Origin of the sequence: Luteibacter sp. (assembly GCF_036499525.1) — a bacterium.
Taxonomy (GTDB): Bacteria; Pseudomonadota; Gammaproteobacteria; order Xanthomonadales; family Rhodanobacteraceae; genus Luteibacter.
The window spans coordinates 1-57671 of sequence record NZ_DASYDO010000027.1 but is presented as its reverse complement, the minus strand read 5'-3'; the positions used below and the strand labels follow the sequence as shown (position 1 = coordinate 57671).

At 62.7% G+C, this 57671-nt stretch carries 54 protein-coding genes and 2 tRNA genes (1 of these 56 running past the window's edge); 24 read left to right on the top strand and 32 right to left on the bottom strand.

The features are described from left to right. The 12 genes from glf to VGM71_RS05710 form a co-directional block, all read right to left on the bottom strand. Positions 1-824, bottom strand: the 5' portion of a protein-coding gene (glf, locus tag VGM71_RS05765) for a UDP-galactopyranose mutase (RefSeq protein WP_331542909.1). 280 nt of this gene lie to the left of the window's left edge; the window shows 824 of its 1104 coding nt (coding positions 1-824); the start codon lies at positions 822-824; its stop codon lies beyond the left edge, outside the window. Beyond that, a complete protein-coding gene (locus VGM71_RS05760; RefSeq protein ID WP_331542907.1) occupies positions 806-1741 on the bottom strand; it encodes a glycosyltransferase family 2 protein in 936 nt (311 codons plus the stop codon). Before VGM71_RS05760 ends, glf begins: the two co-directional genes overlap by 19 nt. Beyond that, positions 1731-2753 (bottom strand): glycosyltransferase, encoded by a 1023-nt coding sequence (locus VGM71_RS05755; RefSeq protein ID WP_331542905.1) that lies wholly within the window; start codon positions 2751-2753, stop codon positions 1731-1733. The genes VGM71_RS05760 and VGM71_RS05755 overlap by 11 nt, the downstream gene beginning before the upstream one ends. Next, positions 2750-4240, bottom strand: coding sequence for a lipopolysaccharide biosynthesis protein (locus VGM71_RS05750; RefSeq protein WP_331542903.1), 1491 nt, complete (start codon positions 4238-4240; stop codon positions 2750-2752). The genes VGM71_RS05755 and VGM71_RS05750 overlap by 4 nt, the downstream gene beginning before the upstream one ends. Positions 4241-4254: 14 nt before the next feature. Further along, a complete protein-coding gene (locus tag VGM71_RS05745) occupies positions 4255-5097 on the bottom strand; it encodes a hypothetical protein (RefSeq protein ID WP_331542901.1) in 843 nt (280 codons plus the stop codon). After that, positions 5090-6232: a hypothetical protein gene (locus tag VGM71_RS05740; protein ID WP_331542899.1), complete on the bottom strand. Its 1143-nt coding sequence runs from the start codon at positions 6230-6232 to the stop codon at positions 5090-5092. Before VGM71_RS05740 ends, VGM71_RS05745 begins: the two co-directional genes overlap by 8 nt. Next, on the bottom strand, positions 6229-7431 hold the full coding sequence (locus VGM71_RS05735) for a DegT/DnrJ/EryC1/StrS family aminotransferase (RefSeq protein WP_331542897.1): 1203 nt from the start codon (positions 7429-7431) through the stop codon (positions 6229-6231). The genes VGM71_RS05740 and VGM71_RS05735 overlap by 4 nt, the downstream gene beginning before the upstream one ends. Before the next feature lie 26 nt (positions 7432-7457). Continuing rightward, positions 7458-9410 carry a hypothetical protein gene (locus VGM71_RS05730; RefSeq protein WP_331542895.1) on the bottom strand — a complete coding sequence of 651 codons (1953 nt, stop codon included), beginning with the start codon at positions 9408-9410 and terminating at the stop codon, positions 7458-7460. Next, entirely contained in the window at positions 9407-11350 is a 1944-nt protein-coding gene (locus VGM71_RS05725) for a hypothetical protein (RefSeq protein ID WP_331542893.1), read from the bottom strand. The genes VGM71_RS05730 and VGM71_RS05725 overlap by 4 nt, the downstream gene beginning before the upstream one ends. A gap of 36 nt (positions 11351-11386) precedes the next feature. Next, positions 11387-11830 carry a pilin gene (locus VGM71_RS05720; protein ID WP_331542891.1) on the bottom strand — a complete coding sequence of 148 codons (444 nt, stop codon included), beginning with the start codon at positions 11828-11830 and terminating at the stop codon, positions 11387-11389. A 124-nt stretch (positions 11831-11954) separates the two neighbouring features. Beyond that, positions 11955-12401, bottom strand: a complete 447-nt coding sequence (locus VGM71_RS05715) for a pilin (RefSeq protein WP_331542889.1) — start codon at positions 12399-12401, stop codon at positions 11955-11957. Between the two features lie 322 nt (positions 12402-12723). Continuing rightward, positions 12724-14004: a hypothetical protein gene (locus tag VGM71_RS05710; protein WP_331542887.1), complete on the bottom strand. Its 1281-nt coding sequence runs from the start codon at positions 14002-14004 to the stop codon at positions 12724-12726. Between the two features lie 189 nt (positions 14005-14193). Here VGM71_RS05710 and VGM71_RS05705 point away from each other — a divergent pair, with 189 nt between their 5' ends. Continuing rightward, positions 14194-16284, top strand: coding sequence for a S9 family peptidase (locus VGM71_RS05705; protein ID WP_331542885.1), 2091 nt, complete (start codon positions 14194-14196; stop codon positions 16282-16284). Between the two features lie 80 nt (positions 16285-16364). Here the strand turns inward: VGM71_RS05705 and VGM71_RS05700 are convergent, their stop codons facing one another. From VGM71_RS05700 to miaB, 11 genes are all read right to left on the bottom strand, one after another. After that, complete coding sequence (locus VGM71_RS05700) at positions 16365-16982, bottom strand: FMN-dependent NADH-azoreductase (protein ID WP_331542883.1); 618 nt, start codon at positions 16980-16982, stop codon at positions 16365-16367. Between the two features lie 6 nt (positions 16983-16988). Continuing rightward, the gene (locus VGM71_RS05695) at positions 16989-17534 is read right to left on the bottom strand and encodes a carboxymuconolactone decarboxylase family protein (protein WP_331542881.1); all 546 of its coding nucleotides are present in this window, start codon (positions 17532-17534) and stop codon (positions 16989-16991) included. A 35-nt stretch (positions 17535-17569) separates the two neighbouring features. Further along, entirely contained in the window at positions 17570-18187 is a 618-nt protein-coding gene (locus VGM71_RS05690; protein ID WP_331542879.1) for a nitroreductase family protein, read from the bottom strand. A 236-nt stretch (positions 18188-18423) separates the two neighbouring features. Continuing rightward, positions 18424-19392 carry a helix-turn-helix transcriptional regulator gene (locus VGM71_RS05685; RefSeq protein WP_331542877.1) on the bottom strand — a complete coding sequence of 323 codons (969 nt, stop codon included), beginning with the start codon at positions 19390-19392 and terminating at the stop codon, positions 18424-18426. 72 nt (positions 19393-19464) lie between these two features. Next, complete coding sequence (locus VGM71_RS05680; RefSeq protein ID WP_331542875.1) at positions 19465-19965, bottom strand: OsmC family protein; 501 nt, start codon at positions 19963-19965, stop codon at positions 19465-19467. 77 nt (positions 19966-20042) lie between these two features. Next, a complete protein-coding gene (locus tag VGM71_RS05675) occupies positions 20043-21065 on the bottom strand; it encodes a magnesium and cobalt transport protein CorA (RefSeq protein ID WP_331542873.1) in 1023 nt (340 codons plus the stop codon). 62 nt (positions 21066-21127) lie between these two features. Then, positions 21128-22324, bottom strand: a complete 1197-nt coding sequence (locus VGM71_RS05670) for a DUF4105 domain-containing protein (RefSeq protein WP_331542871.1) — start codon at positions 22322-22324, stop codon at positions 21128-21130. A 26-nt stretch (positions 22325-22350) separates the two neighbouring features. Continuing rightward, the gene (locus tag VGM71_RS05665; RefSeq protein WP_331542869.1) at positions 22351-23202 is read right to left on the bottom strand and encodes an HlyC/CorC family transporter; all 852 of its coding nucleotides are present in this window, start codon (positions 23200-23202) and stop codon (positions 22351-22353) included. A 94-nt stretch (positions 23203-23296) separates the two neighbouring features. After that, entirely contained in the window at positions 23297-23758 is a 462-nt protein-coding gene (gene ybeY / locus VGM71_RS05660; RefSeq protein WP_331542867.1) for an rRNA maturation RNase YbeY, read from the bottom strand. Next, entirely contained in the window at positions 23755-24735 is a 981-nt protein-coding gene (locus VGM71_RS05655; RefSeq protein WP_331542865.1) for a PhoH family protein, read from the bottom strand. The genes ybeY and VGM71_RS05655 overlap by 4 nt, the downstream gene beginning before the upstream one ends. A 5-nt stretch (positions 24736-24740) precedes the next feature. Next, positions 24741-26090 carry a tRNA (N6-isopentenyl adenosine(37)-C2)-methylthiotransferase MiaB gene (gene miaB / locus VGM71_RS05650; protein ID WP_331542863.1) on the bottom strand — a complete coding sequence of 450 codons (1350 nt, stop codon included), beginning with the start codon at positions 26088-26090 and terminating at the stop codon, positions 24741-24743. 160 nt (positions 26091-26250) lie between these two features. Between miaB and VGM71_RS05645 the strand changes: the two genes are divergently transcribed. Next, entirely contained in the window at positions 26251-27420 is a 1170-nt protein-coding gene (locus tag VGM71_RS05645) for a lytic transglycosylase domain-containing protein (RefSeq protein ID WP_331542861.1), read from the top strand. An 88-nt stretch (positions 27421-27508) separates the two neighbouring features. On the opposite strand, the gene VGM71_RS05640 is transcribed toward VGM71_RS05645, so the two are convergent. Continuing rightward, complete coding sequence (locus tag VGM71_RS05640; RefSeq protein WP_331542859.1) at positions 27509-28693, bottom strand: S1C family serine protease; 1185 nt, start codon at positions 28691-28693, stop codon at positions 27509-27511. A gap of 238 nt (positions 28694-28931) precedes the next feature. Between VGM71_RS05640 and petA the strand changes: the two genes are divergently transcribed. From petA to VGM71_RS05615, 5 genes are all read left to right on the top strand, one after another. Next, the gene (gene petA, locus VGM71_RS05635; RefSeq protein WP_331542857.1) at positions 28932-29531 is read left to right on the top strand and encodes a ubiquinol-cytochrome c reductase iron-sulfur subunit; all 600 of its coding nucleotides are present in this window, start codon (positions 28932-28934) and stop codon (positions 29529-29531) included. After that, a complete protein-coding gene (locus VGM71_RS05630) occupies positions 29531-30832 on the top strand; it encodes a cytochrome bc complex cytochrome b subunit (protein ID WP_331542855.1) in 1302 nt (433 codons plus the stop codon). Before petA ends, VGM71_RS05630 begins: the two co-directional genes overlap by 1 nt. Next, complete coding sequence (locus tag VGM71_RS05625) at positions 30825-31577, top strand: cytochrome c1 (RefSeq protein WP_414675093.1); 753 nt, start codon at positions 30825-30827, stop codon at positions 31575-31577. Before VGM71_RS05630 ends, VGM71_RS05625 begins: the two co-directional genes overlap by 8 nt. Before the next feature lie 71 nt (positions 31578-31648). Further along, positions 31649-32293: a glutathione S-transferase N-terminal domain-containing protein gene (locus tag VGM71_RS05620; protein ID WP_331542853.1), complete on the top strand. Its 645-nt coding sequence runs from the start codon at positions 31649-31651 to the stop codon at positions 32291-32293. Positions 32294-32373: 80 nt separating this feature from the next. Then, entirely contained in the window at positions 32374-32814 is a 441-nt protein-coding gene (locus tag VGM71_RS05615; RefSeq protein ID WP_414675094.1) for a ClpXP protease specificity-enhancing factor, read from the top strand. Between the two features lie 102 nt (positions 32815-32916). On the opposite strand, the gene VGM71_RS05610 is transcribed toward VGM71_RS05615, so the two are convergent. The 4 genes from VGM71_RS05610 to VGM71_RS05595 all read right to left on the bottom strand — a co-directional run bounded on the left by VGM71_RS05610 (position 32917) and on the right by VGM71_RS05595 (position 37146). Next, positions 32917-33312: a DUF3301 domain-containing protein gene (locus VGM71_RS05610; protein ID WP_331542849.1), complete on the bottom strand. Its 396-nt coding sequence runs from the start codon at positions 33310-33312 to the stop codon at positions 32917-32919. Between the two features lie 185 nt (positions 33313-33497). Further along, positions 33498-34364: a carboxylating nicotinate-nucleotide diphosphorylase gene (gene nadC, locus VGM71_RS05605; protein WP_331542847.1), complete on the bottom strand. Its 867-nt coding sequence runs from the start codon at positions 34362-34364 to the stop codon at positions 33498-33500. 152 nt (positions 34365-34516) lie between these two features. Next, positions 34517-36778, bottom strand: a complete 2262-nt coding sequence (locus tag VGM71_RS05600; protein ID WP_331542845.1) for a DUF1631 domain-containing protein — start codon at positions 36776-36778, stop codon at positions 34517-34519. Between the two features lie 77 nt (positions 36779-36855). Then, positions 36856-37146 carry a Trm112 family protein gene (locus tag VGM71_RS05595; RefSeq protein WP_331542843.1) on the bottom strand — a complete coding sequence of 97 codons (291 nt, stop codon included), beginning with the start codon at positions 37144-37146 and terminating at the stop codon, positions 36856-36858. Between the two features lie 71 nt (positions 37147-37217). On the opposite strand from VGM71_RS05595, the gene purE reads away from it, so the two are divergent. Both purE and VGM71_RS05585 read left to right on the top strand, forming a co-directional pair. Then, a complete protein-coding gene (purE, locus tag VGM71_RS05590) occupies positions 37218-37733 on the top strand; it encodes a 5-(carboxyamino)imidazole ribonucleotide mutase (protein ID WP_331542841.1) in 516 nt (171 codons plus the stop codon). Next, positions 37730-38884 carry a 5-(carboxyamino)imidazole ribonucleotide synthase gene (locus tag VGM71_RS05585; RefSeq protein ID WP_331542839.1) on the top strand — a complete coding sequence of 385 codons (1155 nt, stop codon included), beginning with the start codon at positions 37730-37732 and terminating at the stop codon, positions 38882-38884. The genes purE and VGM71_RS05585 overlap by 4 nt, the downstream gene beginning before the upstream one ends. A 185-nt stretch (positions 38885-39069) precedes the next feature. Here the strand turns inward: VGM71_RS05585 and VGM71_RS05580 are convergent, their stop codons facing one another. Next, entirely contained in the window at positions 39070-39651 is a 582-nt protein-coding gene (locus VGM71_RS05580) for a superoxide dismutase (RefSeq protein ID WP_331542837.1), read from the bottom strand. An 82-nt stretch (positions 39652-39733) separates the two neighbouring features. On the opposite strand from VGM71_RS05580, the gene grxD reads away from it, so the two are divergent. From grxD to VGM71_RS05525, 11 genes are all read left to right on the top strand, one after another. Next, entirely contained in the window at positions 39734-40057 is a 324-nt protein-coding gene (grxD, locus tag VGM71_RS05575) for a Grx4 family monothiol glutaredoxin (protein WP_331542835.1), read from the top strand. Continuing rightward, entirely contained in the window at positions 40054-40821 is a 768-nt protein-coding gene (locus tag VGM71_RS05570; RefSeq protein WP_331542833.1) for an SDR family NAD(P)-dependent oxidoreductase, read from the top strand. Before grxD ends, VGM71_RS05570 begins: the two co-directional genes overlap by 4 nt. A gap of 12 nt (positions 40822-40833) precedes the next feature. Beyond that, the gene (locus VGM71_RS05565) at positions 40834-41442 is read left to right on the top strand and encodes a YhgN family NAAT transporter (RefSeq protein WP_331542831.1); all 609 of its coding nucleotides are present in this window, start codon (positions 40834-40836) and stop codon (positions 41440-41442) included. 97 nt (positions 41443-41539) lie between these two features. After that, complete coding sequence (locus VGM71_RS05560; protein WP_331542829.1) at positions 41540-43249, top strand: lysophospholipid acyltransferase family protein; 1710 nt, start codon at positions 41540-41542, stop codon at positions 43247-43249. Between the two features lie 419 nt (positions 43250-43668). Further along, positions 43669-47043: a TonB-dependent receptor gene (locus VGM71_RS05555; protein ID WP_331542828.1), complete on the top strand. Its 3375-nt coding sequence runs from the start codon at positions 43669-43671 to the stop codon at positions 47041-47043. Between the two features lie 176 nt (positions 47044-47219). After that, positions 47220-48617 (top strand): nucleotide 5'-monophosphate nucleosidase PpnN, encoded by a 1398-nt coding sequence (gene ppnN / locus VGM71_RS05550; RefSeq protein ID WP_331542827.1) that lies wholly within the window; start codon positions 47220-47222, stop codon positions 48615-48617. 140 nt (positions 48618-48757) lie between these two features. Further along, the gene (locus VGM71_RS05545) at positions 48758-48913 is read left to right on the top strand and encodes a DUF3309 family protein (RefSeq protein WP_331542826.1); all 156 of its coding nucleotides are present in this window, start codon (positions 48758-48760) and stop codon (positions 48911-48913) included. Between the two features lie 76 nt (positions 48914-48989). Further along, positions 48990-49124 carry a hypothetical protein gene (locus VGM71_RS05540; protein WP_331542825.1) on the top strand — a complete coding sequence of 45 codons (135 nt, stop codon included), beginning with the start codon at positions 48990-48992 and terminating at the stop codon, positions 49122-49124. Beyond that, the gene (locus tag VGM71_RS05535) at positions 49124-49729 is read left to right on the top strand and encodes a DNA-3-methyladenine glycosylase (RefSeq protein WP_331542824.1); all 606 of its coding nucleotides are present in this window, start codon (positions 49124-49126) and stop codon (positions 49727-49729) included. Before VGM71_RS05540 ends, VGM71_RS05535 begins: the two co-directional genes overlap by 1 nt. Positions 49730-49813: 84 nt before the next feature. After that, a complete protein-coding gene (locus VGM71_RS05530) occupies positions 49814-50083 on the top strand; it encodes a DUF2845 domain-containing protein (protein ID WP_331542823.1) in 270 nt (89 codons plus the stop codon). Between the two features lie 87 nt (positions 50084-50170). Continuing rightward, entirely contained in the window at positions 50171-51742 is a 1572-nt protein-coding gene (locus tag VGM71_RS05525) for a PAS domain-containing sensor histidine kinase (RefSeq protein ID WP_331542822.1), read from the top strand. A gap of 425 nt (positions 51743-52167) precedes the next feature. Here VGM71_RS05525 and VGM71_RS05520 read toward each other — a convergent pair whose 3' ends face one another. After that, positions 52168-52455, bottom strand: coding sequence for a hypothetical protein (locus VGM71_RS05520; RefSeq protein ID WP_331542821.1), 288 nt, complete (start codon positions 52453-52455; stop codon positions 52168-52170). 133 nt (positions 52456-52588) lie between these two features. On the opposite strand from VGM71_RS05520, the gene VGM71_RS05515 reads away from it, so the two are divergent. Together VGM71_RS05515 and VGM71_RS05510 are read left to right on the top strand one after the other, a co-directional pair. Then, complete coding sequence (locus tag VGM71_RS05515) at positions 52589-53785, top strand: ATP-binding protein (RefSeq protein WP_331542820.1); 1197 nt, start codon at positions 52589-52591, stop codon at positions 53783-53785. Between the two features lie 67 nt (positions 53786-53852). Continuing rightward, positions 53853-54305 (top strand): hypothetical protein, encoded by a 453-nt coding sequence (locus tag VGM71_RS05510; protein ID WP_331542819.1) that lies wholly within the window; start codon positions 53853-53855, stop codon positions 54303-54305. A gap of 216 nt (positions 54306-54521) precedes the next feature. Here VGM71_RS05510 and VGM71_RS05505 read toward each other — a convergent pair. Beyond that, positions 54522-54598 (bottom strand) — tRNA-Asn (locus VGM71_RS05505). A 47-nt stretch (positions 54599-54645) separates the two neighbouring features. Beyond that, the gene (locus VGM71_RS05500; RefSeq protein WP_331542818.1) at positions 54646-55179 is read right to left on the bottom strand and encodes a GspH/FimT family pseudopilin; all 534 of its coding nucleotides are present in this window, start codon (positions 55177-55179) and stop codon (positions 54646-54648) included. A 128-nt stretch (positions 55180-55307) separates the two neighbouring features. Between VGM71_RS05500 and uvrB the strand changes: the two genes are divergently transcribed. Then, the gene (gene uvrB / locus VGM71_RS05495; RefSeq protein ID WP_331542817.1) at positions 55308-57332 is read left to right on the top strand and encodes an excinuclease ABC subunit UvrB; all 2025 of its coding nucleotides are present in this window, start codon (positions 55308-55310) and stop codon (positions 57330-57332) included. Between the two features lie 69 nt (positions 57333-57401). Continuing rightward, positions 57402-57476 (top strand) — tRNA-Val (locus VGM71_RS05490). The last annotated feature ends 195 nt before the right edge of the window (positions 57477-57671 follow it).

Below are 57671 nucleotides of genomic sequence, written 5' to 3'. Positions count from 1 at the left end.
TAATTGATCGTCCCGGTTTCCTGGTATGCCTCTACGCCTGACAGATGTTCGTGCTCGAAGCGCAGGGAGCGATAGGGCAGTGGGCCGAAGCGGTAATCGAAGAACGCGTCGATAGGCCCGGTATAGACGATGTGATCGTAGCTATCCGCCATCTCGCGGCGGTCAAACTCCACTCCCAGTTGGACACTGATGGACGGATGGTCGAGCATGTGCTCAAACATACGGGTGTATCCGTCTGCAGGCATGGCCTGGAATGTGTCAGTGAAGTACCTGTCGTCGGAATTTGTCCGGACAGGGATGCGTGCCGCCACTCCGGCTTTCAGCGCGGAAGGGTCAAGTCCCCATTGTTTCCTCGTGTAGTTGAGGAAAAACTTTTCGTAGAGGTCGCGGCCGACGCTGTTGAGCACCACGTCCTCGCTGGTGATCACCGGCTCGCGTACCTCGCGTGCCCTTTCGAAGTAGTCCGCTGCACCCGCCTCGTCCAGGTCGAGCCCATACAGGCGATTGATGGTGTCCCGATTGATAGGAAACGGATAGGCCACCCCATCCACGACGCCGCGAACGCGATGTTCATAGGGGCGCCATTCGGTGAATCGGCTCAGGTAGGCTGCGATTCGCTCGCCGTTGGTGTGAAAGATATGCGGGCCGTAGCGGTGGATGAGTACGCCGTGCTCATCGAGTTCGTCATAGGCATTGCCCGCGATATGCGGGCGCTTATCGATGACGCGCACCTTCCAGCTAGCTTCTGCAAGTTCGCGCGATACGACCGATCCGGCGAAGCCGGCGCCGACGACAAGTAGGTGTTTCAAGGCAATAGTTCCCAAAAATCGTGCCGCCGCCCAGCTCGCCCCGTCAGTCCGTCGAAGATGCCCGCGACAGTGGCCTTCAGCTGTGCACGTCGACGAGGGCCGCGCGATATGGCTACCAGTCCCCGACCAAGCGCGCCAGGAAGAGTGCGTGTCCACAACCTGTACCCGTAGTGTCGCTTCGCGATGAAGAGACGGTTGCGCGTATCGTAATACCGCTTCCATGGTGGCAGGTCGAGATACGTCATGCTCAACGAACCTCGTCCTATCCGTAGAAGCTGCGAATTTGGATGCGAGATTCGGCTTGTGCCCACGGCAAAAATCCGCGCGCCATTCTTCCTAGCCCGTACGCAGAATTCGGTGTCGTCGGCAGCTATGAAAAACTCCGAGCAGGGCACCCCAAGGCGACGGATCAGGTCGCGATGCACAAGCAGTCCGAGGAACGGGACGTTCTCAACCTCCACGACGTCAGGTACCTCCGAGACTCCAAGAAGCATTTTTGCGGGGTGCTCATTCAGGGGTTTGAGAGGCCACGCAAGTCTTCCGTCGCTTCCCGCAATTGAGGCGTAGACATGAGCTGATGACGGTTGTACTGCCATCAATGATTCGAGGGCATCTGGCTCGGGAATGGCGTCGTCGTCCATTGCCCAGATCCAGTCAGCGCCTTGCTCAAGGGCATAGGCAATACCGTCCGCAAATCCGCCGGCACCTCCTCGGTTTTCTTCAAGGCGGCGATAGGTGGTATCCGTACGCCCCAGCAATCCCGCTGACTCCAACGCCTCGGCGCTGCCGTCCGAGGATGCATTGTCTACGATGAGGATGTGATCAGGGCTCAATGATTGGTCGTGCAAGGCCGAGATGCACCGGATTAACAGAGCCTTGCGGTTGAACGTGACCACAACCGCCCAAATTGTCGTTTGCTTATCAGAACCCATGAGCAGTCAATCGAAGGATCAAGTTTCTATACGCACGGGTGATAACAACGGGAAAGCGCAAATGAAGCCCCATCATTCTGACGGCGTCGAAAATAGGCCGCCGTGCTGTCGGAGAGCATCGACTCATCGCCGCCCGGTACGCTTCGACATCCCCAACGTTGAATGCGTCCCGCATGATAATCCGTTGAGCACGATCAAGGACGGACCGTCTGATCTGGTCGTCGACAGGGAATGCCGCCATGAACACCTGCTTGCATTCGACATCCGCGATCCGCAGACGAAGAATGGCAGGAAATCCGGCATTCGAAAGCGAGCCGCGGACCTTGCGCCATGTTCCTGTTGAGCGGGGAAGATAAGCAACCGTACCCTGCGTGCTCGCATAAAGCGCCTTAGGGTAGTCACCGAATGGCCAGTCGAGGCGATTGAACGGTGTTCTTAGGAAGTCCCGAATCAGCGATGCACGGTAGACACACGTCACGGTCATGACGGTCCATTCGTGGAGTAGCGGAATATAGGAAGCGCCCCTCGCAAGGAAGGGGGAGGGATAGCGAGCGTGCATCGAGCGCTTTATCCTCGTTCCGATTAGTCGATCATAATCGCTATGGCAGAGTACAACCTGCGGGTCCGCCGTCATGATGTCGATTTGCGATTGCAGCTTTCGCAAGTCATGCCAGTAGTCATCACCTTCGCAGTATGCGATGAAATCGCCGCGACAAAGGGCAAGGCACCGCGTGGAATTTCGAAGTCCACCGACGTTGCCATCGCCCGCGATGACACGTACCTTGTCCGGGTGCCTGCGCTGTAACTCAATGGCGACAGCAAGCGTGCCATCCGGCGAGTGGTCCTCTCCTATGACTATCTCGATAGGAAAGTCTAGCTTTTGAGCTACGATGCTTTCGACAGCTTGTGTCAGATATTTTTCATGCCTGTAGGTTGCGACATAGATCGAGACCAGGGGTTTGGTCTCCGCGATTTCTGGCGAGCTTATTTCACGATATGTGTCGGAGGTCATGAATCAGTGTCCGGCAACCTCTGTTGCCATTGCGATATAAATAGACGCCATGTGAGGACTCCAGCTTCCACACGAAAGAGCGTGATTCCCGCGACGTACCAGGTTGCCGCTGCGCCGATTTCCAATGCGAGAAGCCAGCCCTGCGATTGCACTGGTTGCCAGATATGTAATGCCAACACGAGAATCCCCATCGTCGTGGCCAACGCAACACTGCCGGCGACATCCATCAGCTGCCTGGTGGCGGAGTATCCTATAAAAGTGCGGGTTTGAGCCGCATTAACAATGAATGCCATTACAGAGGCGAATACGGTGGCCCAGGCGATCCAGATCATGCCGAACGGTGCCGCGCCAATGACTGAAAGGACGAGGATGGCTTTCTTCGCGATTTCCATCGCCGCGAGCCTGCCCGAGAGGCCTAGCGCCGACAATAGGTTGACGTTATTTAACTGCAAGGGCCATATGGCGCCAGCCAGGCAGAGTACAGAGAGGATGGGAGTAGAACGTTGCCATTGGGCACCGAATAGGAATGGAACGAGCTCTTCCGCGGACGATGCAATGCCAAGCATCAAGGGTAGATTGATCGTCATGGCGATCTTGTTCGCCGTGGCCACCCGACGACGCAAAGCTGCGGGGTCGTCAGCATGTTGTGACAGGATTGGGATCGACAGCCTCGTCAAGAGCGAAGCGAGAATATTCTGGCCAAAGTCACGGGTCGCGAGGCCGCGCGAGTATATGCCGAGTTCCGCTGGTGAATATATCTTTCCGATGATGAAAGCATGAAAGCGGTTGGCCATGAGGTCCAACACCGAGGATGCCATCATGAAAAAGCCGAACCCATACAACCGTCCGAAGCTTTCGCGGTTGAATGTGAGCATGGGGCGCCATGCATGAAGGCGCCACAGTACAAGAGAATTGACCGACGACGCGATCAGTACCTGAGCAACTAGCGCCCATGGTCCTGCGCTTTGAATAGCCAGGCCTATGGCTACCAAACCGCCGATGATATTCGATGCACCCGATGCCGCGGCCTGAATGCGAAAGTTCATTGCACGAGTCAGAAGGGCGGTGTGTACACCTGCAGAGGAGGCGATGACTATGTTGGCGCCCATTGCTATCGCCAGCCCGCTCAGTACGGGCGTACCATAGAAATTGGCAAGTGATCGACCGAGTAAAGCTAATCCGCTGCCGATGACGATTGCACAAAAAAAGTTGAACCAGAATGCCGTGCTCGCGTCTACATCATTGTGCGTAGGCTGGCGAATAAGTGCGATTGCAAATCCTGCATCGACAAGTACTGTTGCAATCGTCGCGAAGGCCGCGACCAGCGCCATCACGCCAAAGTCGTTTGGCGTAAGGAGATGCGCAAGAATCAGCGCGATGAAGAACTGCGATCCCTGGCGCGCCAAAATATCGATCGTTGCCCACAGCACGGCCGCCGAAGTCGCCTTCGGCAGTGCCTCAACCAACGCTCCGTCATGTTTCGGCATGTGCCAACCTTCAATCACTCGCCGCGACGGCAATGAAAGAGCGGCCGTCGGTAAAACTCTCCCGGGAACTTGTTCAGGTCAAGTTCCGCCAATTGGCCGGAGAGCAGCTCGAGATCGATAGACCGCGCATTAAGCTGTTGGGGGATGCGATGGTCGATCGCACTATATGCGACGCCCGCGTCCGTGCGCTCTGGATAAGCAACAGATTCGATTGCCCAGTCGGAATCCACGAGATAACCCGCCATCAGGGCCAGCTTTTCTACATCGGCCGTAACAGGGACCAACGGCATGGATTTGTCGCCACCCCAGTTGCTGCCCATCTGGAAGAACACTTCGGCCGCGCATCCACGCAAGGCTTTTAAATATTCGACTGCGTACGAGCCAAAATTGTCGAGAGTTGGAACCTCCTCCCTGTCGAAGTCGTGCCCAGCATGATGGATGACATTCAGATGCAGCATGACATCGACACGAGGTAGGGAAGGTATGCCGCGAAGGCCGACAGCATCTGCTAGGACCGATACGTTCTTCAGTTCGAAGGCCTCTGCGATACGCGTGATAAAGTTCGCGTGGTTGCGATTGGCCTCTATCGCCGTGAACTGCGTCTCGGGGTGGTCCCTCGCGAGGCTCAATGTGAAATATCCCGTGTTGGCCCCAAAGTCTGCCCAATGCTCTCCGGGCGCCGGTGCACGGCGTGAACGGATGTAATTGAACCGGGGGGTGTCTCCACGCCAGCCTTGGTCTATCGTCTCCTGGTAGCCAATGGCCTCGGCTACGAAGACTGGAAGACTCTGGTATTGCGAATGCTTTGAGGCATCTGCGTAAAGGTCATGGAGCTCGTGCGCCAGTGGTTTAATCATGAAAAGGTCTCGAGATTGCGGTCCAAAGTTCGTGCACGAAGCAGCGCCATGTGTCTCGACGCAGATAGATATCATTTTTGAGTGCCAGCCCGATGAGCTTGACATTTATCTTGGCTCCTCCGTGCGTCGCAAGGCGTCCCTTGGACAATACGGTATCTACCAGTCCGCCAAACCATGCGTAGTATGTTCTACCGGTCCGTGCTCGCGAAGTGGGCCGCGGCTTTCCGGTCCAGTCTGCTATGAATGCCTCCAGCATCGGTACGCCTAAGTCTTCGCAGAATTGAATAGGCCCCCACGGTCGGGGGTTCAATTCAATGAAGTACATCTGGCCGGACCGCGAGATGAACTCGATCATGCAGAGGCCATGGAAGCGGATGTCTCGCAGCGCGGCGAGACTGCTGGCAAGGACAGGGCTCTCATGGATAGATGCCTGGCGAGCGAAAAGCATGGACTTCCCGCCCGGTTGCTGGACCAGATTCTCCTGGGACGTCGATAGGGGTGGGGCCCCGCAAGGTGGGAGATAAAGCAGAAGGTAAAAGCTCGGCCCTCCTACCCATTCCTGAAAGAAAAATTCACTCGCGGATTCAGCCGCATGGAAGCGTTCCAGATCCGTCTTGTTGAAGATCAGGTGCGGATACAACGCGCGGCCGGATAGATCAATGTTGGCCCTAGGCTTTGCGACGACAGGTGGCTTCACGTCGCTGCTCGGGATCTCTCGAGGGCGGATAGCCCCGTGCCGTGCGAAGAGCGATCCCGACGTGGATTTGTTTGTGACGAGGCGATAGATATCTTCTTCCACCAGCGGGACCAGGCACCCAAGTCCCTCGATGGCAGCCCGGTTTCGGAGGAGAAACGTGTTGAGGTACTCGGACGATGGAAAAATGACTAATTCACAGCCCCCGACTATTTCCCTGACAGCGGTCACCCATCGCGTGAACAATTCAATCGTGAGGCTTTTGCTGTCGCGTGTCATGACCACTTGGTGAGCATAGGCACTCTTGTGCACGATATCGTCTGTCGACATCGCGACGACGGAAACCTTTGCACGACATCGATTCGCTGCTCGAAGGAACGCGATAACAGCCCGGTCGTTCGACCCGGAAAACACCAGGAATTGCCGACTTTCGTCGGTCACGGACGGAGCCTTGCGGCACTTCGAACCACCTCGCAAACCTTGGATGCGTGGCCTGGCGTTATGTTGGATCCTGTCGGGAGGACGACAACGCGTGATCCTACGGTCTCAGTATTCGGAAGTAGCAACGATGCGTGCGGATAGAGCTCCTTATAGGGCCTCATTCCGTGACATCCCGGCCAGAAATATTTCCTGGCGAGGATGTTTTCTGCGTGCAACACTTCGATAAGACGATCACGGCTTATCCCGAACGATGGGCCAACTTCTACTACGTTATAGTGATAGTTCGACTCTTCGTCCGTTGCATGGTGAACGAAAGACAGGCCTTCCAGGCCCGACAATTCTTTTAGGTAGGTTTCGTAGTTTCTCCGATTTTGGTCGAAGAAGTCATCGATCGAATCGAGATTCGTCAAGCCCATGGCTGCGCATATTTCGGTCATTTTTCCGTTTGTACCCGGATGTACGACGTTGTCATACCCCGCAAATCCGAAGTTTCGCATCAGCCGGGCTTTCTCGGCGAGCTCGTCGTCGTTCGTGACAATGGCGCCACCTTCCATGCTGTTGAACGCCTTCGTGGCATGAAAGCTTAATATCTCGCACTGGCCAAAGGCACCTATTCTGGTCCCTTCGTAACTGCAACCGAAGGCGTGGGCAGCGTCAAACATCAATCGGAGGCCGTGTTCTTCCGCGATAGCCTCGAGTTCTATGATGGGCGCGGCGCGACCCCATACGTGAACGCCAATGATGCCAGTTGTGCGTGGCGTGATCATGCGGCGGACTGCCGTTGGATCGAGGTTATGGGTCACATCGTCGATGTCGGCGAATACAGGTGTAATGTCCTGCCAAGAGAGCGCATGAGCGGTCGCGATGAATGTCCATGAAGGCACGATTACTTCGCCCTTCATATCGAGCGCCCTAATCGCGATCTCCATTGCAATAGTGCCGTTGCACATCGCGATGCAGTGTTTTACTCCGACATAGTCGGCTATTCGCTGTTCGAATTCCCGTACCACCGGGCCATTGTTCGATAGCCATCGCCTGTCGAGAATTTCGTTCACCCGATGCAGGAACGCCTCGCGACTTCCAACATTGGGATGTCCCACGTGCAGAGGTTCGGAGAACGCAGGAACTCCGCCGTGAATTGCGAAATCTCTTTTGCTTTCGTAACTCGATGGCATCATTTTTTCATCCGATGGAAACACTCCGGCTCTCGGTTGGCCGGATGGTGTCACTGCTTGTTGAGGGCGCGATCGATGGCGGCGATGTCAGCTGCCAATGACCCGCCTACATTGAGATTCGACAGAACCGAGCGCTGTTCCCGTGCTAGATCGAAATCTCCGTTATCAATCGCCATGCGCGCGAGGGTGAGGCGATAGGCCGGTTCCTCCGGCTTTGCTTTTACGGCGGCTTCGAGCATCCGCTGTGCAAGCGCACGATCGCGAAGCGAGGTCCACGCGAAATCGCCATAGGTGGCGAGGAGACGGGCACTCGGACTTGGATGGGACAGGGCTGCGGTGTATGCGTTCAGGAGCCGGTCGTTTGGCAGGTCACATAACGTAGTCTGTTTGCATTGCACCAGTGAGCTTAGGGCGCTCTCGTCCTGAACCTTTACCTCGTTCGCACGGAGTTTTGCGTCGATGCTTTCCCACCATTCCGTCTTGACCGGTCGATGTAGCCGAGCGTTCAGGAAGATCAGCGCCTGTTCCGGCAGGATGCCGGAGTTCGGCAAGCTGGCCGCATGCTCAAGGGGCGCATAGCTCAAGTCGGTAAACGGGGACTCGGTTCGATAACCCGAAGCAATAATGTATGCACGGCCGAGTTCGTACTGGGCTCGCGGCGAATCCGGCCCGCGTCGTGCCAGTTCCTGGGCCAGGCGAAGAGGAGATCCCCATGCATACGCCGTGTCTGCGGTGACAAACGTCCAGCAGACGAGGGCAACGGCAGCGGTAGCGGCGCGGATGCCCTTCCCAGCCACGCTCAGGCGTTCCCAATGCAGGCTCAGGGGGCAGGCCAGAGCGATCAGCAAACCCAGGCTTGCAAAGTAGTTTCGATGCTCGTAGACCAGTTCGAGGGGAAGAATGGTCGACGCCAATGTCTGGGCGCCGAAGAACAGCAGGATGCCAAGGGTGAAACCTGGCATCCGCTTGCGCAGCAAGATGGCCAAGCCGATCAATGCCGTGAGCACCAGGGCGCTGGCGGTCGTCGTCCAGGGTGAAAGCCAGCCTGACGAAATGACGAAGTCGTCATGATAGAAGGCAAGGCCGGACGAGGTGGGGACGAGAGTCCAAATGATGTAATCGCAGACGATCCGTGCCTCGCTGAGGAGCCGGGTGCCGAGGGTGAATTCGCGGCTGGCCCAGGCTTGGGGCTGCAACAACCCCGGCAGAAGCCACGCCAAGCCAGCCACCAGCGGCAATGCGAGGAGGATCGCGAAGGCTACCACCAGCCGCATGTCGACGTGTCCCGCCTTGCCATGCCCCGCCGACTTCCAGCGGAAGACCGTGCACTCGATGATGAATGCATAAAGCGGAAGCAGGGCAGCCGTTTCCTTCGCAAGCAAACCGACCGGCGTGGCGAGGGCAAGCGCCAGTACCGCCATCCACAGGTCGGCGCGGCTTGCGCGTTGCTGCATTCTGATTCGAGCGCCGACGTACCCGAACAGGCCGAGCAACACGAACAGATTGGCGAGGCTTTCCATGCGCTGGACGGTGTACAGCACGGCCGTCAGATTGATCGGCAAGAGCATCCAGCCGCTGGCGATCATTGCCGCGACGATCGGAGTTCGCTGTGGAGGGGACCCGAGCGCTGCCAACAACCGCCGCAACAACATGAAGACGAGCAAGCCGTTGATCAAGTGAACGACCAGGTTGGTAACCTTCATCCCCAGCGGGTCGCTGCCGCCGATCAGGTAGTTCATCGAGAAGCTGAGAGACGCGATCGGGCGGCGGAACTCGCTGGATGGTGAAGAAAGCGCACTGCGAACCAGGCTTGGAATATCGACGTGGGCGACGCGGATGGCCGGGTTATCGACAATATTCGGGTAGTCGTCGAAAAAATACCCGCCCGAGAGACCGGGTGTGTAAATCAACACGGTCATACACATGAGGGCGAGCATCACCGCCCAGCCGATCAACTCGGTCTTTCGATTTTGCGATTGCACTGGTAACCCTGCATCGATCACCTGGACGCCCCCGCCTCTAGCCCGGGCATGGCTTCCGTGAACGAGCGAACGGCGCGGTTGAGCGCGTAGTCGTCACCGTGGCTGGAGCGTTCCAGCGACGCCAGCACTTCCTTGCAGACCTCGATCCGTCCGAGGGACGCGTTCAGCTGGAATAGCATCACGCCGATTCCGTTGTTCCGGCCGCTATCGGTCCAGGCGCGATGAACCTCGGCCTCCGCACCCGCGAGGTCACCGGTGGTCGCGATCATTCGGCCGATGTTGTAGCGAGTGCGCCAGACCAGTTGTACTCCCGCGGGCTGACCCGACTGTTCGAGCCATGCGAGACCGTCATGCGCGACGCGCATCGTGTCCAGGCTCGTGCAGCCGTCCACGGTTCGATTGGCTAAAAGCTCCCATGCGGTCATGGCGAAGTTGGTCAGCCTGCCACGGTTTCGCCCCTCGAGCTCCGTGTAGATGCTGTCCGGAACAGCTGAGCCGGCTTCGCAGTAGGCCATGATTCTCCACAGGGTGGCGGTTGAGCGTTCGGAGGGGTGGGCGTATCGCTCCCCTTCGTCGATGAAATGCAGGGAAGCGGCGAGATCCTTGCGTATCATCGCTTTGCCCGCGAGGACCGAAAGCAGGCGGGGTGAGCTTGGGTTATAGCCGTATTGCAGTGCATGAAACTCCGCTTCGCTGGACCATGCGAATGCGTGGTTCAGCGAGCTAAGTCCGTATATCAGGATCACCGCCATTGCCGCGGCGGTGCCTGTCCTTGCAAACGCAATGGTGCTCGAACGGCGTGAGAGAAAGTCGTTAAGCAGCCCGACTATGGCAATCAACGCAAAAACGGATGGCAGGTAGTTGCGATGTTCAAAATAGAGTTCGAGCGCGATCGGGCCGCTTTCGATGACATGCGCGGCCAGATACGCAACCACGCCCAACGCGAATACCGGTGCGTGACGTCGCCAGAGCATGGCCCACACAAGCAGGGCTAGCCACGCGAAGATGCTCAACGCCGTCGTCCACGGCTGCCAAAGACTGGTGGATATCACGTAGTTGTCGTGATATATGCCCATGCGGCTGCCTACTGGCAGGACCGATGTCTGCAGGTAATCCCACATGATGCGGGGTTCGGTCAACAAGCGCTGACCGAGCGTGAAATCGCGAACCGCGTATCCACGGGTGAAGAAACCCGGGTGTACCAGGATGTAGGCGATCACACAGAGTGTGGGAACTACCACGGTAACGCCAAGGAAGACGAGGATGCTTCGCGGCCGCCTGGTCCTGTCGAACAAGGCCCATTCCGCGACGGCGGCAAGGGGCAGGGCAAGCGCGCCATTCTCCTTGCTGAGCAACGCAAGGAGCGCCAGGGCGGGGACTCCTATCCAGAGCAACGCCATACGGCCTATCGAGGTGCGCTGCACCAGAATGCGACGAGCGAAGAGATAAAGTGCCACGGTGGCAAGCATCCACATGGCCGATAGCTGGGCCATTCTTTGGATGATGTAGAGAACAGTGCTGACCTGGATGGGTAGCCACAGCCAAGTGGTCATGAGCGCTACCGCCGACCATTGGCGGCGCTTTTCCGGCCAACCCACGGCGCGAAATACTTCCGACGCGAGAGCAAGCACCAATAAACCGCTGATCAGGTGAATGACCAGATTGGTCGGCTTGAAAGAGAACGAGTTCAGCTGTCCTGTGCGCAGCACGTCGAGCAGGAAGGTGGCCATGCTGAGCGGCCGTCCCGTGGGGCCCGAGCGATTGTCGAATACCACGGCGTGCCAGTTGAGCGAGCCCTTCATCCAACGATCGAGCGGCTCGAGATTACCGATGTCGTCGAGCAGGAAAGGCCCGTGGAGGCCCGGCGCATAGATGGCGACGGTCAGGAGCAGGATGGCAAGAGCGGCCAGTCCTGGTAGAAAGCGCCGAAGGTCGGCACTGGGTGCTATGGCCTTGTTCAAGCGTACTCCGACGTGGCGGGCACGTCGGAGTCTGGATCAACTCCGACAGGTGCCGGGAAGGTATTTGGGGGTCATATTGCCCGGCGTGCCGAAACCGGCCGCACCGTTGCAACTCCACGTGATAATGCCACCGGAAGCGGTTGGCGTCAGTGTAAAGAACCGTCCATCGATATTGGCGCTGTCGATGTTGCGGTAGGTTACTTTGATTACCCCTTGGCCCTGGATCTCGACCCGGCTGACGTAGGTGCTATTGGCTGTCTGATAACCGGCTTCGACTGCGGATGCGGGAAATTCTCCACGAGATCCATAGGTTTCGGCGACCGCGTACTTCGCCGCATCGGCTAGCACGAGGCCTTCTGAGACCTTGGCGCGCTTGGTGTAATCCTGATACTGCGGAATGGCAATCGCCGCCAGAATGGCGATGATCGCCACGACGATCATCAATTCTATGAGTGTAAAACCTTTTGTCGTCCTGCTCATCGCCCCAGCCTCCTGATATGCCCCCTGTAAGGCATGGTTGCCCGATAAGAAGAAGGCTCCCGAAGGAGCCTTCCCGATCTACCGCTGGTACTGACTCGCCAGCGGCAACATCCAAACGAGCGACTTACTTGCGGCAGTTCGCCGGAACGAACTTCGAACCGATCGTGCCCGTAGCTCCGCCGAGACCCGCGGCGCCGTTGCAATCCCACTGGATCGAGCCCTGCGACGCCGTCGGGGTCAGGATGATCGTCTGCTTGTCAATCGCGGTGTCCTTGATGTTCTTGTACTTCACCGTGATCACGCCTTTGGTGCCGATGTCGACGCTCTCGACGTACGTGCTGGTCGCAGTCTGATAACCAGCTTCGGTAGTGTTCTTCGGCCAATCACCCTTAGCCTGATACGTCTCAGAAACAGCCAGCTTGGCAGCATCAGCCAGCACGAGGCCTTCCGAGACCTTGGCGCGCTTGGTGTAATCCTGGTACTGCGGGATTGCAATGGCGGCCAGGATGGCGATGATCGCGACGACGATCATCAGTTCGATGAGCGTAAAGCCCTTCTGCATGCTCTTCATGGAACAATTCCTCGATTGGTTAGCTAACCGTTGTGTTTGACGCCCCCTGAGCCCTAGCACCGGGACCCCTAGGCTGGCCCGGCTCCCCCCTCGCCAAATGTTGAGGAAAAAACGACCAGGAAGCTCACCGCGGAAGGAAGCATGTTACATGCCACGATCCGGGATGGCTCGCCCTGAACAGCAGGCCAGACGATTTTCCATACCCACGGCGGTTACACAATAGACGTCTTTTCGGGAATGCCGAGCGCGTCACGAAGACCCACTCAAGAGTGACGAGGAGCGTCACTATGTGACGCGAATGGGCACATAAAATTTTGACAATTCAAGTGGATGCGCTGTACCGGCGGGCTATCCAGCACCGCCACAAGGTCATGGCTCCCCACGTCGCAAGGAGGAATTCCAGTCCCCGGTAGGGCACGGCGTAGCGCGGTTCTGCCTGAAGCAGGCAGTACACGGCAGTAGCCATGGCGACGATGGCGGCGGTCCAACGAAGTGCGAACGGAGCTTCTTTCCAGAGCAAGGTGTGAACGACGCCGACCAGCGCGAGCAGGGCAATCAACGGGTTCAACAGGAAGCAAATGCCTGCCCATGCATGGAAAGCGGCGTTGTCTTCAAAGAGAGAGTGGAAAGTGGGGAAGACGTAGATATCTCCCTGGCCCACGGCGACATCCCATCCCCAAAGTAGGGCGGGCTTGCCCGCGTACCAGCGCGCGTACCGTAGGGGATCGGAGGACATGCGCGCTGACATGAGCGCCCAGCCTCCACGCGCATCGGCCTGTATCGCATGCGTTTCCCGAGCGATTTCCGCCATCACGATCTTGGCTGCAGGGTCGCCCAATTGAATGGCGCTGAATGATGCCGTGTGATACTCCGGCCAGGACCCCTGCACGAAGTTGATCGACGCCCTGCCTTCGGCACTGGCGCCGTTGGGCAGCGTCAGATTTCGAGCTATCCAGGTGCCCGATGCAAGCGCGCTGGCCAGCAGAAGTGCAACCCAGAGTGAGCGCCGGGGCACGTCCCGCCACACCATGATGACGGCCAATATCGGCGCCATGGGCAGCAGCACGGCATTTGTCAGCGCGGCCGCCGCGAATGTCAGCCCGGCAACGACAGCCGTGGCGCGGGAATCGCGACGCAAGGCGGTATCCAGAATCCATACCGCGAGCACGATCAGGAACCCCAGCAAGGTTTCGCTCAATACATAGCCCGAGAAGCTGATGAGGTGCGGCCAGAATGCGCAAAGTATTCCCACGGCACACGCCGCACCAAATCCCAGCCAGCGGCGTGCGAGGGAGATGCAAAGGCCGACACTCGCACTGGCAATCACGCACTTAGCAAGGAGAAGAGTGTCGTAAACCTCCTGACCCGTGCCTCGGATAGCCATCAGCACAGCTAAGAATGCCGGGTATCCCGGGTCACGGAAGCTGTCTGGTACGACGTTCGCCGCCATGGGGCGAGCCATGGAAAACGTGCCGTGCTTGAGGAGGTTCCAGGCGTAGCAGAAGTACTGCCAGGCATCTCCACGCAGAGGGCTGTCGACCACCGCGATTCGCACGTAGCTGTATCGAACGGCGAAAGCGGCAAGCACGATAATGGCGAGCACCAACGTGCGCCCGCGACTCATCGAAGAAGTATCAGTACCGGACAAAAGGTTCCCCCGATACCGGTCCAGTCAACCGGCGAATTCCCCAAGCTTAGCCCATGGTGGCCCGGGCTCATGGAGCCGGGACGCTTGCACCCGCGCCAGCCGCCCCGTACCGTGCCCGGCAGACACACCAAGGGAGTCCCTCCGATGAAGCCTCTTCTCGCCGCGCTGGCCCTCGCGCTAGCGGCCGGCCCTGTCCTGGCCGCGGATGCCGACAGCGGCACCCCGCACCCGTTCTCCATCCGCGACCTGGTCATGATGGACCGCGTAAGCGATCCCCAGCTGTCGGCGGACGGCCGCTACGCGCTGTTCTCGGTCCGGGCCACGGACTATGCGGCGAACAAGGGCGTCACCTCGCTCTACGTAATGGACCTCAACAAGCCGCCGCAGCCGGTGATGGTGGTCGAGAAGGGTTCCTCGCCGCGTTGGGCTCCCGACGGCAAGTCGATCTATTACACGGCTGCAAAGGACGGCACGACCCAGGTCTGGCATCGCGCTTTCGACGCCGATGCCTCCGGCAAAGCCCTGTCGCTGAGCGTCCGCACGGGCGACGCGGTGACGACCAGCCCGCTGGACGTCAATGCCTTCAAGCTGTCGCCGGACGGCTCGAAGCTGCTCCTCAGCTATGACGTGTTCACCGATTGTCCCGACCTTGCCTGCACCAAAGAGCGCCTGGACGGCCGCGAGAAGGACAAGTCGAGCGGCACCGTCTACGACAAGCTCTTCGTCCGCCATTGGGACACCTGGGCCGACGGCCGCCGTTCGCAGCTGTACATCGCCGACGCGACGGCGCCTTCCCAGCCTGTCCTGCTGAGCCGCGACATCGACGGCGACGTTCCGAGCAAGCCGTTCGGCGGCGACGACGAATTCTCGTTCTCGCCCGACGGCAAGACGGTCTACTTCGACGTCCGCGTTGCCGGCAAGACGGAGCCCTGGTCGACCAACTTCGATATCTACAGCGTGCCGGCCGACGGTTCGGCGGCTCCGGCAAATCTCACGGCCGAGAACCAGGCATGGGACGCCAACCCGCTGGTATCGCCGGACGGAAAGACGCTTTACTACACGGCCATGAAGGAGCCGGGTTCCGAGGCGGATCGCTTCGGCATCATGGCGCTGGACCTGGCGTCGGGCAGCAAGCGCGAAGTGGCGCCGTCGTGGGATCGCTCCGCCGGCTCCCTGCAGATCTCGCGCGATGGCAAGACGCTCTACACGACCACCGACGACAACGGCCAGCATCCGCTGTTCGCGATCGACGTGGCGACCGGCAAGGCAACGATCCTCGTCACCGACGGTTCGGTGTCCGCCTTCTCCGCCGGCGACAAGAAATTCCTGCTGTCCCGCGACGATCTGAAGCGTCCGGCCGACCTCTATACGGCCGACCTGAAGGGCAAGAGCCTCAAGCAGGTCACGCACTTCAATGCCAAGCGGATCAAGGGCGCACAGACCGGCGACTTCGAGTTCTTTACCTTCAAGGGATGGAACAACGAAACCGTGCAGGGCTACATGGTCAAGCCAGTGGGTTTCAAGCGGGGCAAAACCTACCCCGTGGCCTTCATCATCCACGGCGGCCCGCAGGGCGCGATGACGAACAGCTGGAGCTATCGCTGGAACGCGCAGACGTATGCAGGGCAGGGCTTCGCCGTGGTGACGGTGAACTTCCACGGCTCCACGGGCTACGGCCAGGCCTTCACCGAGTCCATCTCGGGTGACTGGGGTGGCAAGCCGCTGGACGACCTGAAGGCGGGCTGGGATGCGGCGCTGTCGAAGTACAAGTTTCTCGACGGCGATCGCGCCTGCGCACTAGGCGCCAGCTACGGCGGCTACATGGTCTATTGGATGGCGGGCAACTGGAACCAGCCATGGAAGTGCTTCGTAGACCACGACGGCGTCTTTGATGCACGTGCCATGTACTACGACACCGAAGAACTTTGGTTCGAAGAAAAGGAAAACGGCGGCACGCAGTTCGATCACCCGGAGAACTACGAGCGCTTCAACCCGATCAACCACGTGAAGGACTGGCGCGTGCCGATGCTCATCGTGCACAGCGGCAAGGACTTCCGTATTCCTGAAACACAGGGCATGGGTGCATTCACCGCGCTGCAGCGTCGCGGCATTCCGAGCAAGCTCCTGCACTTCCCGGACGAGAACCACTGGGTGCTGAAGCCGCAGAACAGCGTGCAGTGGCATGAAACGGTGAATGCGTGGTTGAAGGAGTGGACGGCTCCTGGGGCCAGGTAATCAATGAAAGGCGGTCCAGGCCGCCTTTCTCTTTGAGACATCCGTCGTGAAAACCATCACGTCGCGAGTCCCCAACGCCGCTAAGAAGCCACTCCCACGACACTAAAATCAATCATGGCGAGCGCCTTCTCCCTCGCCATGATGGCCTGGTCATGATCGAGAAACGCGGTAGCCTGTATGGGCAGGAACTGAAGCGTTTTCAGTCCGATGCTGGTCAGCACCGCCGACAGATACGGTCTGAGGAAATCCGGCTGGTTTGCCCGGTCGCCGGCGAAGATAGCGCCGGACGCGATGCCGACAAACACGGGGCGGTCCCTGATCAGTCCCACCTTTCCTGCCGGCGTCGACTTGAATGTGCGGCCGGCGCGGAGGATGCGATCGATCCATGCCTTGAAGTTCGACGGAACGGTCAGGTTATTCATGGGCGTTCCGATGACAATCACATCGGCCGCCTCGACCTCCTGGATAAGTGCCTCGGAGAGCTCTAGCGAGCCCTCCGGAGGGTTGGCCAGGGTGGCCGGCGACGACAGGGCTGTCGCGTAGTCGGCCGACGCGTGCGGGACGGGATCGGCGCCAAGGTCTCGCCGATGGATCGTCGCGCCTGGAGACATCCCAACAAGCCTTTCCACGATCGCAGCCGAAAGCTTGCGGCTATGCGATTCGGCTCGCGGACTGCAATCGATATGAAGGATGTTCATGCTGAGTCAGATCGATCCTGCCGGTGTGACAGCGGGAAAATCCTTTTCGTGGTCGAAAACGTTGTTGAAGAAGTTCGTCAAGGAGTACATGGCCACCAGGGCGATGATCTCCATGATGTTCGCGTCCGTATAGCCCGCATCGCGGACGGTCTTGAGATCCGCGTCGCTGACCTGGCCTCTCGTTTCAATGACCTTGTGAGCAAACTGGACCGCGGCGTCTCGCTTCGGTTCGGTAGCGTGACCCTTCCGGGCCAGGATGATGTCATCGGCCGATAGTTTGGCCATGTGCTCGGCTGTAAAGCTGTGAACCCCGAGGCAATAGTTGCAGCCATTCACTTCGGATACGGCAAGCCCGATGCTGTCGCGGGTCTTCACGTCAAGTGCTTTGCTCATGGAGCCGAGCAAGGTGGCCCAGGCATTGAACGCCAGGGGGCTTTGCGCAAAAGCGGCCATCATGTTCGGGGTAAAACCGATGTTCTTGGTGAAGGCATCGAGGGTCGGTTTCGAATCGACCGGCACCTGTTCGGGTTTCAACGCGATAGTTCTAGACATTACACTTTTCCTTGATTTAGCGATCGAATGATTGGTTAGACAAAATCCAGCACTTCGGCGATCGGACGACGGGGCTTCTGCGCCCAATTTCCAGGGCGTTCCGCGCCTATGGACAACAACAGGACCGGCACTTCGTCCTTGGTGAGTCCGAATTCACGGTGCACGGCGTCGGCATCGAAACCGATCATCGGCGTCGACCCAAGTCCCAGCGAGCGAGCCGCGTAGATCATGGCCGCGGCGCCAAATGTGGCGGTGCGTACTGCCTCGTCGCGCTGGCGTTGCGGATACGCCATATACAGGTCCCGCGCCGGGATTTCCCACTCGGGCACCATTGTTTCCGGCATGACGCCGGATGCCACCAGGGGGGCAAGGCGATCCGGTATGACGCTGGAATCCGCCAGCTGGCCGCAGACAATGAAGGTAACGGCAGCGTCGGTGATAGCAGGCTGGCTCCACGCGATAGGGCTCAACCGCGCCTTGGCTTCGGGGGTGCGTACGGCGATGAATCGCCAGTTTTGCAAATGAAACGACGTCGGAGCGGTGGTGCCGATACGCACGAGCTCAGTGATCTCGCCGTCGCTCAAAGTGGCGGCGGGGTCGTAATACTTGGCGGCGGTGCGGCTCAGGATGGTGTCGATGACGGCGTTTGTCATGATGATTCCGGTATGGAGAGATCGGGTTGCATGCCCCGGGGATCGGTGGCTGCGTTCGGAGTGGGATCAGTTTCGGCCGAAGCGGCGTGCAGAAGGTCCGGCAGTGGAATCCAATGTTCCACCAGTCGTCCGGAAGGGGGGGGGCTCTTCGGTAAACCTGGGGGCGCAAGAGCGCTAAGGATCGGTCGAACGATCCTCGGCCAGTCCGGGGGGCATGGCGCCTCGGGACAGGGTGCCTATCGCCGCGCTTCGAGCTTCTCGGAAGCAGCGCGGTATTCCGAGGGATCCATGTCAAAGACCTTGCGAAAGGCGCGGGCGAAGCTGCTGCGGCTTTCATATCCCGTATTGCGGACCACTTGTTCGATCGGTACCTGGCCGGTCTGGAGCTGCTCGGCAGCCCGCCGCATTCTCAGGTCGCGTAGGACATTCATCGGCGACTGGCCGACAATATCCGTGAATCGCGCCATGAAGGCCGATCGGCCCAGGTACGCGCTTTCGGCCAATGAATTGACCGTATGCCGTGCACCGGGATTGCTCGCCATTTCCGCGAAGGCCCGGGCGATTTGAGGGTCGCGGAGTAGGGAAAAGCGCTCCACCCACGTGTTGTTGGAGTGTAACGAGCGACGAAGGATATTGACGATGACGAGCTTGAGCAGGGCGGAGCTCATGGCGCCGGAGCCTACCTCCTGGGTGACGAGCTCGCCAATCGCGCTCCTGAGCATCGTGTCCAGTCGATCGACTTCGGAAAACTGTTCCACGATGGGCGTGGTCAGGTTACCGAACAGGTCCACCGCCGAGCCGTAGCAGGCGTCGAAGAATCCGCAGATGAGCATCACTTCGGGATCGCCATCGCCGGCAACGATATAGTTGATCGAGTCCTTCGACACGGCAACCAATGCCCCTTCGACCGTGCGCAGATTTTGCAGCCCACGGTGAAATCCCGCCGCTTCGATGCGGAACGGTGCATGCGGCGGTACGATGACCAGGGTGTGAGGGGTAAGCTCGATCGGCGGACACCCCTTGATCATCAGGTGACCGCTGCCCTGGATGTTGTAGTGGATGCCCGGCGCGTTGATGCCTTCCATCTCCAGGCAATAGCCTTGGCTGACCAGGCATTCCGTAAGGGCGACGAAACTCACCTCGAGACTCCCCAGGAGTCGATTGAGGTCTTGGGGCGAAATTCGTACGGCTGGCTCTTTCAACACTGCGGCACCCAGGAGAAGTCAGCCGGTTGCGGCCATCTGTCACCAATTCTAGGGTCTCATGCCCGTGGCGGACTAGGGGCCTTCGCAGGCTTCCTTCAAGGCTCGCATGTGAGCCATCCGTCCGATGGCGATGTCCACCCTTTCGCCCGGCTGTATCAGTCGTGTCTCGACGTCTGATCCGCGAGCAAGGGTCAGGTGGATAGGGCAACGCTTGGCCACATTCACCAGAGCGTGGACCTGGGCCGGTGTCAAAGGTCCAACAATTTGAATTTCATTAAGAAAACGATCCCTGGATGCTAATGCCGGGCGATCGTGGCTGACGCGTACCATCAGTTGTTCCAACGGCCATTCGCGGTCGGCTGCGTAACTGCGCATCGTCATCAGGGCACATGAACCCAACGCACCACTGAGCAGATCGAAGGGCGTGGGCCCTGAACTCAGGCCGCCCGCGCCAAAAGGTTCGTCAACGATCAAGGTGGACGCTGCCGATCGCACCACGACCTGATACGGACCATACCTTCCCTGGCTCATGCAAACAGACTCGGGTCCCATGTCCGCTAGTTCGGTATTCATGGGGTCATCATAAGAACGGTTTCAGGGTCAAGGGTCCGGCAACTGCGTCCCATCATCCGAAGAAGGGCCAGGACAGGTTAAAACCAGCGGTTGCGTTTCAGCGCTATGAAGATGCCACCCACGATGCACGCCACCAGGCAGGTGATCGCCGGATACGCCCAGGGCTTGTCCAGCTCCGGCATGTGCGCGAAGTTCATGCCGTACCAGCTCGTGATCAAGGTGGGCGCGGCCAGCATGGCCGCCCAGCCGGCAAGCTTCTTCATCACCTCGTTCTGCCCAAAGGTCACCAGGGCAAGGTTCACGCTGATTGCCGCACTCAGCATTTCGCGCATGGCTGAAATGGATTCATTGACGCGGAATACGTGATCGTAGATATCGCGGAAATAAGCGCGCAACTCGTCGTGGATGAGGTGCGGGTGCAGGCGGGTGAGCTGGGCGACCACGTCCTGCAGCGGTACGACTGCCAGGCGTAGGGTCATCAGTTCGCGCTGCATGTCATAGAGGCGCTTGATGGTCTGCCGGTTCAGTGTTTCCGCGAAAATATCGTTCTCGAGGTCGTGCAGCTCTTCCCGGAAATCGCGAACGATCGGCAGGAAGTTGTCGACAATGAAATCCAGCACGGCATAGAGCGCATAGCTGGGACCCATCGCCAGCAACTCAGGCGTCTGCTCGCAGCTGCGGCGGGCCGGCGCATAAGACAACGAAGCGCCGTGGCGCACCGTCACGAAGTAGCGTTGGCCGAGGAAGATCTGGGTTTCGCCGAAGGCGATGTTGCCGCCGATCAGCTGGGCTGTCTGCGCCACGATGAAGAGGGAATCGCCGTACACCTCGATCTTCGTGCGCTGGTGGGCGTGCTGGGCGTCTTCGATGGCCAGGTCGTGCAGGTTGAATTCTTCCTGCAGTTTCATCAACAGCGCCTCGTCCGGCTCGTGCAGGCCCACCCACACGAAGGTGTCGGGTTCCTGCAGTACGTCGCTGATGGCGTCGATGGTGACATCGCCGACGCGTTCGCCATTGGTCCGGTAGGCCACGCAGTTGATGACCATGCCGCTGGCCACGGATGCGGGTGCCGGTTCGTGGACGAGGGGAAGCGAGGCCATGGGGTGTTTCTTATCGGTGTGGGCAACTGCCGGAAGTGTAGGCCCAAGGCCGTGACGATGTATCAGTCGTGACGGCGGCAGAACGTCCAGGTCAGCGCGGCCCAGCAAGGAAGGGCGAACAGGAGCCAGGGAAGGTTCCGCTGGGGGAAGTCGGGCCACAGGTGCAGCAGGAGGGCGATGACACAGGCCGCGAAAGAAATGCCCGTCACCCGCGAGGCCAGCTTGCTCATCGGACGCCCGGCGCGGCGCAGGCGCCAGATGCCTGGCACGATCAGCAGGGCGAACGGCGAGTAGGCCAGCAGGTTGAAGTTGCCCCAGGCGGAACGGTGCAGGGTCAGCGTCCACAACCCGAGCATGAAGAGTCCGGCGACGCCCGCGAACACCGTGAACACCGTGCCCGCCGCGACGAAGACACCGCGCGCCGCACCGCGCCGGGAGATGGCCGGCAAGGCCAGCGGCAGGGCGAATACCAGCCCGGCCAGCAACAGGGGCCAACGCAGGTCCGGCGCTTTCTCGGGAGGCGGCGTCAATCGGGCCGGCACCACCAGTGTTTCTCCGGAGACCAGCGGCTTGCCGTCGATGCTGACCTCACGAAGCTCCGACTCGAGCGCCATCGGCAGGAAGGTTTCCTTCCAGGCGGTCATCGGTTGGTCGGCATACGGGCCGAGACCGAAATCCATGCCGAGCATCAGCCAGGGCTGGTTGCTCATGAGGCGCACGGTCTGCTCGCGGAAGGTCATGCCGCCAGGCTTGTTCACCCATTGGGCGCTGAGGATGCCACCTAGCGCATCGTCCAGTGCATCGCGCACGCGCGTCGTGCAGTTATCCACGTAGTAGTCGTAGTGATAACCGGCGTTTTCCGGGCGTATGTTCCAGAGCAGGAAGCGGCGCAGGCGTTCTTTCTGCTCGTCGTTCAGCGCCAGGCGCTGGCGGCGCACGTAGCGGCCTTCGCCGGCATAGGAATCGACGTCCGATTGCGTGGTTTCCGCATCCATGCGGTAAGCCATGATCCCGCGCGCGAAATTGAGCAGGAAGTCCTTTTGGTCGAAGTCGAATACGCCGTAGTTGAACGCGATGGCCTCGCCGCTGGCCGTGTCGCGCACTTCGAGCGCGTCGTGCCCGAAGCGCTCCCAGTAGATGTCGCCGGGACCGTAGGTCATCAGCGATATCTCGAGGTTGGCAGCCGGTGCGTCGACGATGCCTGCGCGGGTGATGGGCGCAAGGCACAGGGTAAACAGGAAAAGCAGGATTCGGCGCATGGGTGAAGCATTTATCCTTGTGGGGCTTAGCTGGAGGCGTTGGCGTCGGTCACATGGAACTGCTGCACCCGGCGGTCGTCGGCTTCGGTAACGCGGAACACGAAGTTCCCCACGGCGATCTCTTCGCCCGCTGCCGGCAGGTGGCCGAACTCGGACGTGATCATGCCGCCTACCGTATCGAACTCTTCGTCGGAGAAGCGCGCACCGGCGACCTCGTTGAAGTCCGCGATGGGTGCGAGTGCGCTGACCGCGAAGCCGCCCTCGTCCAGCGGCTGCACCAGTACGGGATCTTCCTCGTCGTCGTGCTCGTCGTCGATCTCGCCGACGATCTGCTCCAGCACGTCCTCGATGGTGATGAGGCCGGCCACGCCGCCGTACTCGTCCACCACCATCGCCATGTGGTTGCGCGTGAGGCGGAACTCGGCGAGCAAGACGTTGAGGCGCATCGACTCTGGAATCAGCACGGCCGGGCGGAGCAGGGCGCGCACGTCGCAACCTTCGCTCTGGCCGAAATACTTCAGCAGGTCTTTCGCCAGCAGGATGCCGAGAATTTCGTCCTTGTCCTCGCCGTGCACGGGAAAGCGGGAGTGCCCGGATTCGACCACGGCGGCAAGGATGTCGGGCAGCGGCGCGTCGACGGGAAGGCTGACGATCTGCGCGCGAGGCACCATGACGTCGTCCACGCTGAGTTCGGTGACCTTGATCGCACCCTCGACCATGGTCAGGGTGTCGTTCGAGAGCAGGCCGTTAGCCTGGGCGGTGCGCAACTCCTCGATCAATTCACCGCGGTTGCGTGGCTCGCCGGAAAACAGATGGCCCAGTCGGTCCCACCACGATCGGTGGGCGGGGCCATGGGTACTATCAGGGTCCGCGTTCATTACTCTTTGAGGTTCTGCCCGATGGGGCGGAAGAGGCAGTCTACTGGAATTCGTGTGACGGTTCAGGTCGGCACTGTGGCGATGCAGGCTGGCCTCAGGCCAGATAAGGATCGGCGATGCCCAGGCCAGCCAGGATACGGGTTTCCAGCGCCTCCATCGCCTCGGCTTCCGCCTCCTCGATGTGGTCGTAGCCCAGCAGGTGCAGCGTGCCGTGGATGGTCATGTGGGCCCAGTGGGCAGCCGGCTTCTTGCCCTGTTCGGCGGCCTCGCGGGTCACCACGGGGGCGCAGATCACCAGATCGCCGATCAGCGGCAGGTCTACCCCCGGCGGCAGTTCGGCGGGGAAGGAAAGCACATTGGTGGCATAGTCGCGCCCGCGGTACTGCAGGTTCAGCGCCTGGCCTTCACCGACGTCGACGATGCGGATGGCCACCTCGGTGGCCTTGCGCCGGCGCGCGCCCTTGAGCGCCGCCTCCACCCAGCGGCGGAACGTGGCCGCGGCGGGCACGCCCTTGCGCGACGCGGCGTAGCCCACCGCGACCTCCACGTGGCTCACCGTTCTTCGTCCTGCTTCTGCTCGAAGGCCTCGTAGGCGCGAACGATCTTCGCCACCAGGGGGTGGCGCACCACGTCGCGCGAAGTGAAGAAGGTGAAGCTGATGCCGTCCACGCCACGCAGTACCTCGACGGCGTGACGCAGGCCGGAACGGACATGGCGCGGAAGGTCCACCTGGGACACGTCGCCGGTGATCACCGCCACCGAGCCGAAGCCGATGCGGGTAAGGAACATCTTCATCTGCTCGACGGTGGTGTTCTGCGCTTCGTCGAGGATCACGTAAGCATCATTGAGCGTGCGCCCGCGCATGTAAGCCAGCGGGGCAATCTCGATCACGTTGCGCTCGATCAGCTTCGACACCTTCTCGAAGCCCACCATCTCGTACAACGCGTCGTACAGGGGGCGCAGGTACGGATCGATCTTCTGGCTCAGGTCGCCCGGAAGGAAGCCGAGCTTCTCGCCCGCTTCCACGGCAGGACGTACCAGCAGCACGCGCTGCACGCGATTGGCTTCCAGTGCCTCGACCGCGCTGGCCACGGCAAGGTACGTCTTGCCGGTGCCGGCCGGCCCGACACCGAAGTTGATGTCGTGCGTGGTGATTGCATGGAGATAACGCGCCTGATTGGGGCCGCGGCCCTTGATCACGCCGCGCTTCACCTTGATGACCACGTCCTGCGCCGACTCGGCCGCCTGCTCGTTGAGCGCGTCGATGCCGGATTCGGCCAGATGCAGGTTGATCGACTGGCCGGTGAGGGTCTCTTTCCCGGTGGCCGCGTAGAGTGCACGCAGTACCTGCTCGCCGGCCTTGGCCGAGGCTTCCTCGCCGATCACGCGGAAGAGGCTGCCGCGATGGTCGATCTCGATGCCCAGGCGCAACTCGATCTGGCGGATGTGCTCGTCCAGCGGTCCGCAGAGGTTGGCGAGTCGGGTGTTGTCTTCCGGGTCGAGGGCGAAGTCACGCTGGGAGAGTTGGGTCATGGCATTCACGAGGCGAGCGCGACCTCGGCGTCCAGGTGGACGCGACCGCGCAGCGAGTTGGACATCGCCTCGGTGATCGTGACGTCCACGAATTGGCCGATCATCCGCGGATGCCCGGGAAAGTTCACGTAGCGCATGTTCTCGGTGCGTCCGGTCATTTCGTTGGGGTTCTTCCGGCTGGGCTTCTCGACCAGCACGCGCTGCACGCTACCGACCATCGCCTGGTTGATCTTGCGTGCGTTCTCGTTGATCGCCGCCTGCAACCGAGCCAGGCGCGCATGCTTCACGTCGGCCGGGGTGTCGTCGGCGAGGTTGGCTGCCGGCGTGCCGGGGCGGGACGAGAAGATGAAGGAGAAGCTCTGGTCGAAGCCGACGTCGTCGATCAGCTTCATGGTCTTCTCGAAGTCGTCCTCGGTTTCGCCAGGGAAACCCACGATGAAGTCCGAGGAAACGCAGATATCCGGACGCACGGCGCGCAGCTTGCGGATGCGCTGCTTGAACTCCAGTGCCGTGTACCCGCGCTTCATCGCTGCGAGGATGCGGTCGGAGCCGGCCTGCACGGGCAGGTGCAGGTAGTTCGCCAGTTGCGGCACGTTGGCATACGCCTCGATCAGCGAGTCGGAGAACTCCAGCGGATGCGAGGTGGTGAAGCGGATGCGGCCGATGCCGTCGATCTGCGCGATGGCGTGGATAAGCACGGCAAGGTCGGCCGTGTCGCCATCGTGCATGGGGCCCCGGTAGGCATTCACGTTCTGGCCGAGCAGGTTGACCTCGCGCACGCCTTGCCCGGCGAGCTGGGCCACCTCGACGATCACGTCGTCGAAGGGGCGGCTGATCTCTTCGCCGCGGGTGTAGGGCACCACGCAGTAGGAACAGTACTTCGAGCAGCCTTCCATGATGGAGACGAAGGCGGTGGGGCCTTCCGCGCGCGGTTCCGGCAGGCGGTCGAACTTCTCGATCTCCGGGAAGCTGATGTCCACCTGCGCCTTGCCGCTGGCGCGCTGCGCCTCGATCATCTGGGGCAGGCGGTGCAGGGTCTGCGGACCGAACACCAGGTCGACGTAAGGCGCGCGCTTGAGGATGGCGTCGCCTTCCTGCGAGGCCACGCAACCGCCCACGCCGATCAGCACCGGCTTGCCGCCCCGCTTGTGCGCCTTCCAGCGACCGAGTTGGCTGAAGACCTTTTCCTGGGCCTTTTCGCGGATGGAGCAGGTATTGACCAGGATCACGTCGGCTTCGGCCTCGTCCTGGGTCAATTCCAGCCCGTGCGACGCCCGCAGCACGTCGGCCATCTTGGCCGAGTCGTACTCGTTCATCTGGCAGCCGTGGGTCTTGATGAAAAGCTTGCCGCTCATGGGCCTGGGTACCGTGGTTTCGTAAGGGTCGACCGAACCGCGCAGTTTACGCCGGGCCCCGGCCCCGCGCCACATGCCCGCCACGGATCAATGACTTGCGTGAACCTGGTCACGTAACCAACCCTTGGCAGGGGGAGGGGGCTCGGGCACACTCGCGCCCATGGTCCAAGACGCGACGCCGGGGGAAAGCGCCGGCCATCACGCCCGCAATTTCCTGTCTTTCCGCACGGTCCTTCGCAGGGCCGCGATCGGTTGCGTCCTGCTGCTCGGACTGGCCGTGGGGCCGGCCTTCGCGGGTTCGCTGTACCGATGCATCGGTGGCACGGGAGAAACCGTGTTTTCCAGCAGTACAGCGGGCTACAAGGACTGCAAGCGGATCGGCAGCACGCCGAACCTGCGGGCGGCGCGGGCACCCTCCCGTCCGAAGGACGCCGCTGGGTCGGTACCGGTCGGTCGGACGAACGTCGCCGCCGGGTCCGTCCCCGGCACGCCGTCGCTGCGTGGTGTCGTGGGTTCGGTGGTAACCGCATCTTCGACGGCAGCGTCGCTGGCCGGGGTGACCGGCTCGGTGATCGGCGGCCCCACGGAAGGCGAGGCGCTGCCCCCGGTGACGGCACCCAAGGGCAGCTGGGACTATCGGGAATCCTCGTCGCAGGATCTTACGGCGGCCGCGGCGCCTGTCGCGCCCAAGGGATCCCGCGTGCTGCGCGGTGCCGTCTACCGGATCACCCGGCCCGATGGCGGCGTGGAGTACACCAACATTGCGCCGGGCGGCGCGGCGAAGGGGCAGAGCATCAAGATGCTCTTTACCTATATCGCCACCTGCGCGGCGTGCGATGTGCATTCGAAGATCGACTGGAACAGCGTGGCGCTGAACCTCACTTCGTACGGCGACGTCATTCGCGCCGCGAGCGGCGAGTTCGGGGTGGACGAGGCGCTGCTGCGCGCGGTGATCCACGCCGAGAGCGCCTTCAATCCGCGCGCGCTGTCGGTCGCTGGTGCCCAGGGCCTGATGCAGCTGATCCCCGGCACGGCGCGCGACATGGGCGTGCTCGACGCCTTCGACGCCGGGCAGAACATCCGCGGTGGCGCGCGTTACCTGGCCTTGCTGCTGAGGAACTTCAACGGCAACGAGCGGCTGGCCGCGGCGGCGTACAACGCGGGACCTGGCGCGGTGCAGAAGTACAACGGCGTGCCGCCGTACGACGAAACGCAGGTTTACGTGGAGCGCGTTGGCGTGCTGCGCAAGCGTTATGCGGAAACGCTGAAGCAGCACGCAGGCACCGCCTCCCCCCTTGTAGGAGCGCGCCTTGCGCGCGACATGTTTTGAAGCCGGGCCTAAAAGCTGGCGCGCTAACCCGGAACTGGGTCGAAAGGCTGGCGTACCCGACGCGGGCATAAACGCGCAGGGCGCGCTCCTACGGCTGACGCAGGGCCTGCATCGGCGCGCTCGGCGGCCGCTGGGTGGGCGTGATGGTGGCGGTGAAGGGCGCGCCATAGCGAAGCCCCGAGATCTGCACCGGAACACCGGGCTTCAACGTGGCTTCGTGCCGGCGCAGGTCGGACGTATCGAGGATGTCTTCGTCGCCAAGGCGCAGCAGCACGTCGCGTTGGCGGATGCCCGCGAGCGCGGCCGGGCCGCCGGGCGACACCTCGTTGACGACCACGCCGCGCGCCGCCGAAGGAAGTCCGCTATCGGCCGACACGGGCACCGCGCCATAGTCCGCGCCGATCCAGCCGCGCACCACATGGCCCGTCTGCACGATCTGGTCGAGCACGTCGCGCGCGCTCTGCACCGGAATGGCGAAGCCGATGCCCTCGGCGCCCACGGCCTGGCCGATCAGCGAGGTGTTGATCCCCACCAGTTCGCCATGCGCATTGACCAGCGCGCCGCCCGAGTTGCCGAAGTTGATCGCGGCATCCGTCTGGATGAAATTCTCGAGGCTGGACAAGTTCAACTGCCGCCCGATGGCGCTGACGATGCCCATGGTCACGGTTTGACCGATGCCGAAGGGATTGCCGATGGCCAGCACCACGTCGCCCACGCGAGGGCGGCTGTCCGCGTCGGTCATGTGGATGGCGGGCAGGTTGCCGGCGTCCACCTTGAGCACGGCCAGGTCGGTCTCGTCGTCAGAGCCCACCACGCGTGCGCTCGCCACGCGGCCGTCGTAGAGCAGCAGCTGGATATCGTCGGCGTTGGCGATGACGTGGTTGTTGGTCAAGACATAACCATCGTCGCTGACGATCACGCCGGAGCCGAGGTTCTGCTGGCGCCGCGTACGCGCGGGGCCGGTGGGTACGCTGAAGATGCGCTGGAGTACGGGATCCGAGTAAAGCTCGCGCGGCTGCTCGGTGACCAGCTTGTTGGCGTAGATATTTACGACCGACGGCGCCGCCTGGGCAACGGCATCGGCATAGGAAGCAGGCCCCGATCCCAGGCCGGGCACGGGCGCTGTCGCTTCATGAGGCGCCTCGGCGCCGCCGAATCGCTGCCTGAGGAAAGCGCCGCTGCCCGGCCAGAACAGGCCGACGACGAAGGCGACGGCGAGGCCGAGCACCACGAAGCGGGCAACGAAGGCGAGCGTGCGAGCGGCGTGTTTCATGTAAAGAGCGAAAAGTCCTGTCGTCGTCGCGTCGCCGGGCCCACGAAAGCGCGAACCCTTGCGCCGTATCTGGACGGTTCCGTGGCAGTCTCGTGCCGCGCAGGGCAACGGACTGTATTCAGTTTATTGTACGTGGCTGGTGCTGACGTTACACTGACGCGATTTGCGGAAGCCGATTTCCGATTAAGAGCCGGCGATGGGGTCCGCATTCTCAATGGCATAAGTTCCGGAGAGCCTGATGGCGAACGAAGTCGTCGATCACGGGCGCCGTCGCTTCCTAACCGTTACGACAGCAGTTGTCGGCGGGGCGGGAGTGGTCGCGGCGGTCGTGCCCTTCATCAAGTCGTGGGAACCGAGCGCAAGGGCAAAGGCAGCAGGGGCGCCTGTCACGGTCGATATCAGTGCCATCGAGGCCGGCCAGAAGGTTACCTTCGCGTGGCGCAGCCTTCCGGTGTTCGTCGTGAACCGCACAAAGGACCAGCTGGCGCAGCTGAAGGGCCTCGAGCCCCGATTGCTCGACCCGTCGTCGTCCGACGCCGGCCAGCAGCCGAAGTACGCGATCAACGAAACCCGCTCGATCAAGCCCGAGTGGCTGGTCGTCGTCGGCCTGTGCACTCATCTTGGCTGCGTGCCGGACTTCGTGCCCGACATCAAGCCGGAACCGTTCGACGCCAACTGGAAGGGTGGCTTCTACTGCCCCTGCCATAAGTCACGGTACGACCTGTCGGGCCGTGTCTTCAGCGGTGTGCCTGCGCCGAAGAACCTGCCGGTACCGCCGTACCACTTCGTCGACGACACGCACATCCAAATTGGCGTCGACCCGAAGGAGGCAGGCTGATGGCTAACGTCTTTACCCGCATCGGCGACTGGGTCAACGAGCGCGCGCCGAACATGGCGCCGATGTACCGGAAGCACATGACGGAGTACTTCGCACCGAAGAACTTCAACCTCTGGTACTACTTCGGCTCGCTGGCGCTCCTGGTCCTGGCCAACCAGATCGTGACCGGCATCTTCCTCACCATGAACTACAAGACGAGTGCGCTGGAGGCATTCAGTTCCGTCGAGTACATCATGCGCGACGTGGAGTGGGGCTGGCTGATCCGCTACATGCACTCCACGGGAGCGTCGCTGTTCTTCGTGGTGGTGTTCCTGCACATGTTCCGCGGGATCATGTACGGCTCGTTCAAGCGTCCGCGCGAGCTGGTGTGGATCCTCGGCATGCTGATCTTCCTGGTGCTGATGGCCGAGGCCTTCATGGGCTACGTGCTGCCCTGGGGCAACATGTCGTTCTGGGGCGCCAAGGTGATCATCTCGCTGTTCGGCACCATCCCCTACATCGGCGGTTCGCTGGTGGAGTGGATCATGGGCGACTTCCTGCCTGCCGACGCCACGCTCAACCGCTTCTTCGCGCTGCACGTGATCGCGCTGCCCCTCGTTCTCCTGCTCCTGGTGGTGCTGCACATCGCGGCGCTGCACGAGGTGGGCTCGAACAATCCGGACGGCGTGGACGTGAAGCACGGGCCGAAGGGCAACCGCTGGAATGCGGACAAGCCGAAGGACGCCATTCCGTTCCACCCGTACTACACGGTGAAGGATCTGGTGGGCGTCGGCTTCTTCCTCACTATCGCCGCCTTCATCATCTTCTTCGCCCCGACCTTCGGTGGCTGGTTCCTCGAGCACGACAATTTCACCCCGGCGAACAACCTCGTCACGCCGAGCCACATCAAGCCGTCGTGGTACTTCACCCCGTTCTACGCGATCCTGCGCATGATTCCGTCCTTCTTCGGCACGGCGATCTGGGGCGTCATCGGCATGTTCGGTGCCATCCTGCTGCTGGCGCTGCTGCCATGGATCGACAAGGGCGAGGTCCGATCGGTTCGCTATCGCGGCTTCGGCTTCCGCATCGCCCTTGGCGTGCTGGTGGTCACCTTCCTGGCCCTGGGCCTGGTGGGCGCCGGCGTCACGGCCGAGGTCATCCCCGAATGGTTCCCGCACGCCGACGTCACCACCTGGGAGAACGCCTTCGGCCGTCTCATGGTGCTGGGGTACTTCGGGTTCTTCGTATTCGTATGGGTCTACACGCGCTTTGGTTTCGAAAAGACCAAGCCGGTTCCGGAACGGGTGACGATGCATGATTAAGCGCTCTATCTACTCCATCGCCCTGGCGCTGGGCCTTGCGTTCGCCACCATTCCGGCCCTGGCGGCCGAAGGCGAAGGCCTGGCTCCGGCCGGCACCAACATCCGCGACCAGGCGTCGCTGCAGCGTGGCGCGAAGCTGTTCTTCAACTACTGCGTCGGCTGCCACTCGCTGAAGTACATGCGGTATTCGCGCATCGCCACCGACCTCGGCCTGTCCGAGGAAGAGGTGATGACGAACCTCAACTTCACGGGTGCCAAGTTCGGCGAGCCGGTCATCTCGCACATGCCGGCGGAAGGTGCCAAGAGCTGGTTCGGCAAGGATCCTCCGGATCTTTCGCTGGAAGCCCGTGCCAAGGGCGTGGACTTCATCTTCAATTACCTCAACTCGTTCTACCTCGACCCGACCCGTCCGGTGGGTTGGAACAACACGGTGTTCCCTAACGCCTCCATGCCCAACCCGCTGTGGGAGCTCCAGGGCCTGCAGACGGCCGTGCACGGCGAGGCGGCTCCCGGCGGGGAAGCCGCGGTGGAGAGGCTCGAGGTCACCACCCCTGGCCGGATGACGCCGGAGCAGTTCCGGGGCGCTACCCGCGACCTGGCAACCTTCCTCGAGTACGCCGCGGAGCCGGCCGCCCTCGAGCGCCAGTCGATCGGCGTCTGGGTCATCCTGTTTCTGGCCGGCCTGACCTTCCTCCTGTACCTTCTGAAGCATGAGTACTGGAAGGACGTCCACGAGAGTCATTGATTGACGTCCCGACGGGGCGGCCCGGCGGCCGCCCCGTTATTGTCGAGGCAGCAGGGAGAGAGATCGAAAGCATGGTCCAGAACCCACGTTCGCGGTCGGCTCTGATGCTCTACACCAGTGCCGACGACATCCATTGCCACCGCACGCGCCTCGTGCTGGCCGCCAAGGGCGTCGCTTACGACCGGATCATCCTCAAAACCGACCAGCCCACGCCGGACCTGCTCGAGCTGAATCCCTACGGCACGCTGCCGACCCTGGTCGACCGTGACCTGACGCTCTACGACCCGGGCGTGATCGTCGAGTACCTCGACGAGCGTTACCCGCACCCACCCCTGATGCCGATCGACCCGTTGTCCCGGGCCCGTCTCCGCCTGGCGACCTGGCGGATCGAGAACGACTGGCTGTCCGAGATTGAGATCATCCGGGAGGGCGGCAAGGCCGCCGAGGCGGCTCGGAAACGCTTGCGTGAGCACCTGCTGGTGTCCGTGCCCCTGTTCCGGGCCTCGCGCTTCTTCCTCAATCCGGAAATGAGCCTGATCGACTGCCTGGTGGCCCCCGTGGTGTGGCGCCTGCCGCACCTGGGCGTGGACCTGGGTAAGGACGGCAAGCCCATCGTCGACTACGGCGAGCGGCTGTTCCACAGTCAGGGCTTCGCCCGGAGCCTCACGCCGGAAGAGCGCGACATGCGCCCGGACTTCAATTTCGCTCCCGGTTAGCCCCCGGCCGCCCCTATCCCTTAAACTCTCCTCTTGGCGTTGCCCGAGGAAAGACCATGGATACCAACGAAAGCGCGGGCATGACGTCCAATCGCCCCTATCTGCTGCGGGCTATCTACGATTGGATCAGCGATAACGGCCTCACCCCTTACGTGCTGGTGGATGCCGCCCAACCGGGTGTCCACGTGCCCGCCCATGTAGTGAAGAACGGCCAGGTGGTGCTGAACCTCGCCATGCGCGCGGTGGCGAACCTGGATCTGGGCAACGACCGGATCGCCTTCCAGGCTCGTTTCTCCGGTGTCAGCCAGTCCATCGCGATTCCCGTGCAGGCGGTCCTGGCGCTGTACGCGCAGGAAAATGGCCAGGGCATGATGTTCCCGGCTGACGAGAACGATGCGCCGGCAGCGAATGCCTCCGATGCCTCGGAAGGCGCCGACGAAGCGAACGAATCGACCCAGCCAACCGGCGGCGACGACGACCGCCCGAGGCGCGGCGCCCCCCACCTTCGCGTCGTAAAGTAGGAGCGCGCCCTGCGCGCGACATCTTTTCGCGAAGAGCAACAGGTCCTGTAGCTCACGGCCTCAACGGCGTCGCGCGCAGGGCGCGCTCCTACCGGGTCGCGGCTAGTGCAGGCGTCGGCGGTCCGCCAGCGACACCACATTCCCCGTGTGCACGAACGCATCGGTCGCCACCACGGTCTCAAGCTCGGGCGCGCCTGACAGCGGCAGCGAGAAGCTGGCGATATCGTTCCCCGCCATCCATAGCCGCGCCGCCTGCCGCGACTGTCCATCCTCGCTCACCTCGAACGCATAGCAGCGCTCCAGGCGGCGCACGCCGTCCACGCCCTGCCAGCGGATGGCGCGCAGGCCCACGCTCTGGTCTAGCAGTTGCAGCCCATGCCGCTTGCACAGCGCGATGGCGGCGCGTACCGCGATCTCCCGCGCACGGGTCAGGCGATACCAGGCGGCCACGCCAGCGGCGAGGACAAGCAGCCAGATGAGATCAGTGAGGGAGGACATGTCGAGAGTGTGTGGCCGCGCCGAGCCCGCCACAAGTCCCCCGCGCGGCTTCCACCCAAGCATGTAGGAGCGCGCCCTGCGCGCGACATCTTTTCGGATCAGTCCCCAGGCTTGCGCGCCAGCTCCAGGCCACGGCCCCAAAACATGTCGTACCCGACGCGGGCATAAACGCGCAGGGCGCGCTCCTACAGGTCGAGGCGGAGGGAGAGGTCGATGGCCCGGATGTGCTTGGTCAGCGCGCCGCTGGAAATGAAATCGACGCCGGTCTCGGCGATGGCGAGGATCGTATCGATCTCGACGTTGCCTGAAACTTCCAGTGGAATGCGCCCCGCCGTATACGCTACGGCCTCGGCCAGCATCTGCGGGGTGAAGTTATCCAGCAACGCGCGGTCGGCGCCGGCGGACACCGCCTCCGCCAGTTCGTCCAGCGTTTCCACTTCGACGATGAGCGGCAGGTCCGGATGGATCGCTCGCACGGCACGTACGGCAGCGGAGATCCCACCCGCGGCGATGATGTGGTTTTCCTTGAGCATCATCGCGTCGAACAGCCCGATGCGGTGATTGGTGCCGCCACCGCAACGCACGGCGTACTTCTGCGCCCGGCGCAAGCCGGGAATCGTCTTGCGCGTATCCAGTACGCGCGTGCGCGTTCCGGAGATGGCATCCGCGTACTGCGCGGTCACCGTCGCCGTCGCGCAAAGCAGCTGCAGGAAATTCAGCGCGGAACGTTCCGCCGTCACAAGGGCGCGCGCCTTGCCGGCGAGGCGGCACACTGCCGTACCCGGCGCCATGCGGTCGCCGTCGCTGACGAGCCATTCGATGCGCACGTCGGGATCGAGCTTACGGAAGCAGGCTTCGAACCAGGCCGAGCCACAGAGCACGGCGTCTTCGCGACAGGTCAGCACCGCGGTGGCGGTGGCGTTAGGGTCGAGCAGGTCGGCCGTCGCATCGCCCGGCCCGATGTCCTCGGCGAAGGCGCGCTCCACATCGGCAAGGATCTCGGTGGCGGGCGGAAGCGCGTCGGCGAGGTGTCGCGAATCGGAGGGGCTCATCGTGTGACAGAAATGATGGAGGAGGGCGCTACCTTAGTAGGAGCGCGCCCTGCGCGCGACATGTTTTAAGGCCATGCCCTGGAGCTGGCGCGCAAACTGCAGGACTGGTGCGAGAAGCTGTCGCGCGCAAGGCGCGCTCCTACCGGAGGGGATCAGGCTTCCGGCTGGCGGAGCTTCTCCACGATGGCGTCCATCGCGCGGTCGAACAGCAGGGTGGAATCGAGCACGCGTGCCGTGCCATTGGCGAAGGCCTGGGCGAGGCCGCCGAGGCTGTGGTCGGCCACCTTGAGGCCGCGGCGATTGACGAAAAGGTAGCGGCCACTGATCGGGCTGATCCAGGACAGCTTCGCGCGATCGGTGGTGCCGTCGGCGGCGGTGAACTCGAGCCACTGGCCCACCTTCAGCTCGCGTGCCTGCGCGAGGTTGCGTTCGTCGAAGGCCTCGTCGAGGAGGGAGTCCACCTCGTCGTCTGGCTCCGGCGCGGCCATCGGTTCATCGATGGCCTGGATCGCTTCCGGCAGCGGCATCACGCTGGCGACGATCGTTCCCGAGGCTGTCTCCGGCGCGGCTTCGCCCAACTGCTGGCGATAGAACGCGTGCAACTGGCCGAGCAATTGCTCGGTATCGGCGTCCTGGAACGCTACCGCGGCGAGGCCGCGACGCAAGCCGCGTTCGATACCCGGCAGCATGGCGCGCAGGTCGCGGCGGTCGTTGAGGTCGTGCACCGAACGCGCACTGGCGATGAATTCGTCGATGAAGCGCAGCGATTCGCGAAACTCGTGCGATTCCTCGCCCTGGCGGAGCAGGGTGAGCACGATGTAGTTGGCCCAGGCGCGAGTAAGCACGCCATAGATGAGCGGCGGCAACGATGCTCCGCCAACCCGGCCGACGATCTCGTGTGCGGCACGGCGACGAGCCTGCTCGAGCTTCTCGCGGCCACGGGTGGATTCGGCCACGCGCTGCTCGGCCAGCTCCGCACGCTTGCGGCTGACGTCGAGGAAATCCTGCAGTTCGGCGGCCAGCTTCGTGAAGATGCCAACGTCGTCGTCGAAGTCGTGCAGAAGGCGCTCCACGATCGACTTCACCTTGTCGAACAGCCGCGCGTCGCGATCGGCATCGGCCGACCAGCCCTTCGCGGCGTCGGCCAGCGCGTCCAGCAGCTGGCGTGCCGGATGCGACTTGTGAGCGAATACGCGGCGATCGATCAGGGCGACCTTGAGATAGGGAATCTGCAGGCGCGCGAGCATCACCTGCATCTCGGCCGGCAGATTGTGGTCCTCGAGGATGAACTCGAAGAGCATGCCCACCAGGTCGATGGTGTCCTCGTCCATGCCGGACACGTGCGCGGTCTGCTGGCCGCGCAACTGGCCGATCTGGGTAAGCAGTTGCTCCTTCAGCTGGGCAACATCGCGGGTGACGTCGGCCTGTGTAGCCAGCGGCGCCGCGTTCGTCGGCAGCACCGCGATCTGACTCTGCAGCAGGGTCAGCGCACCGAGCAGTTCGGTGGGGCTGGGCAACGGGCCCGTGACCAGCGGCAGGCCGCCACCGCCGATCGAACCCGCTTCGCCACGACGCGCGGAGAACAGCGCATGGAGCGATTGCATGAACTCCGCGGCCGCCGCATCGGTCACTGGCGCGGTCGTCTGCGCCGGCGCGGTGGCGGTCGACACCGGACCGATCGGTGCCGGTGCATCGCTGCGCCGGGTCGGGATCTCGTGGCGCAGTTGCGGCAGGACACCCGCGGCGGCCAGTTCGTTGTTGATGTCGTCGTAGAGCTCGTCGATGCCGGCGAGCACGTAGCGGTCGAACAGCTTGTAGATGATCAGCTTGACCCGAACCTCGACCATCAGCTCGCGCATCGCCTGGCGGAACGCGCCGGCGAGGGAGGCCGGGCCGACCGGATTGCTGGCGTCGTCCATCTTGGCGCCGCCGCAGATCACCGACAGGCGCTGGTTCACGGCGAACATGGCGCGCGCGAGGCGCTGCTCGTTCTTGCCGATCATGCTGGTGATGGCGAGCGATTCCTCGAGTTCGTTCTCACCGACGAGGCTGAGCTCGATGTTGGCGAGCGGACGCGTGCTCGCGTCGCTGTCCGGGGCGCGCGTACGGCCCGCGGAAAAATCGGCCAGGTCGCGCGCAACCTGGCCGAGGAAGGTGCGTTCGACGATCGCGCGCTTCTTGCGCACTTCCCGCATGCCGTCGAAGAACTGCGTCTGGGCCGCGTTGTTCTCGGCCTTCTCGGCCAGGTCGAACAGCGCGTCGTCGATGTTCTCGAACATGTTCGAGGCCAGCGCGTGCAGCCGCTTGGTCGCCAGGCCGCGCACCGTCACCAGCAGCGCGCCCACGCGTTCACTGCGCGGGTCTAGGCGCTGACTCAGGTCGACGACGTTGGACGGCTCGCTCGCGTTGTTCATCGCGCATCCTGGATGTGTACTGGCCCCCGCCCGAGGCGCCATTGTGCGGGAACGAATGCTTTATAGCGTGACTTGCATCACGGATTTTGTGCGCGACCGCTTTCCTGAGTAAAGCCCGCCAGTTGGAGGGTACCAATGCCTGCCTCGGGGAGCATGACGGGAATGCCGTCCTCGACCCGGTATACGAGCTGGCCGTCGGTGGTGATCAGGCCTTCGGAGACCGGCTCGGCGACCTTCTCGCCGGCCACCGTGTCGACCGAGCCGGCACGGATGGCGTTGTTGAGCTGATCGCGCTCCGCCGCGGAAAGAGGGCGGAGGGGGCGCTTGCTGACCGGGCAGCACAGGATGTCGAGGAGACGCTTGTCCATGGATAGGGCCGCCGGAGGGCCACCTGATGAAAAGAATGCCTTTACAATAGCGACTTTTGGGTGCTCCGGCCATGACTTCCAACGGCGGTAACGAAGCGGACAAGCCACGCGTCGGCGTGGTGATGGGCTCGCGTTCGGACTGGGAAACGATGGAGCATGCCTCCACCACGCTGACCCGCCTGGGCATCGTCCACGAGGTTCGCGTGGTCTCCGCGCACCGCACACCGGACCTGCTCTTCGACTATGCCGACGCGGCGCGCGATCGCGGTATCCAGGTGATCGTCGCCGGTGCCGGCGGCGCCGCGCACCTGCCGGGCATGCTGGCCGCGAAGACACCGCTGCCGGTCTTTGGCGTGCCAGTACAGTCCAAGGCCCTGAGCGGCATGGATTCCCTGCTTTCGATCGCGCAGATGCCAGCCGGGGTCCCGGTGGGCACCCTGGCCATCGGCCGGGCGGGTGCCGTCAACGCCGCGCTGCTGGCCGCCTCGGTGCTGGCCCTGCATGATCCCGCGGTGGCCTCGGCCCTGGACGCCTTCCGCGCCGAACAGACTCGCACTGTCCTGGACGATCCGGACCCGCGCTCATGAGCCGCACGCTTCCCACCGTAGGCATCCTCGGGGGCGGCCAGCTCGCCCGAATGCTGTCCCTGGCCGCGGCGCCGCTGGGCATCCGCACCCTGGTGGTCGATCCTTCGGCCGAGGCCTGCGCGAGCCAGGTGACCGAACTCACCGTCGCCGAGTGGAGCGACGAGGCCGCCCTGGCCGACTTCGCCCGTCGCGTCGAGGCGGTCACCTTCGATTTCGAGAACGTACCGGCGGTCACGGCCGAGCGGCTGGCGGGCCAGGTCGTCGTCCATCCCAATCCACAGGCGCTGGCCGTGGCGCAGGACCGCCTTGCCGAAAAGACCCTGTTCCGCGAATCAGGCCTCGACACCGCCGAGTTCGCCGCGGTGGACACGCGCGACGACCTGGTGGCCGCGGTCGGGCGCATCGGGCTTCCCGCGATCCTGAAGACGCGCCGCCTCGGCTACGACGGCAAGGGCCAGTTCCGCCTGAAGGCACCAGCCGACGTCGATGCCGCCTGGGCGGCACTCGGCGAAGCCGCTGCCAGGCATGGCCTGATCCTCGAGGCGTTCGTTCCCTTCGACCGTGAACTGTCGGTGGTGGCCGTGCGCGGACGCGACGGCGAATTCCGCACCTGGCCGCTCACCCGCAACTGGCACGTCGACGGCGTGCTGTCGCTGAGCCTGGCTCCCGCGCCGGGCACGTCCGACGAACTCGAGCAGGCTGCCATCGCGCAGGCGAAGGCCATCGCCGAGCGGCTCGATTACGTCGGGGTGTTCGCGCTGGAGTTGTTCGTCCGTGGCGGGGAACTGTTGGGCAATGAAATGGCGCCGCGCGTGCACAATTCGGGGCACTGGACCATAGAGGGTGCGCATACCAGCCAGTTCGAGAACCACATCCGGGCGGTGCTGGGCCTGCCACTGGGCGACACCGGCGTCCGGGGGGCGAGCGCGATGCTCAACTGGATCGGCGCCATGCCCGATCCCACGCCGGTGCTGTCTGTCGCCGACGGTCACTGGCATGACTACGGCAAGGAAGCGCGTCCGGGCCGCAAGGTCGGCCACGCCACGATCTGCGCGACCGATGCCGGCAGCCTGCGGGCGAAGCTGGTGGAAGTGGGGGCGGGGCTGGGGCGTGAGGCCCAGGTAGCCCCGGCCATCGAAGTATTGGGCTAAACATCGAAGTAGTGGCTAAAACACTGCCGCGACACGAATTGTAGGAGCGCGCCCAGCGCGCGACAGCTCTTCGCCCCAGTCCCACAACTTGCGCGCCAGCCCCAGGATTCGGCCTCAAAATATGTCGCGCGCAGGGCGCGCTCCTACGAAAAAGGCCGGGTCGTGGGACCCGGCCTTTTCCGAATTCAGGCGAGGTTCTTCGCCGCGAAGTCCCAGTTGACGATGTTCCAGAACGCTTCCAGGTACTTCGGGCGGGCGTTGCGGTAGTCGATGTAGTACGCGTGCTCCCACACGTCGGCCGTGAACAGCGGCTTGTCGCTGCCGGTGATCGGGGTGGCCGCATTCGAGGTGTTCACGATGGCCAGCGAACCGTCCGGGCGCTGCACCAGCCAGGTCCAGCCCGAGCCGAAGTTGCCGGCGGCCTGCTTGCTGAACTCTTCCTTGAACTTGTCGACCGAGCCGAAAGCCTTGTCGAGGGCGTCCTTCAGGGTGCCGGCCGGCTCCGAGGCCTGCGCGGCCGGGCGCATGGACTGCCAGTAGAAGGTGTGGTTCCAGGTCTGCGCGGCGTTGTTGAAAATGCCGCCCGAGGACGTCTTGACGATCTCTTCCAGGCTCTTGTCCTCGAACTCCGTGCCCTTGATCAGGTTATTGAGATTCGTGACGTAGGCCTGGTGGTGCTTGCCGTAGTGGAACTCCAGCGTCTCGGCGGAGATGTGCGGCTCCAGGGCATTCTTCTCGTAAGGGAGCGGGGGAAGTTCGAACGCCATTGCGGGACTCCTTAGCGGTGGCTGGGGGAAAGGGACTGATACACTATGCAACTACTCGCATTCTAATGATGAAAACCGAGCTATGGACGTCGTAGACGAGATCAAAGCCATCGCGGGGGCCCATCCGATCGTGCTTTTCATGAAAGGTACGCCGGAATACCCCACCTGTGGCTTCTCCGATCGCGCGGTGAAAGCCTTGCAGGCCGCGGGCGCGACGTTCCATTTCGTGAATGTGCTGGGGAATCCGCGCATTCGTGCCGGCCTGCCGCACTACTCGAACTGGCCTACCTTCCCGCAACTGTTCCTCCTCGGCGAGTTCATTGGCGGCTGCGACATCGTCGAAGACCTGCACGCCGCGGGCGAGCTGAAGCGCATGGCGGCGGATGTCGCCGGAGCGGCCTCTTGAGTGCCTTGCCGTCGGCGCGCCTTCCCGAAGGCTGGGCCCCCGCACCTGGCGCACTGACCGGCCGCGTCGTCATCGTTACCGGCGCCACGGGTGGCCTGGGCGGCGAAACCGCGAAGGCCGCGATGCGCGCCGGCGCCACGGTGGTCATCACTGGCCGCAAGCTCCGCGCGCTGGAGAAGGTCTACGACGAGCTCGTGGCGCTCGGTGCCGGCGAACCGGTGATCCATCCACTCGACCTGGAAAGCGCCACGCCGAACGACTACGCCGCGCTGGCCGAAGGCATCGAGAAGGAATTCGGCCGCCTGGACGGCATCGTGCATGCGGCAGCGCATTTCAACGAACTCACGCCCATGGCGATGCACAAGCCGGACGACTGGCTGCGCACGATGCAGGTAAACGTCTCCGCACCGTTCGCGCTCACCCAGGCTTGCATGCCCCTGCTGACCAAGGCGGACGACAGCGCGGTGGTTTTCGTCCTCGACGATCCGGACCTTGTCTCGCGTGCGCATTGGGGCGGCTACGGCGTGTCCAAGGCGGCGGTGGAGCGCATGGCCGCCGTGCTGCATGCCGAGAACGCCCGTGGCGCGCTGCGCGTGCACGCGCTGCTTCCGCCGCCGATGCGCACCGCGCTTCGACGCGCGGCGTACTACGGCGAGAACACGCTGGAAAAACCGCTGCCCACGGCCTCGGCCGAAGCCATCGTCTACCTGCTTTCCGGTGCCGGTGTGGATGCGCGCGGCACCGTGCTCGATATCCGCGACTAAGGAGCTGTACCGATGGAAACGCAGATGACGACCTTGTCAGCGGGCATCCTGCTGTTCCTGATCATGGACCCGCTGGGCAATATTCCGTTGTTCCTTGCCCTGTTGAAAGACGTCCCGCCGCAGCGCCGGCGCAAGGTGATGATCCGCGAACTGCTGATCGCCCTGGCTGTGCTCGTGGCTTTCCTGTTGGGTGGACAGTACATCCTCAAGGTGCTGCAACTGCGTCAGGAGTCGGTGAGCATCGCCGGCGGCATCGTGTTGTTCCTGATCGGTATCCGCATGGTCTTCCCGCCGGTGGAAGGAGGAGTGTTCGGCAAGCTGGGCGAGGGCGAACCGTTCATCGTGCCCATGGCCATCCCGGGTGTGGCCGGCCCTTCGGCCATGGCCGCCCTGCTGCTTCTGACCAATTCCCAGCCGGGCCGTACGGCGGAGTGGGGCATCGCGCTGTTCCTGGCCTGGCTCGCCACGGCGATCATCCTGCTCAGCTCCACGTTCCTGTTCCGCTGGCTGGGCGAAAGCGTGCTCACCGCCATGGAGCGATTGATGGGCATGCTGCTTATTGCCTTGTCCGTTCAGATGTTTCTCACAGGCTTGTCCGCTTATCTGCATATCGCCGTCTGAACCACCTTCGGCACATTGTCGCAATAACATACGTAGCGGTAGGGTTACTGTCATAATTGCCCGCGAGCATGTGGACGTCTAAAGGGAGCCCCGAGCCATGCTGAGCATCGATCAGACCCTGCTGGAACGCGTTCCCTGGCTGGCGCAGCATCCGCGCCTTCGCAAGCCGATCGTCGGCATGCTGGAAAGCCTTGCCCAGGAAGGCCGTTTCAACCGGACGCTGGAACTGGCCGGCACGGCGAAGGGTTTCGACTTCTGCGAGAAAACGCTCGACAACCTCGGCGTCAGCTGCAGCGTCACCGAACGCGAGCGCGAGAACATTCCGGTCGAAGGGCCGCTGATCGTCGTCGCCAACCATCCGTTGGGCATGGTCGACGCGATCGCGCTGGTCCAGCTGATCGGTTCGGTGCGTCGCGACGTGCGTATCCTTGGCAACGACGTGCTCGCCGCCGTGCCGCAACTGGGTTCGCTGCTGCTACCGGTGGACGTGTTCGGTAAAGGCGCCACCTCGAAGATGCGCGCCTTGTTCCGTTCGATCGAGGCAGGCGAAGTCCTCATCATGTTCCCCGCCGGCGAAGTCTCGCGCGTGCGCCCCGGCGGCGTGCGCGATGGCAAATGGTCCGACGGCTTCGCGCGCATCGCCATGCGTGCCGGCGTGCCGGTGCTTCCGGTCCATATCGCGGCGCGCAACTCGGTGGCTTTCTACGGCCTGTCCATGCTGGCCAAGCCACTGAGCACGGCGATGCTGCCGCGCGAGGCCACCTCGGGCCGGCAGCGCGTAGGCTTCCGCATTGGCAAATTGGTAGATCCGGAAGAACTGAAGCAGGCCAGCGGCGGCTCGTCCGAGCAGGCCGCCAGGCTCATGCGTCGCCACGTGTATCGCGTGGCACGCCAGCGTGGCCTGATCTTCGGCGGACAGACGCCGCTGGCGCACCCTGAACCCGTCGAACGCGTCGTCGCGGAACTCGACAAGGCAGAGCTCCTGGCCGAACTGCCGGACGGCAAGAAAATCCTGCTGTTGGCGGGTTCCACGGACAGCTACGCCCTGCGCGAGATCGGTCGCCTGCGCGAACTTACCTTCCGCCGCGTGGGCGAGGGCACCGGCAAGCGGCGCGACCTCGATGCCTACGATCCGCTCTACGAGCACCTGGTGCTGTGGGACGCGAAAGCGCTGCGCATCGTCGGCGCGTATCGCTTCGGCCATGGCGGTCGACTGATCGCCGAGCACGGCATGCGCGCGCTGTACACCTCCAGCCTGTTCGATTACTCGCCGGCACTGGAATCGCGCCTCGCCCAGGGCCTGGAACTCGGACGCAGCTTCATCGCACCGGCGTACTGGCGCTCGCGCGCGCTCGACCAGCTCTGGCAGGGCATCGGCCTCTACCTACAGCGCCACCGGGACCTGCGTTATATGTTCGGTCCGGTAAGCATGTCCGTGAACATGCCGCGCGAGGCGCGCGAGTGGATCGCCGCGGCGCACCAGCATTTCTTCGGTGCGCAGGGCCTGGCCGCCGCCCGCCGGCCGTTCGTGATCCCGGAATCGACCCTCGACTCCGTTCGCCGCGAACTGGAAGGTCTGGATCCGGCCGCCGGCCTGGGCAAGCTCAAGCATCGCCTGGATGCCCTCGGCGTCACCTTGCCGGTGCTGTACCGCCAGTACGTAGACCTCGTGGAACCGGAAGGCGTGCAGTTCCTCGCCTTTGGCGAGGATCCGGACTTCGCCGGGTGCGTCGACGGCCTGGTGATGCTGGACCTGGATTCCCTGAAGCCGGCCAAGCGCTCGCGCTACCTGGGCAAGGCCGCCTGAGGGTCCCCGTGAGGGGGTAGGAGCGGCCATGGCGGCGAGACACCTCGTCCCAGTGTCAGCCTTTTGTGACACCTCGCAAAGCAATCCAGCGACCTCGGTGGTTCTTACAACGAACCGCCCTAATGCCGATTACCTCGAAAAAACTTACTGGATGTCAGTAGGTTATGTACCAAGATCGTGCAAGTAAGAAAAAGTGGTATTTATCGAAACTGCGTGAAAACGTTACAAATTTGTCATAGAATGCCGTTAAAGTTGGCTTAACAACTGTCGCGACCGCGTCCCGAAAGGGGGACCGGGTACACCGAGACGACACAGCCAGGGATCGGGGTTTCCAAAACGAAGCGAGCGACCCGGCCAAAGCGCCGGTAGCTATTTGTTTGGCCAAAAACTTTTTCGTTGCAAGCCACAGGGTAGATTTAATGAATAGCCGAGTCCGCGCCAAACTTCTGCCGTTTGCGATCGCATCGCTGCTCGCGGCGCCTGCCTTCGCGCAGGAAACGTCCTCGACCGTCAGCGGTCGTGTCGTCGACGCCAGCGGCCAGCCGGTCGCCAACGCCAACGTCGTCATCGTGCATGAGCCCTCGGGCACGTCGAAGACGACCACCACCGACGCGAACGGCCGCTACTCGGCCCAGGGCCTGCGCGTCGGCGGTCCGTTCGACGTCACCGCAACCAAGGACGGCATGCCGTCGGTTCGCCAGGACAACGTGTACCTGCAGCTGGGCAGCGATACCGCAGTGAACCTCATCGCGACCGCCGCCAGCGCTGCCGATGCCACCGCGTTGGGCGGTGTCACCGTTTCGGCCGTCTCGGGCCGGTTCAACGCCGAGAACAAGGGTCTGGGCACCAACATCTCGCAGAGCGAACTGAAGGCCGCGCCGTCGCCGAGCCGCAACATCGCCGACATCGCCCGCCGCGATCCGCGCGTGAACGTCGACCACGGCACGGGTGCGATCTCGGCCAACGGCCAGAACACCCGCCTCAACAACATCAAGGTCGACGGCCTTGGCGTGGGCGACCCGTTCGGCCTTAACTCCACCGGCATGCCGACCGTCGGCTCGCCGGTATCGCTCGACACGATCGACTCGTTCAACATTTCGACCGCCAACTACGACGTCGCTTCCGACACCGTCGGCGCCGAAATCAACGCCGTCACCAAGTCGGGTACCAACGAATTCCACGGTTCGGTCTACTACGGCTTCAAGAACGCCAGCAGCATGGTCGGCGACGCCGGCTGGCTCGACGATAACAAGGAATACCGCGAGTTCGACCGTAACTGGACGGCCGGTGCCACCATTGGCGGCCCGATCATCAAGGACAAGCTGTTCTTCTTCGCCGGTTACGAAAAGGAAGAAGTCACCGGTCTGAGTTCGGGCGCCGTGAACGGCCTCGATCCGTCGCTTTCGTCCTCGACCAGCAACAAGATCGCCCCGGGCGACCTGCAGAGCATCATCGACGCCGCCGGCCGCCTGGGCCTGCAGCCGGGCGCGCTGGGCGCGAACGCCGGTACGCTGACCGACAAGCGCTACATTGCCAAGATCGACTGGAACATCACCGACGGTCATCGCATGAACCTTGCGTACTCGCGTACCAAGGAAGTGAAGCCCAACCCGCAGGGTAACTTCCCCGACGCCGTGGGCCTGTCGAGCTACTGGTACACCGTCAACACCGACATCAAGAATTACACGCTGCAGTCGTTCGACGACTGGACCGACAACTTCTCCTCGGAGACCAAGGTCGGCTACAGCGATTACCAGCTGAATCGTTCGGTGCCGTTCCAGCAGCCGCAGGTCGGCGTGCGCATCAACGGCACCGATTTCGGCACGAGCGCCAGCGGTCCCACCGTCAACCTCGGCGAAGACCAGTTCAGCCACTACAACGTCGCCTCGGTGAAGACCTTGAATGCGATGTGGGCCGGTACGCTGTATCTCGACGAGCACACCATCAAGGGTGGGTTCGAGTGGGAGCGCAACCGCATCTACAACCTGTTCGGTCGCACGGAATTCGGCGCGTACACCTTCGGCAACGATGGTCTGACCAATTTCCCGGCAGGCCTGTACAGCAACTATTCGCTGTACCAGCCGGCACCGGGCTATTCGCTCAACGACATCGCCGCCCAGTGGGAGCTGCGCCGTCATACGTTCTTCCTGCAGGATACCTGGCAGCCGACCGATAACCTGTCGGTGCAGTTCGGCTTCCGCGTCAACAAGTACCTGACCGACGACAAGCCGACCTACAACCCGACCTTCGAGCAGCGCTTCGGCTTCAGCAACGCGAGCACGATCAACGGCTCGCAGCTCGTCGAACCGCGCCTGTCGTTCAACTACTCGTTCGACAGCGAATACAAGACCCAGCTGCGTGGCGGCGTGGGCCTGTTCCAGTCTGATCCGCCGACCGTGTGGATGACGAACCCATACCAGAACAACGGTATCAACATCGTCACGTACTCTTACGATCGTCAGGAGGACGGCATCACGTGCAAACTCGGCAAGCAGCTCCTGCCGTGCCCGGCGTTCAGCCCGGATCCGCACAACCAGCCGACCAGCGGCCCGGGTACGGTCCCGCAGATGGCTGTCGATACCGTCGACAAGAACTTCAAGCTGCCGAGCGTGTGGAAATCCTCGCTGGCCTTCGATCGCGAACTGCCGTGGCAGGGCATCATCGCCAGCATCGAATGGCAGCACCTCGACGTGCAGGACGGCATCCTCTACCAGAACCTCAACCTCGGTGATCCGACCGGCATCATGCCGGACGGCCGCTTCACCTATGCCGGTTGCATCGGCGGTTCGACGCCGGTGGGTGGTTCGACGGGCGTGGATTGCGCGAAGGTCACCAACGGCGTGAACAACCTCAACGGTGCGAACACGGGTGGGTCGAATGCCCGGTCCCGTGCGGATGGTCGCTTTGCCCAGGGCGTGACCTACCTGACCAACACCAAAAAGGGCGGCGCCGACACGGTGACCCTGTCGTTCACCAAGCCGATGGCGGACGGCTGGTCGTGGAGCGTCGCGGCCACTGGCGGTCACTCGACCGAAGTGAATCCGGGCACCTCGAGCCAGGCCACCTCGAACTATTCGAACAGCGCCTGGTTCAACCCGAACGAAGACGTGGCTTCCACGTCCAACACCAATATCGCGCGTCGCCTCAACGCCTCGCTCACGTGGCAGCACAACTTCTTCGGCGACTATGCCACCACGGTCAGCGCGTTCTACGACGGGCATGACGGCGTGCCGTACAGCTGGATCTTCAGCAACGACGCCAACGGCGACAGCTACTCGAAGGATCTGGCATATATCCCGGCCCGCGGCGATGGCACGGTCTTCATGAACGCCAAGGGCACGGCTCCCGCGTCGCAGGCGCTCGTCGACCAGTTCTACAAGTTCGTCCAGGGCGACGATTACCTGCGCAAGCACCAGGGTGACGTGGCGCGTCGCAACGGGGCGCAGTCGGCCTGGGTGAACCAGATCGACCTCAGCCTGAGCCAGGAAATTCCGGGCATCTTCAAGGGCAACAAGGGCGAGATCCGTCTCGACGTGTACAACTTCCTGAACCTGGTGAACAAGGATTGGGGCCAGCAGTCGTACATCGGCTTCCCGTACACCCGTAACCTCGCCGCTTTCGGTGGCGTGGACCCGGCCACGGGCAAGTACGTCTACAACCTGCCGACGGATGCCAACGGCAACTACCAGCCGAGCCAGAAGGCCGTCTACGACGCCCCGACGGACACCAGCGCCACCAAGGTGAACCCGGTTTCGCGTTGGTCGGCCATGCTGACCGTGCGCTACACGTTCTAAGCGAAGGAATCACTTCGCAGGATCAAGGGCCGGTATCCGAAAGGGTGCCGGCCCTTTTTTTGGGAGGAGGCTTCCCCGACTTGACCCCCGCCGACCACTCGCGTGATCCTAGGCGGTCCGCCCCCACCCCGGGGCGGGGTTCGCCGCTAATTCGCGGTCAGAAGGACGTAATACCCATGAATGCCATCCAGTTCGGGGACCCGGTCAGCTGCAAGACCGTCAGCGCACGCGTCTCGCCGGCCGGCGGCCTCGACATCCTCTCCCGCAACGAGGTCGCGCGCCTGCGCGACGCCAGCGGGTCCGGTCTGCACCAGCTGCTGCGCCGCTGTGCGCTGGCCGTGCTGACTTCCGGCAACCTCTCCGACGATCCGGGCACGATCTTCGAGCAGTACCCCGACTTTGACATCCAGGTGCTGCAGGAAGACCGCGGCATCAAGATCGAACTGAACAGTGCCCCGGAGCAGGCCTTCGTCGACGGCCGCATCATCCGCGGCATCAATGAACTCCTCGTCGCCGTGGTGCGCGACATCGTCTACGTGTCCACGCAGCTGGAAGCCGGCGCGTTTGACCTCGACGACACCGTGGGCATCACCCATGCCGTGTTCGAGATCCTGCGCAACTCGCGCATCCTGCGGCCGCAGGTGGATCCGAACCTCGTCGTCTGCTGGGGCGGCCATTCCATCTCGCGCGACGAGTACGAATACACCAAGCGCGTGGGCTACCAGCTCGGCCTGCGCGGCATGGACATCTGCACGGGTTGCGGCCCGGGCGCGATGAAGGGTCCGATGAAGGGCGCGACCATCGCCCACGCGAAGCAGCGCCGCAAGGGCAACCGCTACATCGGTGTGACCGAGCCCGGCATCATCGCGGCCGAGTCGCCGAACCCGATCGTGAACAACCTCGTGATCATGCCGGACATCGAGAAGCGCCTCGAAGCCTTCGTCCGTCTCGGTCACGGCATCATCGTGTTCCCGGGCGGCGTGGGTACCGCGGAAGAAATCCTGTACATGCTCGGCATCCTGCTGCTGCCGCAGAACAAGGACATTCCGTTCCCGCTGATCTTCACCGGTCCGCAGAAGTCGGCGGCGTACTTCGAGCAGATCGATCGCTTCCTGCGCCTGGCGCTCGGCGACGACATCGCCCGGAGCTACAAGATCATCATCGACGATCCGACCGCGGTCGCCCATGCGATGGTGTCCGGCATCGACAAGGTGCGCAAACATCGCCTGGACAACAAGGACGCGTTCTTCTTCAACTGGGCGCTCGACATTCCGTTGTCGTTCCAGCAGCCGTTCCGGCCCACGCATCAGGCGATGGCCGGTCTTGCGCTGCATCGCGGCCGCCCACGCCACGAGCTTGCCGCCGACCTGCGGCGCGCGTTCTCCGGCATCGTCGCGGGTAACGTCAAGGAAGAGGGCGTCAAGGCGATCGAGCAGTACGGTCCCTTCGTGATCGACGGTGAGGCCGAGATCATGCGCGCGCTGGACAACCTGTTGCAGGCCTTCGTCGAACAGCACCGCATGAAGCTGCCCGGCGGCACGGCCTACGAGCCCTGCTACGTCGTTCGTACCTGAGTCAAGGGCCGGGGCGGTTTCGTGCTGCCCTGGCCTTCCCGTCGCTGAACGTGACACGGAGGCGGGGCTCCCGCGTCACGCCTCCTAGACGGTATGTCGCGCGAGGATGCGGCTCACTGGCCCACTGCCGGAGACCCGCAATGCTTTTGACCATCCTACTCATCGTCCTCATCATCGCCCTCATCGGCGGCTTGCCCACCTGGGGTTATTCCAGCGGTTGGGGCTACGGTCCCAGCGGCGGTATCGGCGTCATCCTGGCCATCGTGCTCATCTGCTGGCTGCTTGGCGTATTCTGATCGACCCAAGCGGGGCGGGCGAGTAGCACCGCCCCCGCTGTCGACGGCGCGGAGTCGCCTGCTGGAGTCCGTTGCCGTGCCCCGACCGTATCGCCCCGTACCCGACACCGAGAGGCCGCCACCCGGCACCTCGCCACCGCCGTACGAGCACGAACCCGTCGAACGGCCGGGCCCCGATCCGGATACCGACGGCAAGCCGGTGGAGACCTGATGGCCTCACGTCGACCCCGCTGGCCAGGCGCCATTCTTCCCCGCTCCTTCTTCCACCGCGACGCGCGCGTTGTCGCTCCAGAACTCCTCAACAAGGTCCTCGCCTGCGCCGACGGGCGGGCGGGGCGCATCGTTGAGGTGGAAGCCTATGTCGGCGCCATCGACCCGGCCGCGCACACCTTTAGCGGCAAGACGAAGCGCAATGCCGTGATGTTCGGACCGCCCGGGCACATGTATGTGTACTTCACTTATGGGATGCACTGGTGCTGCAATACCGTCTGCGGCGACGAGGGCGAGGGCTCGGGCGTGCTCATCCGGGCGCTGGAACCGCTGGCCGGCATCGAACGGATGCGTGAGGCCCGCCCCAAGGTACGGCGTGACCGCGAGCTGTGCAGCGGGCCTGCTCGCCTGACCCAGGCGCTGGGCATCACGGGCGAGCAGAACGGCATCGACCTCATCGGCGCGCGCGACGGGTACACCGTGCTCGACGATGGCACGCCACCCCCGGAGAACGTGCCCGGCTCGGCGCGCATCGGCATCCGCGAAGGCACCGATCTCTTGTGGCGCTGGCTGGTCGCGGGGAATCCGCACGTTTCGCGGGCGTGATCCGGCGCTGTCACCCGGGCTCACCGGCTTGGCCTCGTTGCGGGAAGCGGTATACGCTCCCGTATCCCAAGACAAGGAGCTCCCATGAAGCGTGTCGCCGCCGCACTCATCCTCGCCTCGCTCGCCGCCACTGCCATGGCCGATACGTATCGGTTCGGCTCCCAGGTGATCTCCACAGGCGACAGCGAAGGCCGCCTGCGCCAGGTAGCCGGCAAGCCGGACCGGGAAACGCCGATCGAGACCCGCCGCGGTGGTCTGGAGGGCTACCGTCTGGAGTACTACCGGCGGGGCAAGTCCATCCAGATCGAAGTGATCAATGGCAAGGTGGCGTCCATCACGCAGCTCGATAGCTGATGATTTCAGACTGGGGACAGTAAAGGAGCCTTCACGGTTTCGTGAGCCCCCCGTGGTTACGGTGCGCGCCCGGGGTAAAGGTAAGCCATGAAACGCGACGACATCGACGAGCTCCGGCGCAGCCACGAACAGTTCCGTCTGCTCGTGCAGGGTGTCGCGGATTACGCCATCTATATGCTGGACCCTGAAGGCAACGTGTCCAGTTGGAACTCAGGCGCGGAACGCATCAAGGGTTACCTTCCCGGCGACATCATCGGCTCGCATTACTCGGCGTTCTACACGCCGGAAGACGTGGAGCGCCGGGAACCGTGGAAAAACCTGAAGGCGGCCCGCGAGAAAGGACGCCTTGAAACCGAAGGTTGGCGCGTTCGCAAGGACGGCACCCGGTTCTGGGCCCATGTGATCCTGGACCGCATCGACGACGACAGCGGTGAATTCATCGGTTTCGCCAAGGTCACCCGCGACGTCACCGAGAAGCGCAATACCGCGCTTGCACTCGAGCAGGCCCGCAATGCGCTGTTCCAATCGCAGAAGCTCGAGGCTGTCGGCCAGCTTACCGGCGGCGTGGCCCACGATTTCAACAACCTGCTCATGGCCATTCACGGCAATCTCGATCTGCTCATGCAGGTGGACGACATGCCTGCCCGGGATCGTACGCTGGTAACGAATGCCTTGAGCGGTGTTCGCCGCGGCGTCGCCCTTGTCCAGCGGATGCTCGCCTTCGCCCGCCGGCAGCAGCTGCACCTGGCGCCGGTAAAGCTCTCCGAACTCGTTTACGGCATGTCCGACCTCATGCGCACGTCGCTGGGCCCGGGCGTGCTGGTGGAAGCAAGCTTCCCCTTGTCCCTGCCGCCGGTGCTCGCGGATTCGAACCAGCTCGAATTATGTCTGCTGAACCTCGCCGTGAACGCGCGCGATGCCATGCCCGACGGCGGTACCCTGAACATATCGGCCAAGCCTGAAGATATTCGCGATCCCGACGGATCGGGGCTCAGTCCCGGCCAGTACGTACGTCTTTCCGTGACCGACACCGGCGAGGGCATGGATGCCGCGACCCTGGATCGTGCCACCGAACCGTTCTTCACCACCAAGGGCGTGGGGAAGGGCACCGGCCTGGGTCTTTCGATGGTGCATGGCATCGTGCAGCAATGCGGTGGCAGCCTGAAGCTCAGCAGTTCCCGGCCAGGAGGCACGACGGTAGACATCTGGTTGCCACGCGCGCTACCTGCGGCAGCTGTGATCGAGCCGCCCGGAACCGTCGCTCCCGTGCCGGAAGCCCGCAGGGCCGAGGTGTCGGTAGAACCGGTTTTGGCTACCTCGACATCGGTCCTCGTCGTCGATGACGATCCTCTGGTGCTGTCCACGACCGTGGAAATGCTCTGTTTCGAAGGCTACGACGCCATCGGTGCATCGTCGGCGAAGCAGGCGCTGAAGGTACTCGGCGAGTCGCCGTCCGTGTCGGTGCTGGTCACTGACCATGCGATGCCGGGTATGACCGGCATGGAACTGGCCGCGCACGTGGCGGAAGCCTATCCGGATATCCACGTGGTCCTCGCCAGCGGTTATGCCGAATTCCCGGAGCAAACACCGACTGTCCATGCGCGCCTGCAAAAGCCGTACGGCCGCGCCGACCTGCTTGCCGCCATGCGCGGTTCGTAAGGCTATATCAAAGAAAAATGATTCTTCGCGTATGTCCGGGGATAGCCCTGAAGGCTCGGCTTCGCCATCGCGTTGGGTTCTTGGCGTTGAGGTATGGAGAGTCGCCGCGCGCCACCCCGGTGGGAGCCGCCCCTACCCTGGAGCCGACCCTACCCTACCCTGGTGGGAGCCGACCCTGTCGGCGATGGGTGCTCGCGACACGCTTGCCCACTGCCGCGGGATAGCCGCTGAGATACCCCCGGAAATGCGCGAAGAAACAGAAAAAAGGCCGTGCATCGCTGCACGGCCTTTCAAAACCTGGCGCCCGAAGTTCGACTCGAACCAACGACCCCCTGATTAACAGTCAAGTGCACGATGTAGATTTTTCAACATGGTGCGACTGTTTAATTTACACAAACAAGGCATCTGCGACCTAGGACGATCAGCTACTTAGGCGGGTTTTTTACACGCTTTCCGGCCACATCCACAGTGGCCACCGAGTGGTCGTAGTGCTCCACCATCTGCCGGGTCTTATGCCCGCTGGCCTGCTGCTTATCGTCGGCGTTGCCCTCGGTGTCGGTGATGCCACGGTGCTTCAGCCCGTGCATGCCGAACTGCTCGCCCTCAAGCATTACCCCCGCTTCCAGGGCCTGCGCGACCGCCCGCCGCCACGCGCTGTTCATGGCGCTCTTGCTGACGCGCATGTCGCGCGCAATGCGTCGGAAGGAATCCATCGGTAAATCTTGGGCTATCCCTGTCTCATAGCGAGCGACCAGCAATCGTGCCATTACTTGGAGCTTTTCGCAGGTTAGTTGACACCTGAGCCGTTAGACTTGTAGCCTCGACTCACTTACTTGGAGCTTTGGAATGCAAGACGAGTACATGCAACGGCTGGTCGCCTTGGGGGAAGCCTTTACGCCCGGCTCGCCGGTCAACAACCAGGACCTGTTTTCGGGCCGAAGTGAGCAAATCCAAAAGATCCTGGGTGGCGTAACCCAGCGGGGCTACCACGTTGTGCTGTACGGGGAGCGAGGCGTCGGCAAAACGTCGCTCGCAAACTTCACGTCGCGCATCTACAGCAACAGCCCCGGCACGTTGATCGCGAAGGTGACCTGTGATGCCGGAGACAACTTCACGTCGATCTGGAAAAAGGCCTTTAAGGAAATCACGTATGCGACGCCCAAGGCCGGCATTGGCTTCGCGCCTACGCCCGAGGCGACCGTCGCCGCTCTTTCTGACTATCTGCCGGACGTTACAAACCCAGACGATGTTCGCCGCATGCTGGCGTCCCTGGCAGCCGAGAAGACGGTGCTCATCATTCTCGATGAGTACGACCGGATCGTGGATAAGCTGACGTCGACCCTCATTTCCGACACCATCAAGGTGCTATCGGACAACGGCACGAATGCAACCCTGATGTTGATCGGCGTGGCCGACTCCGTAAGCGACCTGATCGAAGGGCACCAATCGATTGAGCGCGCGCTCGTCCAGATCCCTATGCCGCGGATGTCCAATCAGGAGATCGGCCAGATCATCGATAAGGGTGCGGCGATCTTGAAAATGGATGTGGACGCTGACGCCCGATCCATGATCGTCAAACTCTGTCAGGGCGTGCCATACGTCGCGCACCTTCTCGGCCTTCACTGTTTCAAATCCGCGATTGCTTCCGGTTTGACCACCGTCAGTATGGAAAATGTGAGGCTTGGAATCTCCGCTTCGCTCGATCAATGGCACGAGTCGATCAAGAAGGCACATTACGACGCTACGAAGAGCCACCAGCCGGGAAATATTTATCGCGAGGTCCTGTTGGCTTGCGCGCTGAGCGACGTTGACGAGCTTGGCTATTTCACCGCCGCTAACGTACGCACGCCTCTTCGCGAGATTGCAGGCCGGGAATACGAGATCCCGAACTTCGCCGCGCACCTCAAGCAGTTCAGCGAGGACCAGCGAGGCAACGTGCTGTCGCGCGAGGGTACGAAACGTCGATTTAGGTACCGGTTTACGAGCCCAATGATGCGCCCTTACATCATCATGCGCGGCTACGTCGATGGGCTGCTCAAGTGATGAGCTTCAACGGCTACCTATTGGTACCCCTCGTCCGCCGACCGTTTGCCTTCGCGAAGGATTTCGGATGGCGTTGACCCCTTCCGCGGCAAAAGCCCTGGCATCGTATTGCGTTCAGGCGTCCGAGGCCGGCGATCCTCCGCGGGCTACGATCAAAGGGGCCGTAGTCCTGACGATCGAGCAGCAGGAGGGGATAACCTACTACCTGAGCGCGTTTTGGGCTGGCGACGTTAAATGCCCGATCGTGCTCGACTTGAAACCGCAGCATGGGTACCGAAGCCGCGTGCTGAAAGACGGGTTCACCGGAGACCAGTACGCCGAGTGGCTCGCGGTTGGATGCTCAGACGTGGCCGAGGTCTCGGCAGATAGAAACGGCCGGCCTAACCTTATCGTTCGCGCTGTTGATGATGGGCGGCGCGTCACGTACGACGTGATGGTGCCGATCCGTTCGACCCAAGATGGCTATGTTCACATTGACGACGTGATTCCGCTGGGACTGCCGGGCAAAACCAAGGCATAAAAAAACAGCCCTCTCGGCTATCCCCTAGACCGTCTCGCGACGCTGAACTATGGGGCGCTGTTGGGCTGCCGAAACAGTATCGGGACTTCTGACCAAGCTGTCAATCGATGGAACTGAACGTTTCCACCGGGCGTTCAGGCCGCTGTTTTTTTACACATCAATTTACACATCAGGCAAAAGAAAAGGGCCTGCATCGCTGCAAGCCCTTTGAATACCTGGCGCCCGAAGTTGGACTCGAACCAACGACCCCCTGATTAACAGTCAAGTGCTCTAACCGGCTGAGCTATTCGGGCGGGGAGCCACGTATTTTGTGGAACTGGGAAGGGGCTGTCAAGCGTCGTCAGCGCCTCCGTGAAAGGGCCTTGGCGCAAAGCGCCGCGTCGTCAGGCGCTGCGGCTTTGCGTCGAGGCAGGCCGGCATTGGAGACGGTGACGGCGATGGCGGTGGCCGGGCGTCCGCGCACGCAGAGGACGATGGTCTGGTTGGTCCCCGGAGCGGTTCCATTCCGCGCGAAGTCGATTTCGTGCCTGCCGGAGCGGCGCAGGGTGCCGAGTTTCCCGTCCAGAGCGGGCGTGAAAGTGAGGATATCGCCGCTATGCATGTCCCGGCCGATCCAGCCGCGGGTCCAGTCGGCCGAAGGTGAGCAGATGCGCCCGTCGCCGCTGGCGCAGACGCGAATCTCATGGTCGCGCCATACCGCCGTGGAGCGGGCCTTTAAAAGGGTGCCGAGCAGGTCGTCGGCCGCCACCCGCAGCCTGTGGCGCGCGATCGCTTCGTTCAGGGAGAGCGCGGCAAGGCTGCCGATGAGGCCGACGATCGCCAGGACGACGAGGAGCTCGATCAGGGTGACGCCACGTGGGCGGGGACGGGGCATGTTCCGCGAGGCGTGGAGGGGCCGTCGACCATGTCCGAATTTGCCCAGGCCGCCCATCGGTGCGCCACATCACGGCGTGTAGGCGCCGGCGCTTTAAACTTGACGTCCGAACCAGCATATCGTCAGCCATGACCGATCGCTTCCAGCTCGTCTCCCCCTTTCAACCCTCCGGTGACCAGCCCGAGGCCATCAACCGCCTCACGGAAGGGTTCGAGGCGGGACTGGCCGCGCAGACCCTGCTGGGCGTCACAGGCTCGGGCAAGACCTTCACGATTGCCAATGTGATCGAGAAGATCCAGAAACCGACCATCGTGCTGGCGCCGAACAAGACGCTGGCCGCGCAGCTCTACGGCGAATTCAAGGAGTTCTTCCCGCACAACGCGGTGGAGTACTTCGTCAGCTACTACGACTATTACCAGCCGGAGGCCTACGTGGTCGCCTCGGACACCTTCATCGAGAAGGATTCGAGCATCAACGACCATATCGAGCAGATGCGCTTGGCGGCCACGAAGGCATTGCTGTCGCGGCGCGATTCGCTGATCGTCGCGACCGTCTCGGCCATCTACGGCCTCGGCGATCCGGAGGACTATATGAGCCTCCGGCTGATCCTGTCACGCGGTGAGCATATCGAGCAGCGCGCGCTGATCCGCCAACTCACCGAGTTGCAGTACGTGCGCAACGAGATGGAACTGCGCCGCGGCACCTACCGCGTGCGTGGCGAAATTGTCGACGTGTTCCCGGCGGAATCCGAAGCCGAAGCCCTGCGCATCGAGCTGTTCGACGGCGATGTGGAAAACCTGTCCCTGTTCGACCCGCTGACCGGCGAAGTGCTGCGCAAGGTGCCGCGTTACACCGTGTATCCGAAGACCCACTACGCGAGCACACGGCAGAGCGTGCTGAACGCGATGGAGACGATCAAGGTCGAGCTGTCGGAGCGGCTCGAGCAGCTGTATCGCGACAACAAGCTGGTGGAGGCGCAGCGCCTCGAGCAGCGCACGCGATTCGACCTGGAAATGATGGCCGAGGTGGGTTTCTGCCAGGGTATCGAAAACTATTCGCGGCATATGACCCGGCGCGGACCGGGTGAGCCGCCGCCGACGCTTTTCGATTACTTGCCGCCCGATGCGCTCATGGTGGTGGACGAATCGCACGTGACCGTGCCGCAGCTCGGCGCCATGTACAAGGGCGATCGCTCGCGCAAGGAAACGCTGGTGGAGTTCGGCTTCCGCCTGCCGTCGGCCATGGACAACCGGCCGCTGCGTTTCGAGGAGTGGGAACGCCGCGCGCCGCGTGCGATTTACGTCTCGGCCACGCCGGCGAAGTACGAGATAGAACGCTCCGACGATAACGTCGTTGAGTTGGTCGTACGCCCGACTGGCCTTATCGACCCCGAGGTGGAAGTGCGTCCGGTGCGCACCCAGGTGGACGACCTGCTTGGCGAGATCCACAAGCGTGTCGCGATCGGTGACCGCGTGCTGGTGACCACGCTGACCAAGCGCATGGCGGAGAACCTCACGGACTACCTCTCCGAGCACGACGTGAAGGTGCGCTACCTGCACGCCGACATCGAGACCGTGGAGCGCACGGAAATCATCCGTGATCTCCGCCTTGGCGAGTTCGACGTGCTGGTGGGCATCAACCTGCTGCGCGAAGGCCTCGACATGCCGGAGGTGTCGCTGGTGGCGGTGCTCGATGCCGACAAGGAAGGCTTCCTGCGCTCCACCCGCTCGCTGATCCAGACGATCGGCCGCGCTGCGCGCAACGTTCGCGGCAAGGCCATCCTGTACGGGGACGAGATCACGGGCTCGATGAAAGAGGCCATGGATGAGACGGCCCGCCGCCGCGAAAAGCAGAAGGAATACAACGAAGCCCACGGTATCACCCCGACGACCGTGGTCCGCCGCATCGCCGACATCATGGAGGGTGCGCGCGCTGACTTCGGCTCGCGCGGCGGCAAGGGCAAGAAAGGCAGGGAGGCGAAGAAGGTGGCCGAGGAGGCTGCCGACTACGCCGCGCTCAGTCCGGAACAGGTGGGCTCCACGATCAAGAAGCTCGAGGCGCGCATGTACAAACACGCCCAGAACCTGGAGTTCGAGGAGGCCGGCAAGCTGCGCGACGAAATCCACCGCTTGCGGGAACGCGCCCTGCGCTGAGAGCTAGCCCTGGAGCCCTTCGGACCCCTTGCGAACCCCGGCAGGGGCCGGTAAACTGCGCAGCTCTTCGGGCGGTTAGCTCAGCGGTAGAGCACTACCTTGACATGGTAGGGGTCACAAGTTCGATCCTTGTACCGCCCACCACTTTCCTTCGCGGCAAGTGGCACGAAGACCGCCAGAAAGGAGCCAGTGGCTCCTTTTTTTATGTGCGCCCGGCAGGGCGCACCTGCTAGGAGGTGAAAGTCCTCTACCCACCCGGCAAGGGGAAGGGTTAGCCAGAGGCAAGGGCGATTCGGGTGACTGGTCGTCTGAAGGAAGCCCGAGGCAAAACGCTGGCCT

Bases quoted from the DNA above. Each gene is read 5' to 3' on its own strand.
- VGM71_RS05760 (WP_331542907.1), bottom strand. From the start codon at position 1,741: ATGGGTTCTGATAAGCAAACGACAATTTGGGCGGTTGTGGTCACGTTC.
- VGM71_RS05755 (WP_331542905.1), bottom strand. From the start codon at position 2,753: ATGACCTCCGACACATATCGTGAAATAAGCTCGCCAGAAATCGCGGAG.
- VGM71_RS05750 (WP_331542903.1), bottom strand. From the start codon at position 4,240: ATGCCGAAACATGACGGAGCGTTGGTTGAGGCACTGCCGAAGGCGACT.
- VGM71_RS05745 (WP_331542901.1), bottom strand. From the start codon at position 5,097: ATGATTAAACCACTGGCGCACGAGCTCCATGACCTTTACGCAGATGCC.
- VGM71_RS05720 (WP_331542891.1), bottom strand. From the start codon at position 11,830: ATGAGCAGGACGACAAAAGGTTTTACACTCATAGAATTGATGATCGTC.
- VGM71_RS05715 (WP_331542889.1), bottom strand. From the start codon at position 12,401: ATGAAGAGCATGCAGAAGGGCTTTACGCTCATCGAACTGATGATCGTC.
- VGM71_RS05705 (WP_331542885.1), top strand. From the start codon at position 14,194: ATGAAGCCTCTTCTCGCCGCGCTGGCCCTCGCGCTAGCGGCCGGCCCT.
- VGM71_RS05700 (WP_331542883.1), bottom strand. From the start codon at position 16,982: ATGAACATCCTTCATATCGATTGCAGTCCGCGAGCCGAATCGCATAGC.
- VGM71_RS05695 (WP_331542881.1), bottom strand. From the start codon at position 17,534: ATGTCTAGAACTATCGCGTTGAAACCCGAACAGGTGCCGGTCGATTCG.
- VGM71_RS05690 (WP_331542879.1), bottom strand. From the start codon at position 18,187: ATGACAAACGCCGTCATCGACACCATCCTGAGCCGCACCGCCGCCAAG.
- VGM71_RS05680 (WP_331542875.1), bottom strand. From the start codon at position 19,965: ATGAATACCGAACTAGCGGACATGGGACCCGAGTCTGTTTGCATGAGC.
- VGM71_RS05675 (WP_331542873.1), bottom strand. From the start codon at position 21,065: ATGGCCTCGCTTCCCCTCGTCCACGAACCGGCACCCGCATCCGTGGCC.
- VGM71_RS05670 (WP_331542871.1), bottom strand. From the start codon at position 22,324: ATGCGCCGAATCCTGCTTTTCCTGTTTACCCTGTGCCTTGCGCCCATC.
- VGM71_RS05665 (WP_331542869.1), bottom strand. From the start codon at position 23,202: ATGAACGCGGACCCTGATAGTACCCATGGCCCCGCCCACCGATCGTGG.
- VGM71_RS05655 (WP_331542865.1), bottom strand. From the start codon at position 24,735: ATGACCCAACTCTCCCAGCGTGACTTCGCCCTCGACCCGGAAGACAAC.
- miaB (WP_331542863.1), bottom strand. From the start codon at position 26,090: ATGAGCGGCAAGCTTTTCATCAAGACCCACGGCTGCCAGATGAACGAG.
- VGM71_RS05645 (WP_331542861.1), top strand. From the start codon at position 26,251: ATGGTCCAAGACGCGACGCCGGGGGAAAGCGCCGGCCATCACGCCCGC.
- VGM71_RS05640 (WP_331542859.1), bottom strand. From the start codon at position 28,693: ATGAAACACGCCGCTCGCACGCTCGCCTTCGTTGCCCGCTTCGTGGTG.
- petA (WP_331542857.1), top strand. From the start codon at position 28,932: ATGGCGAACGAAGTCGTCGATCACGGGCGCCGTCGCTTCCTAACCGTT.
- VGM71_RS05630 (WP_331542855.1), top strand. From the start codon at position 29,531: ATGGCTAACGTCTTTACCCGCATCGGCGACTGGGTCAACGAGCGCGCG.
- VGM71_RS05625 (WP_414675093.1), top strand. From the start codon at position 30,825: ATGATTAAGCGCTCTATCTACTCCATCGCCCTGGCGCTGGGCCTTGCG.
- VGM71_RS05620 (WP_331542853.1), top strand. From the start codon at position 31,649: ATGGTCCAGAACCCACGTTCGCGGTCGGCTCTGATGCTCTACACCAGT.
- VGM71_RS05615 (WP_414675094.1), top strand. From the start codon at position 32,374: ATGACGTCCAATCGCCCCTATCTGCTGCGGGCTATCTACGATTGGATC.
- VGM71_RS05610 (WP_331542849.1), bottom strand. From the start codon at position 33,312: ATGTCCTCCCTCACTGATCTCATCTGGCTGCTTGTCCTCGCCGCTGGC.
- nadC (WP_331542847.1), bottom strand. From the start codon at position 34,364: ATGAGCCCCTCCGATTCGCGACACCTCGCCGACGCGCTTCCGCCCGCC.
- VGM71_RS05600 (WP_331542845.1), bottom strand. From the start codon at position 36,778: ATGAACAACGCGAGCGAGCCGTCCAACGTCGTCGACCTGAGTCAGCGC.
- VGM71_RS05595 (WP_331542843.1), bottom strand. From the start codon at position 37,146: ATGGACAAGCGTCTCCTCGACATCCTGTGCTGCCCGGTCAGCAAGCGC.
- purE (WP_331542841.1), top strand. From the start codon at position 37,218: ATGACTTCCAACGGCGGTAACGAAGCGGACAAGCCACGCGTCGGCGTG.
- VGM71_RS05585 (WP_331542839.1), top strand. From the start codon at position 37,730: ATGAGCCGCACGCTTCCCACCGTAGGCATCCTCGGGGGCGGCCAGCTC.
- VGM71_RS05580 (WP_331542837.1), bottom strand. From the start codon at position 39,651: ATGGCGTTCGAACTTCCCCCGCTCCCTTACGAGAAGAATGCCCTGGAG.
- grxD (WP_331542835.1), top strand. From the start codon at position 39,734: ATGGACGTCGTAGACGAGATCAAAGCCATCGCGGGGGCCCATCCGATC.
- VGM71_RS05565 (WP_331542831.1), top strand. From the start codon at position 40,834: ATGGAAACGCAGATGACGACCTTGTCAGCGGGCATCCTGCTGTTCCTG.
- VGM71_RS05560 (WP_331542829.1), top strand. From the start codon at position 41,540: ATGCTGAGCATCGATCAGACCCTGCTGGAACGCGTTCCCTGGCTGGCG.
- VGM71_RS05555 (WP_331542828.1), top strand. From the start codon at position 43,669: ATGAATAGCCGAGTCCGCGCCAAACTTCTGCCGTTTGCGATCGCATCG.
- ppnN (WP_331542827.1), top strand. From the start codon at position 47,220: ATGAATGCCATCCAGTTCGGGGACCCGGTCAGCTGCAAGACCGTCAGC.
- VGM71_RS05545 (WP_331542826.1), top strand. From the start codon at position 48,758: ATGCTTTTGACCATCCTACTCATCGTCCTCATCATCGCCCTCATCGGC.
- VGM71_RS05535 (WP_331542824.1), top strand. From the start codon at position 49,124: ATGGCCTCACGTCGACCCCGCTGGCCAGGCGCCATTCTTCCCCGCTCC.
- VGM71_RS05530 (WP_331542823.1), top strand. From the start codon at position 49,814: ATGAAGCGTGTCGCCGCCGCACTCATCCTCGCCTCGCTCGCCGCCACT.
- VGM71_RS05525 (WP_331542822.1), top strand. From the start codon at position 50,171: ATGAAACGCGACGACATCGACGAGCTCCGGCGCAGCCACGAACAGTTC.
- VGM71_RS05520 (WP_331542821.1), bottom strand. From the start codon at position 52,455: ATGGATTCCTTCCGACGCATTGCGCGCGACATGCGCGTCAGCAAGAGC.
- VGM71_RS05515 (WP_331542820.1), top strand. From the start codon at position 52,589: ATGCAAGACGAGTACATGCAACGGCTGGTCGCCTTGGGGGAAGCCTTT.
- VGM71_RS05510 (WP_331542819.1), top strand. From the start codon at position 53,853: ATGGCGTTGACCCCTTCCGCGGCAAAAGCCCTGGCATCGTATTGCGTT.
- VGM71_RS05500 (WP_331542818.1), bottom strand. From the start codon at position 55,179: ATGCCCCGTCCCCGCCCACGTGGCGTCACCCTGATCGAGCTCCTCGTC.
- uvrB (WP_331542817.1), top strand. From the start codon at position 55,308: ATGACCGATCGCTTCCAGCTCGTCTCCCCCTTTCAACCCTCCGGTGAC.